This is a genomic window from Enterococcus casseliflavus NBRC 100478, from assembly GCF_001544095.1.
GTDB lineage: Bacteria > Bacillota > Bacilli > Lactobacillales > Enterococcaceae > Enterococcus_D > Enterococcus_D casseliflavus.
Window position 1 is genome coordinate 1 of sequence record NZ_BCPT01000023.1, and the last position, 42,977, is coordinate 42,977.

General features: G+C 44.2%; 37 protein-coding genes and 1 other annotated feature. Of the genes, 7 read left to right on the plus strand and 30 right to left on the minus strand.

Annotated elements, in window-relative coordinates; all coding sequences use genetic code 11:
* From ECA1_RS15045 to ECA1_RS15065, 5 genes are all read right to left on the minus strand, one after another.
* Positions 1 to 1,170: glycoside hydrolase family 31 protein (locus tag ECA1_RS15045; RefSeq protein ID WP_155642948.1), on the minus strand; the 1,170-nt coding region annotated here is incomplete at its 3' end.
* On the minus strand, positions 1,142 to 1,789 hold the full coding sequence (locus ECA1_RS15050) for a hypothetical protein (protein WP_060792929.1): 648 nt from the start codon (positions 1,787 to 1,789) through the stop codon (positions 1,142 to 1,144). The genes ECA1_RS15045 and ECA1_RS15050, both read right to left, overlap by 29 nt.
* 14 nt (positions 1,790 to 1,803) lie before the next feature.
* Positions 1,804 to 3,930: a hydantoinase/oxoprolinase family protein gene (locus ECA1_RS15055; RefSeq protein ID WP_060792930.1), complete on the minus strand. Its 2,127-nt coding sequence runs from the start codon at positions 3,928 to 3,930 to the stop codon at positions 1,804 to 1,806.
* A 39-nt stretch (positions 3,931 to 3,969) separates the two neighbouring features.
* On the minus strand, positions 3,970 to 5,310 hold the full coding sequence (locus ECA1_RS15060; protein WP_060792931.1) for a hypothetical protein: 1,341 nt from the start codon (positions 5,308 to 5,310) through the stop codon (positions 3,970 to 3,972).
* A 33-nt stretch (positions 5,311 to 5,343) separates the two neighbouring features.
* Positions 5,344 to 7,836 carry a glycoside hydrolase family 31 protein gene (locus ECA1_RS15065; protein WP_060792932.1) on the minus strand — a complete coding sequence of 831 codons (2,493 nt, stop codon included), beginning with the start codon at positions 7,834 to 7,836 and terminating at the stop codon, positions 5,344 to 5,346.
* Positions 7,837 to 8,109: 273 nt separating this feature from the next.
* On the opposite strand from ECA1_RS15065, the gene ECA1_RS15070 reads away from it, so the two are divergent.
* Positions 8,110 to 8,934: a DUF92 domain-containing protein gene (locus ECA1_RS15070; protein ID WP_060792933.1), complete on the plus strand. Its 825-nt coding sequence runs from the start codon at positions 8,110 to 8,112 to the stop codon at positions 8,932 to 8,934.
* A 61-nt stretch (positions 8,935 to 8,995) separates the two neighbouring features.
* Here the strand turns inward: ECA1_RS15070 and ECA1_RS15075 are convergent, their stop codons facing one another.
* From ECA1_RS15075 to ECA1_RS15085, 3 genes are all read right to left on the minus strand, one after another.
* Complete coding sequence (locus ECA1_RS15075) at positions 8,996 to 9,706, minus strand: MgtC/SapB family protein (protein ID WP_034858162.1); 711 nt, start codon at positions 9,704 to 9,706, stop codon at positions 8,996 to 8,998.
* 232 nt (positions 9,707 to 9,938) lie between these two features.
* Positions 9,939 to 10,640 (minus strand): glucosamine-6-phosphate deaminase, encoded by a 702-nt coding sequence (gene nagB, locus ECA1_RS15080; RefSeq protein ID WP_060792934.1) that lies wholly within the window; start codon positions 10,638 to 10,640, stop codon positions 9,939 to 9,941.
* 153 nt (positions 10,641 to 10,793) lie between these two features.
* Complete coding sequence (locus ECA1_RS15085; RefSeq protein WP_005225170.1) at positions 10,794 to 11,396, minus strand: LysM peptidoglycan-binding domain-containing protein; 603 nt, start codon at positions 11,394 to 11,396, stop codon at positions 10,794 to 10,796.
* A gap of 234 nt (positions 11,397 to 11,630) precedes the next feature.
* Between ECA1_RS15085 and ECA1_RS15090 the strand changes: the two genes are divergently transcribed.
* Complete coding sequence (locus ECA1_RS15090) at positions 11,631 to 12,020, plus strand: YxeA family protein (RefSeq protein ID WP_060792935.1); 390 nt, start codon at positions 11,631 to 11,633, stop codon at positions 12,018 to 12,020.
* A gap of 316 nt (positions 12,021 to 12,336) precedes the next feature.
* On the opposite strand, the gene glnA is transcribed toward ECA1_RS15090, so the two are convergent.
* The 6 genes from glnA to ECA1_RS15120 form a co-directional block, all read right to left on the minus strand.
* Positions 12,337 to 13,677: a type I glutamate--ammonia ligase gene (gene glnA, locus ECA1_RS15095; protein ID WP_005225167.1), complete on the minus strand. Its 1,341-nt coding sequence runs from the start codon at positions 13,675 to 13,677 to the stop codon at positions 12,337 to 12,339.
* Positions 13,678 to 13,736: 59 nt separating this feature from the next.
* Complete coding sequence (locus tag ECA1_RS15100) at positions 13,737 to 14,117, minus strand: MerR family transcriptional regulator (protein ID WP_005225166.1); 381 nt, start codon at positions 14,115 to 14,117, stop codon at positions 13,737 to 13,739.
* A 291-nt stretch (positions 14,118 to 14,408) separates the two neighbouring features.
* On the minus strand, positions 14,409 to 15,653 hold the full coding sequence (gene hflX / locus ECA1_RS15105) for a GTPase HflX (RefSeq protein WP_060792936.1): 1,245 nt from the start codon (positions 15,651 to 15,653) through the stop codon (positions 14,409 to 14,411).
* Positions 15,650 to 16,567: a tRNA (adenosine(37)-N6)-dimethylallyltransferase MiaA gene (gene miaA, locus ECA1_RS15110; protein ID WP_060792937.1), complete on the minus strand. Its 918-nt coding sequence runs from the start codon at positions 16,565 to 16,567 to the stop codon at positions 15,650 to 15,652. Before miaA ends, hflX begins: the two co-directional genes overlap by 4 nt.
* The gene (locus ECA1_RS15115; RefSeq protein WP_081091760.1) at positions 16,564 to 17,313 is read right to left on the minus strand and encodes a glycerophosphodiester phosphodiesterase; all 750 of its coding nucleotides are present in this window, start codon (positions 17,311 to 17,313) and stop codon (positions 16,564 to 16,566) included. Before ECA1_RS15115 ends, miaA begins: the two co-directional genes overlap by 4 nt.
* Positions 17,314 to 17,536: 223 nt before the next feature.
* Complete coding sequence (locus ECA1_RS15120) at positions 17,537 to 18,055, minus strand: hypothetical protein (RefSeq protein ID WP_005231097.1); 519 nt, start codon at positions 18,053 to 18,055, stop codon at positions 17,537 to 17,539.
* A gap of 175 nt (positions 18,056 to 18,230) precedes the next feature.
* Here ECA1_RS15120 and clpP point away from each other — a divergent pair, with 175 nt between their 5' ends.
* Complete coding sequence (clpP, locus tag ECA1_RS15125) at positions 18,231 to 18,821, plus strand: ATP-dependent Clp endopeptidase proteolytic subunit ClpP (RefSeq protein WP_005225161.1); 591 nt, start codon at positions 18,231 to 18,233, stop codon at positions 18,819 to 18,821.
* A gap of 62 nt (positions 18,822 to 18,883) precedes the next feature.
* Here the strand turns inward: clpP and ECA1_RS15130 are convergent, their stop codons facing one another.
* The 3 genes from ECA1_RS15130 to ECA1_RS15140 all read right to left on the minus strand — a co-directional run bounded on the left by ECA1_RS15130 (position 18,884) and on the right by ECA1_RS15140 (position 23,027).
* Entirely contained in the window at positions 18,884 to 19,477 is a 594-nt protein-coding gene (locus ECA1_RS15130; RefSeq protein WP_236596083.1) for a gamma carbonic anhydrase family protein, read from the minus strand.
* Positions 19,478 to 19,539: 62 nt separating this feature from the next.
* The gene (locus ECA1_RS15135; protein ID WP_005225159.1) at positions 19,540 to 21,297 is read right to left on the minus strand and encodes an ABC transporter ATP-binding protein; all 1,758 of its coding nucleotides are present in this window, start codon (positions 21,295 to 21,297) and stop codon (positions 19,540 to 19,542) included.
* A complete protein-coding gene (locus ECA1_RS15140) occupies positions 21,294 to 23,027 on the minus strand; it encodes an ABC transporter ATP-binding protein (protein ID WP_010747462.1) in 1,734 nt (577 codons plus the stop codon). Before ECA1_RS15140 ends, ECA1_RS15135 begins: the two co-directional genes overlap by 4 nt.
* Positions 23,028 to 23,428: 401 nt before the next feature.
* On the opposite strand from ECA1_RS15140, the gene ECA1_RS15145 reads away from it, so the two are divergent.
* Both ECA1_RS15145 and rnjA read left to right on the plus strand, forming a co-directional pair.
* Positions 23,429 to 23,641 (plus strand): DNA-directed RNA polymerase subunit epsilon, encoded by a 213-nt coding sequence (locus ECA1_RS15145; protein WP_005225157.1) that lies wholly within the window; start codon positions 23,429 to 23,431, stop codon positions 23,639 to 23,641.
* Position 23,642: 1 nt separating this feature from the next.
* Positions 23,643 to 25,322, plus strand: a complete 1,680-nt coding sequence (rnjA, locus tag ECA1_RS15150; RefSeq protein ID WP_005237517.1) for a ribonuclease J1 — start codon at positions 23,643 to 23,645, stop codon at positions 25,320 to 25,322.
* Positions 25,323 to 25,466: 144 nt separating this feature from the next.
* Here rnjA and ECA1_RS15155 read toward each other — a convergent pair whose 3' ends face one another.
* From ECA1_RS15155 to ezrA, 10 genes are all read right to left on the minus strand, one after another.
* The gene (locus ECA1_RS15155; protein ID WP_005225155.1) at positions 25,467 to 25,667 is read right to left on the minus strand and encodes a cold-shock protein; all 201 of its coding nucleotides are present in this window, start codon (positions 25,665 to 25,667) and stop codon (positions 25,467 to 25,469) included.
* 199 nt (positions 25,668 to 25,866) lie between these two features.
* Positions 25,867 to 26,559: a RadC family protein gene (gene radC, locus ECA1_RS15160; RefSeq protein WP_005225154.1), complete on the minus strand. Its 693-nt coding sequence runs from the start codon at positions 26,557 to 26,559 to the stop codon at positions 25,867 to 25,869.
* Positions 26,560 to 26,641: 82 nt separating this feature from the next.
* On the minus strand, positions 26,642 to 27,316 hold the full coding sequence (locus ECA1_RS15165; protein WP_060792938.1) for an HAD family hydrolase: 675 nt from the start codon (positions 27,314 to 27,316) through the stop codon (positions 26,642 to 26,644).
* Positions 27,309 to 28,622, minus strand: a complete 1,314-nt coding sequence (locus ECA1_RS15170; protein ID WP_015509046.1) for a bifunctional folylpolyglutamate synthase/dihydrofolate synthase — start codon at positions 28,620 to 28,622, stop codon at positions 27,309 to 27,311. Before ECA1_RS15170 ends, ECA1_RS15165 begins: the two co-directional genes overlap by 8 nt.
* Positions 28,623 to 28,769: 147 nt before the next feature.
* The gene (locus tag ECA1_RS15175; protein WP_060792939.1) at positions 28,770 to 31,415 is read right to left on the minus strand and encodes a valine--tRNA ligase; all 2,646 of its coding nucleotides are present in this window, start codon (positions 31,413 to 31,415) and stop codon (positions 28,770 to 28,772) included.
* Positions 31,416 to 31,851: 436 nt separating this feature from the next.
* Positions 31,852 to 32,086: a binding site (T-box leader), on the minus strand.
* A 57-nt stretch (positions 32,087 to 32,143) separates the two neighbouring features.
* Positions 32,144 to 32,635, minus strand: coding sequence for a thiol peroxidase (gene tpx / locus ECA1_RS15180; protein ID WP_010747457.1), 492 nt, complete (start codon positions 32,633 to 32,635; stop codon positions 32,144 to 32,146).
* 65 nt (positions 32,636 to 32,700) lie between these two features.
* Positions 32,701 to 33,354, minus strand: a complete 654-nt coding sequence (locus ECA1_RS15185) for a redox-sensing transcriptional repressor Rex (RefSeq protein WP_060792940.1) — start codon at positions 33,352 to 33,354, stop codon at positions 32,701 to 32,703.
* Positions 33,355 to 33,508: 154 nt separating this feature from the next.
* Positions 33,509 to 34,717 (minus strand): tRNA uracil 4-sulfurtransferase ThiI, encoded by a 1,209-nt coding sequence (gene thiI / locus ECA1_RS15190; RefSeq protein WP_005225147.1) that lies wholly within the window; start codon positions 34,715 to 34,717, stop codon positions 33,509 to 33,511.
* A gap of 47 nt (positions 34,718 to 34,764) precedes the next feature.
* The gene (locus tag ECA1_RS15195) at positions 34,765 to 35,907 is read right to left on the minus strand and encodes a cysteine desulfurase family protein (RefSeq protein ID WP_060792946.1); all 1,143 of its coding nucleotides are present in this window, start codon (positions 35,905 to 35,907) and stop codon (positions 34,765 to 34,767) included.
* Positions 35,908 to 36,093: 186 nt separating this feature from the next.
* Positions 36,094 to 37,815, minus strand: coding sequence for a septation ring formation regulator EzrA (ezrA, locus tag ECA1_RS15200; protein WP_005225145.1), 1,722 nt, complete (start codon positions 37,813 to 37,815; stop codon positions 36,094 to 36,096).
* Between the two features lie 358 nt (positions 37,816 to 38,173).
* On the opposite strand from ezrA, the gene ECA1_RS15205 reads away from it, so the two are divergent.
* On the plus strand, positions 38,174 to 39,523 hold the full coding sequence (locus ECA1_RS15205) for an aspartate kinase (protein WP_060792941.1): 1,350 nt from the start codon (positions 38,174 to 38,176) through the stop codon (positions 39,521 to 39,523).
* A gap of 71 nt (positions 39,524 to 39,594) precedes the next feature.
* Here the strand turns inward: ECA1_RS15205 and ECA1_RS15210 are convergent, their stop codons facing one another.
* The 3 genes from ECA1_RS15210 to ECA1_RS15220 all read right to left on the minus strand — a co-directional run bounded on the left by ECA1_RS15210 (position 39,595) and on the right by ECA1_RS15220 (position 41,918).
* Positions 39,595 to 40,119 (minus strand): pyrophosphohydrolase domain-containing protein, encoded by a 525-nt coding sequence (locus ECA1_RS15210; protein ID WP_034695349.1) that lies wholly within the window; start codon positions 40,117 to 40,119, stop codon positions 39,595 to 39,597.
* Between the two features lie 99 nt (positions 40,120 to 40,218).
* Positions 40,219 to 41,079, minus strand: coding sequence for a Cof-type HAD-IIB family hydrolase (locus ECA1_RS15215; RefSeq protein ID WP_060792942.1), 861 nt, complete (start codon positions 41,077 to 41,079; stop codon positions 40,219 to 40,221).
* Positions 41,080 to 41,087: 8 nt separating this feature from the next.
* A complete protein-coding gene (locus ECA1_RS15220) occupies positions 41,088 to 41,918 on the minus strand; it encodes a DUF72 domain-containing protein (RefSeq protein WP_060792943.1) in 831 nt (276 codons plus the stop codon).
* Positions 41,919 to 42,006: 88 nt separating this feature from the next.
* On the opposite strand from ECA1_RS15220, the gene ECA1_RS15225 reads away from it, so the two are divergent.
* The gene (locus tag ECA1_RS15225) at positions 42,007 to 42,975 is read left to right on the plus strand and encodes an asparaginase (RefSeq protein ID WP_005225140.1); all 969 of its coding nucleotides are present in this window, start codon (positions 42,007 to 42,009) and stop codon (positions 42,973 to 42,975) included.
* Positions 42,976 to 42,977: the final 2 nt, after the last annotated feature.

Sequence of the window (42,977 nt, forward strand, 5' to 3'; positions counted from 1 at the left end):
AATAACAAAACGACCTTCACCACCCCACCAGCGACCATAGTAATCTTGTTCACCGTCGCGGTCTTTCACAAACACATCATTTGCTTCAAATTCCTCTCTAAAGGGATGCTTTTCTAAAATACCCGGTTTCAAATTCACGATAACATTGATTCCTAGCTGGTTCATTTTGTTAAAGAACGCATCTGAATCTGGAAAACGCGTTTTATTCCAATGAAACACATACCTCAGATTATCTTCTTCACCAGAGGAATAGCCCGATGCTAGCTTAAAATTATCGATCATCATACCATGGGCCCGATGCTTTTCAATCACACCATAGATTTCTTGGTCACAATTTTTGTCAAGTTCTGCATAATACATCGTAGATGCAGTAAAACCTAAGCTGTGTTTAGGCGGCAAAGCTTGCTTGCCTGTTAGATCGGTATAGCGATTGACAACTTCTTTTACTGAAGGACCGTTGATAAAAAAGAGATCGATCTCGTTACCATCTGTTTGATAATAGCTATAGGGGTCCCAATAACCACTGATCTCATTACCCATATCAAATACAGACTCATAAGAATTGTTATAAAAGAGACCAATCGCTGTTTGGTTGCTTTCACTCAGACGAATATAGAAAGGGATATGCTTGTATAACGGATCACCAAACTCTGGATCGTGACCAATTGCGTCTTTGGCGGACATGCGCATCCGTCTGCCTTTTTTATCATGGTGCCCTGTCTTTTCGCCAAAACCATAAAAATGATCGGTTTTTGGTTCGATTTTATTATAATGGTACGCTCTGCCTAGCTGGTCGATCTCAAAAGCCCGTTCTGGCAAATCAGAGTAAATCAATTCGTCTTTCTGGTTGTAGATTCTGAAATGGAAGGGTGCTTTGTAGATGATCACCTTTAATTTTTTGGCAGGAAAAATCAAGGTATCTTCCGTTTCTTCACACGGGACAGTAACCGCTGCGACTCGCTTACGCTCCTCCTTCAATAAGGAATCCAAGCGATCCTCCCAAGCGGTCATTACTAAGGCATACGATTTTTCGATAAATGTCCGATCAAAAGAGGCGCGGATTCGGACAATATCTTCCGTGAGAAATAGTAGTTGAATCGTTGCTTCTTCGGTATGGATCAAGTAATCATCGGGTCGTTTTTCAAGATAAAGAAATGTTTTCACTCTCATAATAGTCCCCTTTTCCCTGAATCAATGCACAGTCCAAGAGACAGGGATTGAATTTTGAATCATTTATTTCTTTCGTAAAAACCATCGCAGCGATTTCACTCAAGACACGCAAGTTAACGATTTGCGGTATCCCTAAAAACTTTCTGAGCTGAACTTTTTTCGTTCTCGTGTAGATCGATGCTTGTTGCTGCTCTTCGATCCAGTGAAAAAATTCATGTCCGAAAACCAGGTTCGCAATTTCTGTGTCGGTGCTCTTGATTGCCCTGTTTTCTAAAAAGGCTGCTATCTGTGTGATTGCTGCCTCATTGATGAATAATTGATTAGGTGGCTGAAACTGCCCTAAGATCATTCCACTAGCATTTAAGGGCACTTGATTTCGCAACAATAGCTTGGTTTGTTTGCAGATGGTCCCCCTATCAAAGGGGTGACCATACATTTCTAAAAATTCTTTGGCAGCAGTTTCGCCACATTGTCGTGCTTGCTCAATCAGCTCCACATGATCTGATCCTTGGTATTTGCAGGCAAAGGGATCGGTCATGAATAGATAATTCGCCCAAAATTCGTCATCGTATTGCGTTAGTTCCTGCAATGGTCGTCTTAAAATAGTCGTGTGATTCATCATTGATCACCTGATCATGTTTGTTTGATGTTTCCTGCGACCAGTAAAACTTCTGTGTCCCCTTGTAAATCATCTAGCTCAATGCCCATCAATAATGCTAACTGTTCAAGCGTTGAAGCAGAGAAGTCCATCACTCGTGAACCAAAACAGACATAAAACTCTGGTCGAACAATGATCTCACTTTGATAAACAGACATTTCTTCCCACAATTTCTCCACTGCCTCTCGGTAAGTGGCAATCGTTGCTTTTGCTGCCAAAGCATTCGCTCGTTGCACTTTGATAAAGCCTTTTTTATCTAAGATACGAACTTGAGTGGGACCGTCATGTGTCGCTTCACTAAACACGAAGAAGGCATTTGTTTTCGCCAACAAGGTCGTTTGCTGCTCCGTCAAGCGCATGTCTTTGGCAGCCAAAGCCAATGCTTCTTCTTCCGAACATTCTTTTAATAGATCCATGGCTTTGACTTCGGTGGAACCAGTCGCGATCGCGGTCACTTTTGACGTCTGTTGATCGATTTCAATATGAACTTCGATCGTTTCTGCACTTGCTCCACTATCGATGGCCTTATCTAGTGCTTCTTGTTTGATGGCACGAATGTCTTCTGGACTTGGCGATGGGATGATCCGCTCAACGACATCACGCACCATGGCTAAAGCAACACCGATGGAAGAAATCACTTCCGCATTTTCTGGGATATCATATTTCACTTGATCTTTATTGGAATAATACGTAATCAAGGAGGAGGCACCGCCACCTACTCCTACCAAGGAGATTTGGTCTTTTTCTAGCTTGTATTTATCTACCAGTTCGTTGATGACCGGTGCAATCTTTTGGTAAGATTTTTCCATGATTTGGTTCGCGATATCTTCCACTGTCGTCTTGCAATAATCCGCCAATACTTGCATTGCTTTACGTGCAGAAGGAATATTTCCATAAGAAAAATGATTCGGTTCTACCAGACCCAAGACATTGGCTGCGCAAGAGTTTGTAATGGTGACAGCTGAACCGTCTTCCATAAGAATTCGGACGTAATCGGCAGGATCACCAGGCTTAGGCGAAAAGAAATCGACCTTTGGCTGATTGATTTTCTCAGTATCGGTGTATACGGCATAATCAAGTCCTGCGATATGTGCAGAACGTGGGCCAACGTCAATGATCCCATTTTTATCCGCGCGAACCATTGAACCACCTGCAACGCCGAGGATTCGTACATCTAATGAACTGATGTACGTAGCATGACCACCCACGATAGAATAATCGATCGTGGGCCGTCCATTTTTGATGACACCGATATTGGTGGTCGTTCCACCAACTTCAAAATAGATCCCATTTGAAGCCAGCAGATACATCAATGAACCCATGACCGAAGCAGCCGGTCCTGACAACATCGTCAATACGGGACGACGCTTCATTTCAGTGATTTCCATCACCCCACCGTCACCACGCATGATCATCAACGGAACAGTTACGCCTGCTTGTCGAACGGCATTTTCGGTTGATGTTGCGGTATTTAGCATTTTTGGTAAAATACTGGCATTGATTACTGCCGTATGAGTTCGCCGCGTTAAGCCATATAGCTTCGTGATATCTGATGCCATCGTAGAAGGAATATTTTTTTGCTTGGCTACATTGGAAACCAGCTCCTCGGGACCGATATCATCTACCCCAAACGCCATGGAAGAAACGATGACCTCCGCAGATTCTTGCTTTAGCGCAGCAATTTTGTCACCGATTTTGTCTTCGGATACTTCTTTTAGTTTCAGAAATTCATTAGCGATCTGAATTTCTTTGCCTTCTCCTAAAACAATATTTTTTATGTTTAATTGTTTCTTCGCGAGAAATCCTTCTAAGCCGCCTTTGGCTATCCCTAAAATCCCTACTTTCGCCACGTCACCTTCAATTAATGCATTGGTCGCCTGCGTGGTACTATGGGCAACAAAAATCACTTCTTCCGGAGCAATATTGTTTTCTTTTAAGCAATTTTGAAAGGTCTGAATGACACCTTTTGCCACTCCTGAAACATCATCGTGGGTTGTTTTGACGGAAGATTTCCCAATAATCTCATGCGTCGTATTATCGATCGCTACCGCTTTTGTATGGGTTCCACCCACGTCAATTCCCATCCGTACTCTTCTTGTCATGTTCTATACCACTCTTTTCTAGCCTTTTGTGCTGATTTTTTACATTAAAGATCCGTACATGAGATAGACAACGATTGCCATAATGACACATAGGGTCGCTGATGTTGGGATCCCAAGACGCATATAATCTTTGGACTGTACTTTGGCATAATCCAATGCCCAGACTGCTCCTGAAAGGGTAATGTCTAGTCCTTGGGGAATGATCGTTGTCACGATAAACAATGGATAGAGAAATTGAATCGGCCAACTTGTTACCGCAGCTACGACATGTAAAAGTGCAAGACCGCTTCCGACTAAATTCATCGGCCCTCTAAAATGACCTAAGACACCAAAGACACCAAACACGATCGCCAATCCTAATGTGGTTGCAGGAATCACTGGGCTTAATAATGCACCTAGATAGGGAGCAACATACGCAGCTGCCGCATTGTAAGTGGCGATGGCTAACAAGAACGCCATCATCGGTGCAACACTGATCGCCCCATCAGATCCATATTTGGCAATTTTCCGACTTGCTTCCACAAAGCCGCCTTTTAGATGCCCTGTCGTGATCAGTGCAAACAAACTGGATAAAATAAAGGAAAGGATCACGGGTAGATTAAATGCGATCAACAAAATCACGGGCATAGCAACGGAAATCAGTGAAAGAGCAGGAGCACTTTTGGCTGTGGACTGACCTGCATCCCAAGAATAGACTTTTTTGGCTTTCCCGATCTTCACATTAACGATCGTCAAGATCACGATCAAAGAAATCGTCGCTGCCACGATCGCAAATGGGAAATAATCATTGTAACTATAATTCGCAAATTCTGGACTCGTCGTTTCGAAAATCGTTTGATACTGTTGGAAATTCACTACATTCAAGAAGGAGGCACTCACTCCCGCTGAACCAATAAAAGCAAAAACGGAAACAAGTGGTGAGATACCTAATGCCAGCATGATCGGTAAAACAACTACCCCGATAGCAATGTATGGTCCGACACCAGTTAACGAAGTGAACAATACAGCTGTAACCAAGCACAGCAAGTTGACGGTCACTCGCGGATGATCGCCCCCTAATTCCACGGTCTTACGAATCAAAGTAGAAGCAATCCCTGTTTCAATCAAGACGGTACCAAAGAATGCCCCGAACAACACATTGACTAAAACATTTCGTCCGTATGCTTCGGGTCCCGCTTGGAAGACATCCGTCAGCACTTCAACTGCGGTCAATCCCTCCATAGCACTATTGGGCTCAATCATATTTCCTGCAAAACTAATGGCGATCCAAATCGCACTCATTAAGAAAAAGCCAACGGTCATGTTATAGCCCTTGATACAATAAAAAGCCATAAATAAAATCGACAAAATGACCAATCCGCCTAATACCTGTGTAATCATTTCTTTTCCTCCTCGTTTTTACATTTCTTTTTCTTACATCCCTAACAAATCAAAGTTTTCAAAGGAGATCACCGCTTGATAATCTGCTTTTGGATTTGGGTATTTGATAAAGACTTGACCCATGGTTTGACTATAGTACCAGCCTTCCTTCGCAGCCTCGAATTGCTTACGATGCTGAAAATGAGGAACAAGCTGCCCATCAATCGTTACCCAAAAAGGCGCTTTTTCGTGGTTGATGATTTTTAAAAGAATCTTTTCGATCTGCGTTGGATAGTCACCCGTTCGTTTCACTGTCACTTTGACCTGTTCTCCAGGTTCCACATAAATCTCTTCTTTCAAGTAGGCGCCTGTCTTGTAAGCCAATGATTTCCCGTCATCTTCATAATGGGTGAAGTGACAAGCTTGATCTGGTGCCACTAAAATCTCTAGCTCAGTGACCGCCTCAGAATGAAGATTTCTTACTTCATTCGCTGCAAAAAGGGTGATCGACCCACCAATCACGAACAACGGTACACTATCGATCGTCACAGGAATGGCTAATGTTTGGCCCCCTTGGTACTTCTGTCGTGAATAAAAGTCATAATAAACTGCCCCTTCTGGCAAATAGACCTCACGGACTTTTTGGCCTTTTTCAACGACATTCGCTACGAGTAATGATTCTCCGACAACAAAATCAATGCCGTTGTCATAACAGTTGGCATCCTCTTGAAATTTCATAAAGGTCGGTTGAATAATTGGCAAACCAGTCTCAGCCGCCCGCACCATCAATGAATAATAATAAGGAATCATTTTGTATCGAAATTGGATCGCCTCCGCAATCCGTTGCTTACTTGCAGAAAACATCCAGGGTTCAGTCACCGTATTATCAGTATTGGTTGAATGAATCGAGAAGCGGGGTTGGAAAATTCCATTTTGGACCCAGCGGACAAACAACTCTTCTTCAGGAGCATCCCCATAAAAGCCACCGATATCACAGCCATAATTGGTCACCCCAGAAAGCGCCATTCCTAAAACTGTCGCGATGTTGTATTTTAGCGACTCCCAACTCGTTCGGTTATCCCCAGACCAAGATTGGGCAAAACGCTGAATTCCCGCATGCCCTGCCCGACAAACCACAAAGGGTCGGGTGTTCGGGTGCTCTTCTATGATGGCTTCGGTTGTGATTTGGCACATAAGATTTGCCATGATTGGACGCAGCTGACCAATGGTACCGGTTTTCCCATCATAAAAACAACGAGCATCTTGATCGACAATACTTTCATATTCACAATTATCATTCCAAACACTGGTTACACCGTAAGATAAGACATGTTCCTTTAAATACTTTTTCCAAATCCTCCGTGTATGGGGATTGGTAAAATCAGCGAAAACTCCTTTTCCTCCCCACCAAGTACCTAAAGCATTTTTACCTTTGTCCATTCTGTCTTTCACAAAAATTTGTTCTTCTTGAAGTGACTGAAAGAATGGGTGCGTTAAGAGAATCCCAGGTTTGACATTAGGCGAGGTCGTGACGCCCCGTTTCTCCATCTCAGCGAAGAATCCTTTAGGGTCTTTAAATCGCTCCTTGTTCCACGTAAAAAAGTAGCGCTGCCCCTCATGATTGCAATAGCCTGAAGACAACTGGAAGCCATCGATCGGTACCGATTCTTCTTTAGCGGTATCAATGAAATCAATGATCGCTTGATCGCAATCTTTAGACAGTTCAGAATAATACATGGATGAACCTAGGTAGCCCAATGCATATTTAGGTAGCATCGCCGACCGTCCAGTCAACGAGGTATAGCGCTGAACCACTTCTTTGATCGTTGGTCCTGCAATAAAAAATAAGTCAATGTCTCCTCCGTCTACTCGAAAACGACTGTGTTTCTTCCAATAATTACTATGTGAGCGCCCCATATCAAAATCACATTCATATGTGGTGTGATAAAAGTAACCACTGGCAACTTTTGTTCGCTTATTGCTTTTTACATAGAAGGGAATGTGCTTATAAAGAGAATCGGCATTTTTAGGATCATAGCCCATCGTATCGCGAGGACTCATAACCATAAAAGTATGACTTTTCTCTATAGCACCTGTTTTTTCCCCAAATCCGTAAAAGCAATCTCCCTCTACTATTTCACTGGTGTGGATTTTGCGCTTATTCGCATCTTCCATCAATGCAAGATCGACGATATCTTTGTGCAAAACCAAATCCTCTTGGTCGTAAATCACCAATTGATAGGGATCCTTGTAGAGAAACACTTTCAATTTCTTGCCGATCAACCCAATCTTGTCTTCTTCTTCAATGACCTGAAATTCTTGTAAATCGACTCGCTGACGCTCTGCTCCAATCAACTGATCGAAGCGATCTTGCCAGCCTGTCAACACTAAACTGTAAGACGCCTCATCAAATTCCTCATCAAAGCTGGCACGAATCCGAATAATTTCGTCAGTCAAGAACATGATCTTCACTAAACAACCATTTGTTCGAATCAAAAAACAGTGATTTTTTTCTTGACTATCGATGACACTTGTTGCAATCTTCATATATACCTCCTTAAACGATTGTCACAAAAACGGACTTAGAAATCGCTTTCACTTACACTAAAAAAAATAATTGCTTTCTATCTAGGAAGAGCAATTTTCTATGACCGTTTGCTTATTGATAATAGTAACTTCTCATATATTAATATACAACGGACAGATTTCGAGAATTGTCCTCCTCACTTCTGCAACCTGATTCTGGTCCCTTGGATTGTCCTTTCGATAGCGAAGTGATTTGTAAAACGTCTAGTCTATTCAGCAAAAAGGAGTGTTCAAATGGTTTTCTTTTATCAATTCATGCTGGGATTGTTTGCCAGTACATTCGTTGCAGCGGCAGCATTCGTCTTTCAGTGGCTGACTGTTTCTGGCGCACTGGCTGCGATTCTTTGCGGCACACTGGTCATTGGCTTTGGTCCGTGGTACAGCATCTTTTTGATTGGCTTTTTCTTTGCCAGCTCTGGCATCATTGGTCTTTTAAAGAAAATGCGCAGTCAGCCAGAGTTAGCTGTGCTTGCCAAAGGTGCTCGCCGTGATGCAAAACAAGTCTTTGCGAACATCGTACCAAGCATCTTTGCTCTACTGCTTGCCTTTTGGACGAAAGAACCGCTATTCCTTTGGGGATTTGTGGCGGGAATCGCTAGCTGTACGGCTGACACTTGGGGCTCAGAAATCGGCGTGCTGAGTCCAAGTCCACCGCGTCACTTACTAACGGGAAAAAAATTACCACCGGGACTTTCCGGCGGTGTCAGTTGGTTGGGAACTGCCGCTTCCCTAGCAGGGAGTCTCGCCATCACTGGTTTATTCGCAGTAGCCTTATGGTTGAACGGCAAGCCGTTCTCCTTTGATCTCTGGTTGACTTTGACTGTTTTAGGCTTTTGCGGTAGTCTCTTGGACAGCTTACTGGGCGCAACGATTCAAGTACGCTATCAATGCCCTGTCTGTCACCAATACACCGAAAAAAAAGTCCACCACGACGTTGCCACCAAGCAAGTCGGCGGTCTTTCCTTTGTAACGAATGAAGGGGTCAATTTGCTGACTTCAATAGTGATCGTTATTTTGACTGTATGTTTCTTTTACTTAAAAATGTCTACCGCATCATAAAAAAAGCAGCAAAGCACGTCACTAATGTGAGGTGTCTTGCTGCTTTTTGACTCAATACCGATTAAGCAATATCCACTAAGCGGATCTTCGTGACATTTTTGTAGACAGACAATTCTTCGATCACTTCAGAAAAGCCTAGTCCTCGGGGAAGATCAATCGTATAAATGTTGGTATAAATGCGATAGTCTTCCATGAATTTGACATCAAAATTGACATCTTCGATCACGATATTTTTCTCTTGGAAGTACTCCGTCAAAAACTCTTTGGTCTCGGTGCGATGGATGTACTGGATCTCTAATTTTTTTGCTGTCGGTACGCGGACGATCCGCTTAACGATCGTCAATGCAAAGAAGATCCCGATAAAACTGCTTAATGCGATGGTGTAAAAGCCCATCCCGATGGCAATTCCTAAACCTGCGATCGCCCATAAGGAAGCAGCCGTCGTCAACCCCGTCACCGAGCGCTTCGTCACGATGATCGTTCCAGCGCCAAGAAAACCGACCCCGCTGACGACTTGTGCGATCAATCGTGCTTCGTCTGAACGAATCACGCCTGCTAAATCTGGATGATCCAGCGCATCTCGCATGGCACCTGTGGCGATCTCCACTTGGATCAAAGCAATGACACAAGCCCCCATGCAAACCAAGATGTGGGTCCTAAGACCAGCTGGTCGGCTTTTGTATTGCCGCTCGTACCCAATCGCTCCTCCCATGATCATTGCCAGCAGCAATCTCAGCGCTACTTCAGGAATGGATAAATGCATATCAACCATTGGCATCCCTCTTTTCTTCGTATTCTCTCTTTTAACTATAGCATCTCTGATGAAAAAAAGAAAAAAACAGCGCCGAATCAGCCAAATAAAAAAAGCCCCCTCAGAAAATAAGCAAGTTAGCTACAAACTATTGCTCGCAGCTGCGCTGGCGCTACTGCACAAGCGCAGGGGGAAGCTGCGAGGATGGCTCATTTTTCCTTCTGACTTATTTCTGAAAAGGGCTGATTTTGTTTTACAGCTTGCTGGCAGCAGCCTCATCGATGATCACGATCACGTCATCATGCTTTTGTAAAACAGAAGCTGGTAATTCGTTGGTTACGGGTCCTTCAATCATTTTTTGGATCGCATCCGCTTTGACTTCGCCAAATGCCATCAAAATGATTTTTTTGCTTTGCATAATCGAACCGATCCCCATTGAAATTGCCGTCGTTGGGACGTCTTCGACTTTATCAAAGTAGCGTTTGTTGGCATTGATGGTCGATTCAGTCAAATCAACGACTGAGGTCGTTCCTTCAAAAGATGCACCAGGTTCGTTGAAGCCGATATGTCCGTTTTGACCGATACCCAAGATTTGGATATCAACTGGGTGATCCGCAATCACGCTATCGTAGCGTTGGCATTCTGCTTCTAAGTCTTCCGCTTTGCCGTTTGGTACGAAGGTTTCTTTGAATGGTTTTTTATTGAATAAATGAGCATTCATGAAGTAGCGATAGCTTTGTTCGTCTTCGCCGCCTAGTCCTACGTATTCATCTAAGTTGACTGAAGTCATTTCTGAAAAATCAACTTCACTGGCAGTCATTTCTGCATAAAGGGTCTCTGGCGTGCTTCCTGTTGCTAAGCCTAGCACCTTGGCGCCATTTGCCATACCTTCTTGAATCAATTCAAAAGCTTTCTTTCCGCCTTGAGCAGCATCTTTAACGCGAATAATTTCCATGATCAGTGCTCCGTTTCTATTTGGTATAGTCCAATAATACCACAGGTTGTGTTTGATTACAATAATTAGTCTAGACCAGATGACGATTTTTTCTCGCCAATCAAAAAAAGACGAGCTCTAAAATGCGCTCGTCTCTACTCGTATTCTACTTGCTTACCAATTCGTATAAACATCAATACCGCTATGACCGACACCTGTGTCATAGACTTTATAGGCACCTAAAGATGATTGACCAGTCGATCCTTTCGGTTGATTATCACTGGCAACAACGATGTACCCATCGGCATCACGGATGGTTCCGTCTGATGCTACATGGCGACCAGGGATATTCAATCCGCCTCCTGGCAAGACTTTTTGTGAGTAGTACGATTCTCTCACACCATTGAAATAGTTGATCCCATCCACTGGATTCAAGACACCAGAACCAGCACCAGGAACGCTTGAACGAGTTTGACTCACGTTAGCAGTCGCTGTAGACTCACTTTTTTCTGTGCTTTCTTTCGTACTTGTTTCTTTGTTTTCTACTGATTGGCCATCGTTAGAAACCAACAATGTTTCGCCATCAAAAATCATATTTGGATTTTCGATCGAATCATTTAAAGCTAAAAGGTCTTCGACCGTTGTTTGATAAGTAGCAGCGATCCCAGATAGAGTGTCTCCTGGTTTGACAACATGGGTTTGTTCTGCTGCTGAAACAACTGTTCCGCCAACGAATAAACCAAATCCTGCAACAACTGTAAATGCAAATTTTTTCAAATGAAAAAACCTCTCTTTTGATTATTTGTCCCGCTATCGGGCACAAGTAAGAGAATAACATTACAATATTGCAGGAAGGTTTCAGAAATATTTTTCATTATCACAATTGTTAAACAGAAAGTTACAGGATTTTTATTCAAAAATGCTAAACTTACAATATTGTTATCCCTTTCGATGAGTGCTTTTAGTGGCCACATGCTATAGTGATGCTAGTAATGGAAAGGAATGACACCCATGAAAAAACTACTAGTAACGCTTGGCGTTTTGATTATTGTCGTAGCCGGCTATTTCGGCTACACGTACTATGCAACAACGTATCGCGGCATCACGGCTTATGCTATCACGCCCAACAAAGTCCCTGAAAAGACACAGACCTACAGCGATTCTGGTGAAAAAATCGATGGCTCTTTTACCTACAAATACACCTTTGAATTCGTAAAGAAAAATGGTGAAAAAGAACTCATGACCTATGACCTGACGGGCGAAAATGTAAAACCATTGGCTCCAAATACTTTAGTCAAAGCAGAAATCAGTAAGACCCGCATCATTTCTGGTCCCAACGAAGTCCCTCAATCAGAAGTCCCCGCAAAAATACTGTCTGAGCTGGAAACCTTTGACGAATAAGGACTTCTTACAAAAAACTTTCTACTTTTTAAGGTTCATTTTACTTTGACGGTCTATGCTAGCTTTATACCAAAACTATTTTTCTTCCTCTTACCAGTCCTCGCCCGACTGGTATTTTTTGATTTTTCCCAATGGTCAGGAGTTACACTTCTTATAGACAGAACCGCTCTAGCTTCGCAATGTGTTTTTTCTCAAACTTTGATCAAGTAGCTATTGACGATCGGAAATAAATAAAACCAGAGTCAATAGGATAAACGCTGGTTTCATCATAAAAAAACCGCTAGATTGTTTATCTCTAGCGGCTTTTTTTGCGATTTTAATAGAGTTCCAAGTATTGTTCTCTTTCCCACTCGGAGACTGTTTGGCGGAAGGCTGCCCATTCTAATCGTTTTGCTTCGACAAAGTTGGCATAGATGTGTTTGCCTAAGGCATCGATCATCACTTGGTCTTTGCGCAATGCTTTGATGGCATTGTGGATCGTTGATGGCAGATCTTCGATTTGTGCTTCTGCCCGTTCTGTTTCGTTCATGATGTAGATGTTGCGGTCGACAGCTGGTGGTGGTGTCAACTCACGTCTAACGCCATCAAGTCCTGCTTGTAATAAAACAGCCATTGCTAAGTATGGGTTAGCGGATGGGTCAACTGAACGCAATTCCAAACGCGTTGACAAGCCTCTTGATTCTGGTACCCGAATCAATGGTGAACGGTTGCGTCCTGACCATGCCACGTATACAGGCGCTTCGTAACCTGGCACTAAGCGTTTGTAAGAGTTGACGGTTGGATTGCAGACAGCCGTGTAAGCACGGGCGTGCTCGATCAAACCGCCTAAGAAGTGATACGCTGTTTGGCTTAATTGCATTGGTCCTTCTTCATCAAAGAAGACATTTTCATCACCTTTGAACAAGGACATGTTGCAGTGCATGCCTGAACCGTTGATGCCGAACAATGGTTTTGGCATGAAGGTCGCATGCAAGCCGTGTTTACGAGCAATGGTTTTCACGACAAGCTTGAAGGTTTGGATGTTGTCACATGCTTCCACTGCATCCGCATATTTAAAGTCGATTTCGTGTTGCCCTGGTGCCACCTCATGGTGAGACGCTTCAACTTCAAAGCCAAGGCTTTCTAATTCTAATACGATATCGCGACGGCAGTTTTCCCCTAGATCGGTTGGGGCAAAATCGAAGTAGCCGCCTTTGTCGTTTAATTCAGTTGTGATTTCGCCTGCTTCATCTAATTTGAATAGGAAAAATTCTGGTTCTGGTCCAAGATTGAAAGAAGTAAAACCAAGGGATTGCATGTCTGCTAATGCCCGTTTTAAGTTGCCGCGAGGGTCGCCTGCAAATGGGGTGCCATCTGGATTGTAGATATCACAGATCAAACGAGCCACTTTGCCATGTTCACTTTCCCAAGGGAAGATCATCCAGGTGGACAAATCAGGATACAGATACATGTCACTTTCTTCAATACGGACAAATCCTTCAATAGAAGAACCGTCAAACATCATTTTGTTTTCCAGTACTTTATCTAATTGACTTACAGGTACTTCAACGTTCTTGTTCGTTCCTAAAATATCAGTAAACATCAAGCGTAAAAAGCGCACGTTCTCATCCTTTACGATTTGTTTGATGTCTTCGGCAGTTCTTTCAAATTTTGGCATAGTATCCCTTCCTTTTTCCCAATTCTTATTTTATATCACAGCAATGATCTACAAGTGCTCTACATTCGTGGACCTTTTTGCTGGTATGGCTGTTGTTGATTCAATCCACCTTGAGCCAAGAGTTCATCATAAAAAATTCGACGTACATCTTCATCGGTCAGCGGCGGTTTGTTCTTCGCTTCTTTTTCTTTGGCAACTTTCATTTCATAAACTCGTTTGATTCCCGCCATGTTCAGTCCATCGGAAAGATAGTCTTTGATCTCTAGCAAGGTATCAATATCATTCAGCGAATACATTCGTCGATTGCCATCGCTGCGTTCCGGGTGGATCAATTCTTGTTCTTCGTAATAACGAATTTGACGGGCGGTGAGATCGGTCAATTTCATGACTGTTCCGATAGGAAAGACTGACATTGAGCGCCGCAATTCTTTTTCCCGCATAACTTGGCTCCCCTCCGTTTCAATGATGCTGCGTAACTTTATGGAAACTATACCAATTCTTTTTTTGCGTGTCAACCCCTCATGTTAGAAAAAGTGACATGAATGCAAATTTTTTTGATTTTTCCACTGAGTCCTTGATTTGATCGCATGTTCAAGCAGTCCTTTTTCTGGAAGAAATGGTGCCTTAGCCAAAAATGTTCGGGTTTTGCACTTGAAGGAAGTCAAACCACTTATACTCCCATAATTTTGTCACCACAAAAAAAACGGTGCATCAGCTGCACCGTTTTCTGTTTATTCCTGTTCTTGCGCCATTCTGCGTAGTGGATAGGTATCCTCCAACGCAAATCCTTTGATATGATAGGACTGTGTTGCTTCATCGAAAGCATTACTCAACACTAGCGACTCCCGTTTTAAACGATTCAGCGCATTGCCTTCATCGGCTTGCAGCACTAGATGATAAGGCTGCATGATCTGCATCAATTCCATTTTGATCGCCTGAGTCAAGCGTTCTTTGCCTTTGGTACTTTTTGCTGAGATCAAGACATTGGGAAAGAGCGTTGGGACAAACTGATCGGCGTCGATGCGATCCGCCTTATTGTAGACCGTCAACATCGGTAATTGGGTCAAAGAAAGTTCCTCCATTAATTTTAAGACCGTCTCCTCTTGCTGGACCCGTTCTTCGGAACTGGCATCGACGACATGCAGCAAGAAGTCCATGTTTTGACTTTCCTCCAGTGTGGAATGAAACGCATCGATCAATTGAGTCGGCAATTCTTGGATAAAACCAACCGTATCGGTAATGGTGACTTCGAATCCTTCTGGCATCCGCCAGCGTTTCGTCAAAGGATCGAGTGTCGCAAACAACTGGTCTTGCTCATACGTATCCGCACTGGTCAAAATGTTTAAAATAGTTGATTTTCCAGCATTGGTATAACCAATCAAGCCCATTTGAAAGACTTGGCTGTCTTTGCGCTTTTGGCGTGTTCGGTCTCGATGGGCTGCCACTTCCTTCAATTCCCGTTTGATGATGGTGATGCGGTTGCGGATGTGTCGACGATCGGTCTCCAGCTTGGTTTCCCCTGGCCCTCTCGTTCCGATTCCGCCCCCTAGCCGAGACATGTTCTTTCCTTGCCCTATCAAGCGTGGAAGCAAATAATCCAGCTGCGCCAATTCTACTTGCAGCTTTCCTTCTTTGGAACGGGCACGCATCGCAAAAATATCGAGGATCAGCTGGACGCGATCAATCACTGGCACTTCTAGCGCATCACCGATCATCTGGCTTTGCCTTGGTGTCAGTTCATGATTGAAGATCACTAGATCTGCTTCATGTGCTTCTGCCAACTGCTGCAATTCCGCAACTTTCCCCTTGCCGATCACGGTTTGTCGATCGACTTGCTGCCGTTTTTGCACCAGTGAAAAAACAACTTCACCATTGGCGGTTTTTGTTAAGCTTTTCAATTCTTTCATTGACGAATCAAAATGAAGATAGTTTTTCTCCGTTTCTACTCCGACAAGAATCACACGTTCTTGGCTCATCTTTTCTCCTCCAACCATTGGTCGATTTCTGTTTCAAGGGTACGTTGTTCTTCAGGTTGCCTCACTAAATCAATCCATCGGGGCTGTGCTCGGTTATTGAACCACGTCAGCTGCCGCTTGGCGTAGCGGCGTGAGTTTTGCTTGATTTGCTCAATGGTCTCCTCCAATGTGGCCTGCCCTTGAAAATAGGGCAAAAATTCCTTGTAGCCGATCCCTTTGGCGGCTTGCGTTTCTGGATACTGCAAAACAGCTTTTGCTTCTTCGATCAAGCCTTGATCCATCATCAAGTCCACCCGCTGATTGATTCGCTGGTATAACACTTCTCGCTCAGTGGTTAACCCGATCATGAAGAAATCGTACAAAGCTTGTGGTGTCTCTTTTGGTGCAGCGATACTTTCGCCAGTCGTTTCAAAAACCTCCAACGCACGAATCACTTTCCGCTCATTGTTGTAGTGGATCTTCGCTGCTGCCAAGGGATCGACCGCCTGCAGCTTTTGCCATAAAGCTTCTTTGCCGATGACTACTGCTTCTTGTTCGTAACGCTGACGAATCGTTGGGTCGCCTTCTTCTGCCCCTAAACGAAAGTCATACAAAAGCGCTTGGATGTATAACCCTGTTCCCCCTACAACGATCGGCAGCTTTCCTTGCTGCTGGATCGTCTCGATGGCTTCACGCCCCATTTGCTGGAAATCAGCGGCAGAGTATGCTTCCGTCATCCCACGAATATCGATCAAATGATGAGGAATCCCTGCCATTTCTTCCTTCGTCACTTTGGCGGTACCGATATCTAACTGACGGTAAATTTGCATGGAATCCCCGCTGATGATCTCCCCATGGTATTTTTTGGCTAACTGGATACTCAAGGCGGTTTTGCCGACTGCGGTCGGTCCCACGATCACTAAGACTTTTTTCATCCTTTTGTTTCCTCGCGGACCTGCTGCACAATTGCCCGAGCTTTTTCTGGAAAATCGGTGATGATCCCCGTCAACCCCAGAGCCAAGCAGGTGCGAATCGCCGCTTCTTCGTTGACAGTCCACGGACGGATCGCGATCGGAAAATCAGTTAAGACCGTTGCTGTCTCTTGAACCCAGCGATAGGCAGGATGAATTCCTTCGATATACGGTCGGCTGAGCGCCAACGGTGGTTTGTCTTCCCCGCGTCCCATAATAAAATCAAGGGTCGCATCCGGTTCGATCGCATGCATCCGATCCAAGGTCTCGATATTGAAGGAACAATACCAATGAGTAAAGGGCCATTCTTGGCTATTCAATAAGTCGGATACTTTGGCTTCGATTCCTTCATACTCATAATGATCGGTTTTTAATTCGATCGTCAAAATGCCACGATAATTCTTCGCTGCAAGTAAATCCAACACTTCTTTTAGCGTGGGGACTTTGGCGGCTTGGAATTCCTCAGAAAACCAGCTGCCAGCATTGAGGTCTTTTAGTTCAGCAACCGTCAGGTCACAGATCCGACCTTTGCCGTTGGTCGTTCGATCAACCGTTTCATCATGCATGACGATCAAGCCGCCATCTTTTGATAGATGTACATCTAACTCAATGATATCAGCTTTGACCCGCACCGCTTCCGCAAATGCTGGTAGCGTGTTTTCAGGTCGGTTGCCGCTACTCCCGCGGTGGGCAACGATTTGTACCATCATTCTTTCACTCCATTCTCACTCTTTATTTTACCATGGAATCTCCTAGAACCAAAAAGCCTCTGTTTGTTTCGATCCTCTTAATGAATAATAACGCTTTGTTTCGGTCAAAGAAAAACACCCTTACTATGATCGCAGTAAGAGTGTGTGTGATCAGTTAAAAAAGCGCAACCGTCGATACTCTGGTTTGGTTGCCTTAACCAAGGAAAACGGCTGACCAGTAGAATCAAATCGTTTTTGAAAAATAGGTCAACGGTTCGCTCGTCATGTTTTTCATTTGGGTTTTACGCTCATTGACCATTTCGACTAATTGATCAAGGAAATTTTCCATAATGATCCGACCGCCTTTATAGGTATACCCACCGATTTTAACAGTTTCCTCTGGGGATAAAATCACCCGACGTGTTCCGATTTTTTTGAAAAATTCTTCCAAGAAAAAATTCGGTAGATAAAAACTGTTTTGCGCCGCAAAAGATTGTAGATAGGCAAAATCATCGATGGTGATATAACAGTCGTCAAAGGCATCAAAGCTGACATACTCATCCATCAGCATGACCCGTTTTTGTAGAATCTCACTGATTTTTTGATTCAATAAAACCAACGTTTCGATTTCTTTGACTTTATGCTCCAACAAACGGCGTTGTTTTTCTTTTTGTTCCTCATACCGAATGCGTAAATTAAAAATGATGGTTACTAACAATGCGCCCACTAAGACGCCGATCAAACCTGCTATTGCTACTGCCATTCTTCGATCCTTCCTCATTCCTTTTTTCATATTGTATCATATTTGAAAGTTTCGCAAAAAAGATAACGAACTTTTTATTTGACCTTTCTTGACCTAATCGGTATACTATCTCTTAGATATTGCGAAAACTTTATGCTAAACTATATCTATAACGATTTTTAGGAGGACTATCACTATGAATTTAATTCCTACAGTCATTGAACAATCATCTCGCGGTGAAAGAGCGTATGACATCTATTCTCGTCTATTAAAAGACCGGATCATTATGTTGAGTGGTCAAGTAACCGATGACTTAGCAAACTCGATCATTGCTCAGCTTTTATTCTTGGACGCGCAAGATTCTGAAAAAGACATCTACTTGTACATCAACTCGCCTGGCGGAAGCGTTACTGCTGGTCTAGCGATCTTTGATACCATGAACTTTATCAAAGCCGATGTTCAAACCATCGTTATGGGGATGGCTGCTTCTATGGGTTCATTCTTATTGACCGCTGGTGAAAAAGGCAAACGCTTTGCGTTACCAAATGCAGAGATCATGATCCACCAACCATTAGGTGGCGCCCAAGGTCAAGCAACTGAGATCGAAATTGCTGCCCGCCACATTTTGGCAACCCGCGAACGTCTGAACAAAATCTTGTCAGAACGTACTGGTCAACCAATCGAAGTGATTGAACGCGACACTGATCGCGACAACTTCATGACCGCACAAGAAGCCAAAGATTACGGCTTGATCGACGAGATCATGGAATCAAACAAATTGAAATAAGCTTGCATAAAAAAAGGTGTACGAAGCAATTCGTACACCTTTTTGCGTCTTTTGGTTCGGCGTCAGACTTCACCATATTCGCCCTGTTGGTAAGCATACCCATTTTCCACGTAATGCGTGATGTTTGCCTGATTTTTGGCGATTTCTTCCTCTGTCAACGGGCGGATCACTCGTGCAGGACGACCAAACGCCAACACATTGGGCGGAATGACGGTTCCTTCCGTTACTAACGAACCAGCACCTAACAAACTATTTTCACCGATCACTGCATGATTCAAAACAATCGAGCTCATGCCGATCAGCGCCCCTTTTTTGATGGTACAGCCATGAAGCATACACTGATGCCCAACAGTCACATCGTCTTCCACGATCGTCGGGGCATCGTTATCAACGTGAATGATCGTTCCATCTTGAATATTGGTACGCGCGCCGATTTCGATGCGATTGGCATCGCCTCGAATCACTGCTTGAAACCAGACCGTACTCTCTTTTCCTAGAGTCACGTTTCCTACGATCGTCGCATTTTTTGCCACAAAACAAGGTGTTCCTTGCAACGAGGCTGGCGAAACTGTTTTGTGGGTTTCATTCCCTGATTGTTCTTTGTCCATCAACTTCTCCTTCCAATCCATAAACGGATCTGCGCTTTCTTTTTTCACTATAGCACCACCCTTGCGACAATGCAAAAAGAGCGCCAGTCAGTCTGGACGCTCTTTTGGGTTTACTCGGCTTCTTCTGAAAATTGACTTTGGTACAGTTGGCTATAAAAGCCGCCAGCTGCCAACAAGGTCTCGTGATTGCCTTTTTCAATGATCGACCCTTGATCCATCACTAAGATCAGATCTGCTTCACGAATCGTTGACAAACGATGGGCGATCACAAAGCTGGTACGACCTTCCATCACTTTATCCATTGCTTTTTGAATCAGCGCTTCTAAGCGGGTATCCACCGAACTGGTGGCTTCATCGAGAATCAAAATCTTCGGATCAGAGATGACTGCCCGAGCGATGGTCAACAATTGTTTTTGCCCCAAGGAGACATTGTCCCCTTCAGAATTGATGATCATTTCGTAGCCGTCTGGCATCGTGCGAATGAAGTGATCGACGTTGGCGGTTTTCGCTGCATCAACGACTTCATAATCGGTGGCATCTAATTTCCCAAAGCGAATGTTGTCGCCGATCGTGCCTTCGTACAACCATGCATCTTGTAAGACCATCCCAAACAGTGACCGAACATCATGACGTTCCATTTTCTTCGTGTCGATGCCGTCGATCTTGATGGCCCCTTCATTGACATCATAAAAACGCATCAACAAATTGATCAAGGTGGTTTTCCCAGCACCTGTTGGTCCCACGATCGCCACGGTTTGTCCAGCTTTGACTTCAAAGTTCAAGTCTTTGATCAACGGTTTTTTCGGATCATAGGCAAAGCCGACATGTTCAAAGGTCACGTCGCCTCTGATTTGTTCTGGCAATTGGATATCCGTTTGATTGACGGGTTCTTCTTCCTCATCTAGGATTTCAAAGACCCGTTTTGCTGCTGCTGAGGCACTTTGCAAGACGGAAGACAGCTGGGTAATATTCCCCATTGGCTGACTGACTTGCCAAATGTATTGTATGAACGCTTGCAGCTGACCAACAACGATTACGCCGCTGATCACATAAAAGCTCCCCATGACTGCCATTGCGATATAGGTAAAGTAAGCGGTCATTTGCACCAGCGGCATCATCAATCCTGACACAAAGGCAGAACGAAAGCCGTAATAGCGCAACTGGTGGTTAACGTTTTTAAACCCTTCAAGTGTTTGCTTTTCCCGTCCATACACTTTCAACACACTGAATCCAGTCATGTTTTCTTGTACGTAGCCGTTCAGATCCCCTAACGCATTTTGCATGCCTTGGAAGTCTTTTTGCGACTTTTTGACGATCGTGCGAGAAATCAATAAGGAGGCTGGGATCATGATCAATGAAACCAATGCCATGTAGGTATTGATGTAAAACATCATGGAAACCGCCATAACGATTCCTAAGAAGGCATTGACGATCCCGATCAAGGCTTGCTGCATTGCACCGCTGACGGCATCCACGTCATTGGTCACCCGTGACAGGATATTCCCTTGTTGGTTGCGGTCGAAGTAAGAAACGGGCAAACGATTGATTTTTTCTTCAATGTCTTGCCGCAAATCTCGCATCGCAGATTGGACAACGTTGGTGATCAGCAGCCCTGACATCAATTGTGAGAAACAGTAACCGACACCGACGACTGCGATCCAGATCAAGCAAAGGATCACGTAATCAAAATTAACGCCTTCGCCAGCGGCGATGTTGCGGCTGATCTCTGTCGTCGGTAATCCAGAAACATACGGCATTGCCGCATTGAAGCCGACGGTTGCAACAGTAAACAGCAAGACTAGGATAAATTGTACTTTGTACGGTTTGATGTAAGCACCTAACCGTTTTAAAGAAGAGATTGCTTTCATTGTGCCAACTCCTCCTCTGATAATTGTGACGCCGCAATGTCGTAGTATACTGGACAAGTTTGCAGCAGTTCTTTGTGGGTGCCGATGCCAACCACATCGCCTTCGTTCAAGACGACGATCTTATCGGCATTCATGATCGTTCCTACTCGTTGAGCAACGATCAAAACGGTCGATTCTGTGGTTTCTTTTTTCAAGCGTGCCCGCAATTTTGCATCCGTTTGGTAATCCAATGCAGAAAAACTATCATCAAAAATATAGATCTCTGGTTGGCGGATCACCGCACGGGCAATCGCTAGGCGTTGCTTTTGTCCGCCAGAGAAGTTGGTTCCGCCTTCTGCCAAGTGAGCATCAAAGCCATCTGGTGTGCGAGAAATGAAATCTGCCGCTTGCGCAATCTCGGCTGCTCGTTCCAGCTCTGCTTGCGTGGCATCTTCTTTCCCATAGCGTAGGTTTTCTGCGATCGTCCCTGTAAATAGCAACGCTTTTTGAGGGATAAACCCGATCTTGTTGCGCAACGTCGTTAAGCTGTAATCCCGAACGTCAACACCATCCACCAAAACTTGGCCTTCACTGACGTCGTAAAAACGTGGGATCAATTGGATCAAGGTTGATTTTCCACTTCCAGTACTACCGATAAACGCCACGGTTTCCCCTGGTGAAGCGGTAAAGCTAACATTACGGATCACTGGACTTTGAGCATGTCCTGGATAAGCAAAGGTAACATTTTTGAATTCCAAGAAGCCTTTCGTCTTAGTTTCTGTCACTGGCTGTTCTGGCTCTTTGATTTCAGAAGTCGCATCTAACGCTTCTTGGATTCGACGAGCAGAAACCGCCGCTCGTGGATACATCGTAAAGACAGTCGCAAACAGCATGAAAGAAAACAGCGCATGGAAGATGTATTCGATAAATGCAATCAAGTCACCGACCTGCAGTTGCCCTTGATCGATTTGAATACTTCCCGTCCAAATAATCAGAATCATCACGATATTGAATAAGAAGAAAAAGCCTGGTTGTGCCGTTGCCATCAAGCGAAACAAGCTGCGAGAACTAGAAGCATAGGCTTGGTTGACTTTGCCAAAGCGTTTTTCTTCAAATTTTTCATTGACGAAGGCACGGATCACTCGTAAACCAGAGAGATTTTCCCGCAAGATGCCATTGATTTTATCTAGATTGGCTTGTTGTTTAGTGGATAAGGGTTCCGAGATTTTGGCAATGGCGATGACGGCCATCAGCAATATCGGCAATGCCCCCAAAACATACAACCCTAGTTGTGTACTTGTCCGCATGACCATGTACAAGCTGACCACAAACATCATGGGTGTCATTAAACCTGTCCGTAAGATGCTTTGCATAAACAGCATGATTTGATACGCATCATTGGTCACACGGGTGATCAATGATGAAACCCCGATTTTTTCATATTCGGTATGTGAATAGCCTTGGACTTTTTCAAAAAGATCGTCACGAATATCTGCCACAATGTTAGTGGTGATACGTGACGTGAAATAGCCTAACAAAATGTTCATCGTGATCCCCACAATGGTGATCGCGATCATCGCCGCACCCATTTTCCATATGTAGTCGCGATCACCAGCGGCGATCCCTTTGTCGATCATTCTTGCCAATAACGTCGGCAAACCTAATTCAATCAAAATAAAACCAAAAACACAGATGAAATTAAAAACCAGCAGTTTCTTGTTTCTCATCGTGTAGTGCCACATTAATTTCAAAAAATCCCCTCCTTTTTTACTTCATTACTTCTACTATAGCATAGGAATATTCTTATTGTAATGCACTTTCAACGAAAAAAAGCAAACTTCAGCGATAGTCCTTTCATTTTCTTTCAGTAAGCCTTTTCAAAATGACGTGTTTCTATACTTATTCGTTTTTCTGTGATAAAATAGGGATACTTGTAGTGGAACGACTTACAAACCCGGTGAATTTTTTATGACGACATTTGGAAAGCAAAGACGAGGCTTTCTCTTTTTTCTCACAACGATTGTCTGAAAAAAGCATGCAGCGGCTCTCGAAGCCTTCTTTTCAGGTCACTTTATTCGGACCTCGATTTTGTGATGCAGCGAATTCATCAACCAAATAGACTACTGCGAAAAGCAGATAAAGGAGAAAAGATATGATTTACAAAATTTATTACCAAGAAACAAAAGACCGCAACCCAAAGAGAGAACAAACCCACTCTTTGTACATTGAAGCAGACGATGCCGTGATCGCACGCCGTCTGGTTGAACAAAATACCCCATACAACATCGAGTTCGTTCAAGAACTAGATGAAAAACATTTAGCTTACGAAAAAGAAAACGCTGATTTCAAATTAGCGGAGTTTTAAGATGAAAGTTTCGCTGAAAAATAATGAGACTGGCGTATTCGGCGTCGGTGGACTTGGCGAAATCGGAAAAAACTGTTATGGGGTTCAATTCCAAGATGAGATCATCTTAATTGACGCGGGAATCAAATTCCCCGAAGATGAACTGCTTGGGATCGACTATGTCATTTCCGATTATAGCTACATCGTTCAAAATTTACCGAAAGTCAAAGGCTTGATCGTCACTCATGGTCACGAAGACCATATTGGCGGAATCCCTTACTTGTTGCGGGAAGCCAATATCCCGATCTATGCGGGACCCTTGGCACTTGCTTTGATCACCAACAAATTAGATGAGCATGGCTTATTGCGGGACGCGGAATTACACGAAATCAATGAAGATACGGTGATTCGTTTCCGTAAAACATCCATCAGCTTCTTCCGAACGACCCACAGTATCCCTGATGCTTTAGGTGTCGTTGTCAAAACGCCTTCTGGCAATATCGTCGCAACTGGCGATTTCAAGTTTGACTTTACGCCTGTGGGCGAACCAGCAAACTTGCACAAAATGGCAAAAATTGGTGAAGAAGGCGTCCTTTGCCTCCTTTCCGATAGTACCAATGCAGAAATTCCGACCTTTACCAAATCAGAAAAAACGATCGGCAGCTCGATCCAAAAGATTTTTGAAAAAATCGATGGTCGGATCATTTTTGCCAGCTTTGCCTCCAACATTTTCCGTCTCCAACAAGCTGCAGATGCGGCGGTTGCGACTGGACGTAAAATCGCCGTTTTTGGACGCAGTATGGAAAATGCGATCGTCAACGGACAGCGCCTTGGCTATATCAAGGTGCCAGATGGAACCTTTGTGGAATCTCATGAGATCAACCGTTTGCCTGCAAACGAAACCATGATCCTTTGTACGGGTTCTCAAGGAGAGCCAATGGCTGCTTTGAGTCGGATTGCCAACGGGACTCACCGTCAAATCCAAATTCACCCAGATGATACCGTGATTTTCTCAAGCTCACCGATCCCAGGAAATACCACGAGTGTCAATCAGCTGATCAACTTATTGTTGGAAGCTGGCGCAAACGTGATCCATGGCAAATTGAACAACATCCATACTTCTGGTCACGGTGGCCAAGAAGAACAAAAACTGATGTTGCGTCTAATGAAGCCAAAATTCTTTATGCCTGTCCATGGGGAATTTCGGATGCTGAACATCCACACCCAGTTGGCACAAGATGTCGGTGTACCAAAAGAAAATTGTTTCATTATGGAAAATGGTGACATGTTGGCCTTAACAGCGGATACCGCTCGCTTGGCTGGTCATTTCAATGCCAATGATGTTTATGTTGACGGCAGCGGTATCGGTGATATCGGAAATGTCGTCTTACGAGATCGTCGCATTCTTTCAGAGGAAGGCCTCGTCTTAGCAGTCGCGACAGTCGATGTAGCGAAGAAAGAAGTCCTTGCTGGACCAGATATCCTTTCTCGTGGGTTTGTTTATATGCGGGAATCTGGCGAGATGATCAATGAAGCACAGCAGATCCTCTTCCGTGCATTGCGGGAAGTCTTGAACCAACCAGACCCAACAGAACACAAATTAAGAGAAGCGATGTCTTCGGCGTTACAGCCATTCCTATTTGAAAAAACCGAGCGTCATCCAATGATCCTTTCGATGATCATGACGCCGGACAATTTATAGTCTCACATGCGAGGGTAGTTCTCAGGTTACTGAGAACTGCCTTTTCCTTTCCGTTATAAAAAGCAAAAAAAAAAGACCATCGATTCGATGGTCTTTTTGGGTTTTTGATTTCAAAGTGCTCTTACTGGCAGTTTGTTTGAAAGCTTACGCTTTGTTTACGTTAACTGCTTGAGGTCCACGATCAGAATCTTCCACGTCGAAAGTTACTGCTTGACCTTCTTCTAAAGTTTTGAATCCTTCACCTTGGATCGCTGAAAAGTGTACAAATACGTCTGTACCGTCTTCGCGAGAGATAAAACCAAACCCTTTTTCAGCATTGAACCATTTTACTGTACCTTGTTCCATTAAAAAAAACCTCCTCGTGCATAAGCACTTAATTGTGTGTAACATTGCCTTTGTGCGATAGAGGCCTAACGTGCGTTTCAACATCTATTCAGCAAACAAAATTACAATAATATTTTACACTTGCCCGTATTTTTTTGCAAGACAGACGATTAGACAATTCACCTTTATTTTTAATAATGTTCGCAAACTCGGCTTATTTTCACACGTCTTCCTGTTGCCACAGCCCCTCTTCTCGCAAACTGACATAGGCATTGTCGCCAATGATCAAATGATCCAATATGTCGATCCCCATCAAGTCTCCGCACTTGATCAAGCGGCGTGTAAACAGCAGATCTGCCTCTGAGGCTTGAGGACTGCCGCTGGGATGGTTGTGGACGACGATCACTCGGGCGGCACTGTAGCGTACCGCCCAATGAAAAATCTCCCGTGGGTGAGCGATCGACTGATTCAACGATCCGATGAAGATCGTTTTTTTCTGAATGATCTCATTTTTCGTATTCAAATATAGCCCTAGTAAATGCTCTTGACGACAATCCTTCAACTCTTGGATCAACTGATGGGCGATCGCCATACTAGAGTTGACCTTACCGTACTTTGGTTGAGCGGAGCGCTGGATTCGCACACCTAATTCAACCATCGCTTTGATCTCGATGGCTTTGATTTGTCCGACGCCGCGAATTTCTTGTAATTCATCGATCGTCGCTTGCTTTAGTTCATACAATTCTTGAAAACGATTCAAGACACTGGCCGCTAATTCGAGGACATTCAGAGGACGTGAGCCAGTTCGCAGCAAAATGGCCAATAATTCTTGATTCGAAAGGGCATCGACTCCATATTCTACTAAACGCTCTCGGGGAAACGAGCTTTGGGGAATCACTGTTTCATTGATCATAAAAAAACTCCTTTGCGTCGGTCTAATAAAAGATACGCAAAGGAGAGAGTATTTCATGAATCAGGTGCGCAAAAAATCACAGTTAGATTGAAAAGGCGGTTTCTAGAAAATCTGGAACATCCTCTAGTGATGGTAAGACTTTCAAGACTTTTTCTTCAATGATGGTCGTCGGCGCGATCAAATCGGGAATCATAATGACTGAGATCCCTGCCCCATGAGCAGCATGAATACCGTTAGCCGAATCTTCAAGGATCACCAATTCTTCTTTTGGTACCGCCAGTAATGCATGGGCTTTTTCAAAAATCTCAGGATCTGGTTTTGCACGTGTGACATCATCAAAGCAGACGATCTCAGGAAATTCCGCCGTTAAGCCTGCTGCTTCCAGCAAGGTATCGATCACTTTGCGCTGGTTGCTAGACGCCAACACTCGGGGAATCTTTTTCTCATCAAGATAATGCAATAACTCGTGGATGCCCGGCTTCAATTCAGCCTCGCCTCGTTGGAACATTTCCAGCGTTTGCTGAAAAGCCGCTTGGATAAAGTCTTCGATCATTTGATGGCCAAAGGCTTCGTCGAATCGCTCATGGTAAGCTGCCCAGACTTCTTCATCCGAGACCCCCACATAAGCTAAATACAACTCTTTTGTATAGGGAATCCCCATTTGATCCGCCACGATTTGAGTTGCTTGGTAATAGAGCAGCTCCGTGTCAAAAATCAAGCCGTCCATATCGAAAATCACACCACATAACTTAGCCATTTCTTCCTCCTATTGCCAACAACAATTCTCTAACTTCTGAAACAAAATACAACGATCCTGTCACCAGCAGCAAATCTTCATTGGTCATTTTTTCTAATAATTCTGCCAAGCCAAACTGCCATAAAGAGACGGTTGAGATTCGTTTTTCATCGAGTTCCTGATAGCCGTCTGCTAAATGCAATGCTTTGGGGAAATCAAAGGTCGTTAAATAAATCTCGGCTTGCGGAATTGCCAGCAATTGCTGAAGCATCTCATTGACGTTTTTGGTTTCTAAGGCTGAGAACAGCACATGGATGCGATAGTCGCTGAACTCTTCTTTCATCGTATCCACCAAGCGAGCCATGGCATGCACGTTATGGGCGCCATCGATGATCACCAGTGGTTCACTGCTGATTCGTTCCATTCGGGCGGGCCAATAGGCCTTTCTTAGCCCATTGCGAATCTCTTTGGCTGAAAACGGCAGCTGCCGCAGGTCGCAATACAGGCTATACAATTGGATCGCAACACCGGCATTTTCTGGTTGATGGCGGCCTAACATCGGCGTTTTCAAGCCTTTGATCTTGCCATGCTCATTTTCAAAATCAAACAATTCGCCCCACTCTTCATCAGGATGACGATAGGTCACACGGTACTCTTGCCCTGCATGATACGCAGGTGCCTGTGCTTCTGCAGCTTTCAAATCGATCACCGAAAGCGCACTTTCAACGATATTGCCAGTCACAAGGGGAATTTGTGGTTTAATGATCCCCGCCTTATGGGCAGCGATTTTTTCAATGGTATCGCCTAAGACATCCATATGATCCATGCCGATCGTCGTGATCGCTGTCAACATCGGTGAAATAACGTTGGTACTATCTAAAAGTCCCCCTAGGCCAACTTCCATTATCGCAACATCGACGTTTTTTTCTTCAAAATAGCCTAACGCCATGGCAGTAATGATTTCAAACTGAGTGATGCCCGTCAAGGTTTCATCACGATCGATTTCAGCAACCAGCGGCTGGATTTTTTCCACCCAAGCGACCAAATCCTCATCTGATATAAATTGTCCATTGATTTCGATCCGTTCATTGAACGCTTCAATGTGCGGGGAAGTAAAAGTCCCCACTTGCTGCCCAGCTTCTTCTAAAAGACTGCGCAAATAGCTGACGGTTGATCCTTTGCCATTCGTGCCGGCGATATGGATCATGGTTATGTTTTTTTCAGGATTGCCCATTCGTTTTAATAATGCTTCGACACGCATCAATCCGGGTCTTTGCCCAAATGCCAAACGCGAATGGATCCACGCTGTTGCTTCTTCGCTTGTCATCTCCTTCACCTCGCTCTTATTTTATCAAAAATCCCACAGCTTTCCCAATTTCTTTCCTTTAAACGAGAAATTTGTTTGACGGTTTCTATCGATTACGCAAAAACAAGCATCTACAAGAGATGCTTGTTTGCAGACAGTCGACGCTTCCTATTGAATCGTGCGCAATTGCTCGATCCGTTCTTGGACTGCTTTTTGTTTTTCAAGATAATCGGCTTCTTTGCTGCGTTCTTGTGCTACGACTTCCTCTGGTGCATTGGCAACGAAGCGTTCATTCGCCAGTTTGCCTTGTACCCGTTGAACTTCTTGGGTGAACTTCGCTAGTTCTTTCTCCAAACGCGCGATTTCTTCTTCAATGTTGATCAACCCAGCTAACGGCAAGTAGATCGTCGCACCTGATAGGATAGCTGACATCGCCAATTCAGGGGCTTGTAAGCTGTTAGAGATTTCTAGTTCTTCTGGATTACAGAAGCGTTCGATATAGTTTTTGTTGGCGATCAAGAATTCTTCGATCTCAGGCTCATTTGCTTGGATCAGCAAAGTGATTGGTTTCGAAAGTGGTGTGTTTACTTCTGCACGGATGTTTCGAACCGAACGAATCAATTCTTTCAACACTTCCATCCCTTGCGCCGCTTTTTCATCGGTCCATTCTGGTGCCACTTGTGGATACTCAGCAACGACTAATGATTCCCCTGTATGCGGCAGTTTGCTCCAGATTTCTTCTGTAACAAATGGCATGATTGGGTGCAACAAGCGTAAAATTTGATCAAGAACATGGACTAAGATGCTCTTATTGACTTGTTTCGCTGCTTCATTGTCACCGTATAAGGTTTCTTTCGACATTTCAATGTACCAGTCACAGAAGTCATCCCAGATAAAGTTGTATAATTGACGACCCGCTTCCCCAAATTCGAAGCGTTCAAAAAGGTCAGTGACTTTTTCAATCGTCTCATTCAAGCGCGTCAAGATCCAACGATCCGCCACTGATTTTTCACCAGAAAAATCAATGTCTTCGGCAGTCATTTCGCTGACATTCATCAAGACGAAACGGGAAGCATTCCAAATTTTATTGATGAAGTTCCAAGCGGCATCCATTTTTTCATAGCTGAAACGCACATCTTGTCCCGGTGCAGAGCCATTTGATAAGAACCAACGCAATGCATCGGCACCGTATTGTTCAATGACTTCCATCGGATCGATCCCATTTCCAAGCGACTTACTCATTTTGCGACCTTGTTCATCACGGATCAATCCGTGGATCAAGACATTTTCAAATGGTCGTTTGCCAGTAAATTCCAAGCTTTGGAAAATCATACGGCTTACCCAGAAGAAAATGATGTCGTATCCGGTCACTAATGTATTCGTTGGGAAGTAGCGTTGGAAATCTTCATTGGTTTCATCTGGCCACCCCATTGTTGAAAACGGCCATAAAGCAGAACTAAACCAGGTATCCAATACGTCTGGATCTTGCTGCCAATTTTCGGCATCCGCTGGCGCTTCAAGTCCTACATACATTTCTCCCGTTTCTTTGTGGTACCAAGCTGGGATTTGATGGCCCCACCACAACTGACGAGAGATCACCCAGTCATGGACATTTTCCATCCAACGTAAGAATGTTTGGTTGAAACGTGGCGGATAAAAGTCCACCGCATCGTCGGTTTCTTGGTTGTCGATGGCTTGTTTTGCTAATGGTTCCATTTTTACGAACCATTGTGTCGATAAACGAGGTTCGACTACTACGCCTGTCCGTTCTGAGTGCCCTACACTATGGACCATTTTTTCGATTTTGATCAGACGACCTAACGCCTCTAAGTCTTTCACGATTTGCTTACGAGCAGCAAAACGATCCATGCCTGCATAAGTACCTGCTAAGTCGTTCATTGTTCCGTCATCATTCATGACATTGACCCGTGGTAGGTCATGGCGGTTACCGACCTCAAAGTCATTCGGGTCATGGGCAGGAGTGATTTTTACGACCCCAGTTCCAAATTCTTGGTCCACGTACTCATCTGCGATGATTGGGATCTCTTTATTGACCAAAGGCAAGATCACTTTTTTACCGATCAATGCTTGATAACGTTCATCTTCTGGATGAACCGCGACTGCTGTATCCCCCAGCATCGTTTCTGGACGAGTCGTTGCGATCTCCACCACACCGCTGCCATCTGCTAATTCGTAAGACATATGGTAAAAAGCACCTTCGATGTCTTTGTGGATCACTTCAATATCAGATAATGCCGTGCGGGCTTGCGGGTCCCAGTTGATGATGTACTCGCCACGATAGATCAAGCCTTTTTCATATAGCGTCACGAAAACTTTACGGACCGCTTCGGATAATCCATCATCTAATGTGAACCGTTCACGGCTATAGTCTAGAGATAAACCTAGTTTCGCCCATTGTTCCCGAATGTGACCGGCATATTCTTCTTTCCAATCCCATACTTGTTCAACGAATTTTTCCCGACCAAGGTCATAGCGAGAAATCCCTTGTTCCCGCAGCTTTTCTTCTACTTTGGCTTGGGTAGCGATCCCGGCATGGTCCATACCTGGTAGCCATAAGGTGTCATACCCTTGCATCCGTTTTTGACGAATGATGATGTCTTGTAACGTGGTATCCCAGGCATGACCTAAGTGCAATTTTCCTGTTACGTTTGGTGGTGGAATCACGATAGAATAAGGTTTTGCTTCTTTGTTGCCGCTTGGTTTAAAACGGTCATGTTCTAACCAATCTTGGTAGCGCCCCGCTTCTACTTCTTGGGGATTGTACTTGGTGGATAGATTTTCAGTTTCTGTCATAGTTGGTCCTCCTAAAGTTACGTTTTTTAGACGTAATGGTTGGTGTGGTTTTTTTTTGCCTGTTGCTGGGTAAAGCATGACAATGTTTGAATCGTTCAGGATTAGTGCCGTGGTAGAGATGATTATCAGCTGTTTGTTGACGCCTCGCTTGTTGTTCGTAAAAAAACGTTGCTTACAGAGGTCAAGGCTCGCTTCCGTGATCCGCTATTGTGTCTTAGGGCTTTTGGCAACCGATCTGACTCGCTTCGTGAACCAATTTTGATGACTTCTTGTACTGTTCATCATCTATTCTGTCTTGCTCCGCAAGCCAATCATAGTGATTCCTAGTATGGTTACTACGCTCCCTATGGTCGCCTAGTACTGTTCATCATCTGCTCTGTCCCACTTTGTGGGCCACTCGCAGTGATTCACAGCAAAAAGCGCCCTAATGCCGAGGCATTAGGGCGCTGATACGCGGTACCACCTAAATTGCAGATTGCTCTGCCACTTTGACGTGAGGTAACGTTCACGACGCGCTTGATCTTACTGTGCGGCTTTGTCTGCAAGAAACAAACCGTGGTTCGGATCAAAGACCTTCAAGCTACCTTTTCAGTGTCTGGGGAAGTCTTGCACCGACCGACTTCTCTCTGACCGCCAGGGTCACTGATACTCCTCTTGAACATTGTCTTGCTATCATAGATTCTTGTTTCATCTTGCTACATTCTACAATGAACTTTTTTGAAAGTCAATCAGAGGTTTGCTTTCGCAGCATCAATGGCTGCTTGATAATCCGGTTCGTGTGAGATCTCAGGCACGATCTCAACGTGTTGGATCACGCCTTCACGGTCTAAAACGAAAATTGCTCGGGCAAAATGACCGAAGTCTGGGATCATGATTTGATAGGCCTCACCGAAGGTATTCGCCGGATCATGAAGCATGATCATGTCAACACCTTCTTGGCCGCACCATTGCGCTTGTTCTTCTTTTGTATTGTTAGAGATCGTGACAAAATGGATGTCATCCAATTGACTTGCCTCTTGGTTGAAACGCTTGGTCTGCAATGCACAGACGCGTGTCACGATATCGGGAACAACGCTGATGATCGTTGGTTTTCCTAAAAAATCAGTCAGTGTGTATTCCTTGTCCTCTAAACTTTTCAAGCGAAAATCAGCTGCTTTATCCCCTACTTTTGGTTGGTTGCCAGGCATCTCATAAACCGTTTCTTTGCGTGTAACTTGCATAACATCTCTCCTATAGCATTTTCTCCCAGTATAAGAAAGATTGTCAAAAAACGAAAAGGATTTGCTCAGACTTTCGATTTTTGCGAGTAGGTCGTATCAAAAAAGATCAATGTTTGCAATTCTGTCGTCAAATCAATGTATTGGATATTGACGTCTTTTGGCACGATGACGGGATCAGGGGCAAAATTTAAAATCGCTGTGATCCCAGCATCCACGATCGCATCAATCGCCATTTGTGAATAACTACTAGGAACGGTCGAAATCGCTACGGTGATCCCTTTTTCTGCTACGACTTCCGCCAATTGATCCATTCCATAGACATAACGCCCACTAATGGTCTGACCAATCATTTCTGGATCATTGTCAAAAACCGCGACCACGGAAAGATTTTCATTTCTGCGAAAATTGTTGTTGGCTAACGCTTTTCCTAAATTTCCATAACCAATCAAGGCGATTTTTTTCTCTTCATTGGTTTCTAAGATATAGCTCAATACCTCAATCAGATAGGGAACATCATAGCCATAGCCACTTCTGCCCAATTCTCCTAGATGAGAAAAATCTCGGCGGATCGTGGCTGAAGGAACTTGCGTGATTTCTGCAAACTCTTTCGATTTGATTCGCTGAATACCAGAGGCATCCAGTAATTTTAAGTGTCGTAAATAAGCTGGCAAACGTTTTGCCGTCGCTTTCGGAAGTTTTTTATCTCTTAATGCTTCCATCCTGTCCACCCTCCTTGTTAAATGATTCACATATTGAGTGTAACATGTTCCATTTTCAATAGCAAGAAAATATTCACAAACTCTCTCACTCGATGAAAAACGACCACAAATGTTCAAAAACAGTTGTGGTCGTAGCATTAAAATCGGGGTTTTATTATAAAAATTCAGCGAATTCCGTTGCTGCTTTTTCTTGATTTGCCGTGATTGCTTCCAGTTTCAACCCAGCCATCGCACGTTCCATCATCCCTTCGATATCGAGACGTTCTTCATATTGGTGGACCTTATCCAGTCTTGGGCGCGTCTTTGGTTGAGGAGGTGCAAAGATTGTGCAGCAATCCTCAAATGGCTGAACTGATAATTCAAAGGTATCAATGGCTTCGGCAACTTCAATGATTTCCAATTTGTCCATCGTTGCCACTGGGCGCACGATCGGCGTATTGGTTACTTCATTGATGGCGACCATGCTATGCAAAGTTTGTGAAGCCACTTGTCCTAATGATTCACCATTTAAGATGATCAAGCCATGACGAGCTTCCCGAATCGCATCCGTCAAACGCAGCATCATCCGACGGGTGATGGTCATCCAATAGCCTTGTGGCACACGATTTTTGATTTCTTCTTGGATTTCTGTAAACGGAACTTCGATAAACTGGATGCTTCCCACATAAGGCGCAAGCTTCTTCGTTAAATCTTTGGCTTTTTGCAACGCTTGTTCACTCGTATAAGGAGGACTTGCGAAATGGACCGCTTCGATCTCAACACCGCGTTTCATGGCAAAGTAGCCTGCAACTGGCGAATCGATACCGCCAGAAAGCATCAACATTCCCTTTCCACTGGTGCCCACTGGCAGCCCCGCGGCTCCTTGGATCGTTTCATAAGATAAATAAGCGCCATCGATCCGTATTTCTACACGCAAATTGATGTCTGGTTTTTTCATTTGGACTTTGATATCAGGAAAACGGTCGATCACCGCATTACCTAAGGTCAAATTCAACTGGTTGCTATCTTGCACAAACGAATGATCACTGCGCTTGGCTGTGATTTTGAAGGTCTCAACGCCCGTATAGATCTCTGCCATGACGTCTTGAACGGCTTTCTTTAATACTTCGATATCTTTTTCTACCCGAATGCTGGGGGAAAAGTTTTGAATCCCAAAGACTTTTTGCAGCTTAGGAATGATCTCTTGGCTGTTTTCACCGTTCAATAGCAAGTGCATGCGATCTCGCTCGGCATGAACTTTGACATGGGGATAATCTGCTAAGGTACGTTTGACGTTTGAAGCTAATTGCATAATAAAACTACGACGATTTTTGCCCTTTGTTGACAGTTCGCCATAACGAACCATGATTTCTGAATAATTCACGAGAAAACTCCTTTGATTTGGATTGATTTTATAGTGGTAAGTCGTGCTTAATTGATTTTCGAAAATTTTTGGTACAACTGGTGGAAGACGATCAGAAACTGCTCGACTTCTGCCATTGTATTGCTCTCATCTAAACTGATACGAACAGCCGATGTTGCTAACTGTTCTGGAACGTGCATCGCATGAAGCGTACTGCTGGCCATCTTTTTACGGGAAGAACAAGCGCTCGTCGTCGAAAGATAGATCTGCTTTTCTTCAAAGGCATGGACTAAGACTTCTCCTCGGATCCCTTTTAATGAAAAACAAAGTATGTGCGGCGCAAACCCTTCTGTGCCAGAAAAAAGCGTGACTTTCTCGTACCCAGCCAGTGCTTCTTGCAAATAGCCTTTTAATAATTGAACATGGTTCGACTTTTCAGCCTTTTGTTCTGTCGCTAAACGTAGGGCTTTTGCCATAGCAACGATTGCTGGCACATTTTCGGTACCGCTGCGCTGGTTTTGCTCTTGCCCACCGCCGGTCATCAATGGCGCCAGCTTACGACCTTGTTTCCAATAGATAAAGCCTGCGCCACGAGGTCCATGAAATTTATGCGCAGAGAACACGGCAAAATCGACCCGCTCATTGAACCATTGTTCTTGCGGCACCTTTGTGATGGCTTGGACGGCATCTACATGAAAATGGATCGTTGGGTGGTCCGCTAGCAAAGCTGCGATCTCATGGATCGGTTGGATCGACCCTACCTCATTATTGACCGCCATCACCGAAACCAAAATCGTTTCTTTGCGAATCATGTTTGCTAATTCAGACACGTTGACAAAGCCTTGGGCATCGACAGGCACCACACTGACCTCAAACCCTAACTCGGCTAATTGAGCCGCTGTTTCACTGACGGCAGGGTGTTCAATACTGGAAATAATCAGGTGATTCCCATAGGCTTTTTTCGCTAAAGCAGACCCTTTGATGACCCAGTTGTCTCCTTCAGTTCCCCCACTGGTAAATGCGATCTCTTTGGAAGAAACGTTTAACAGATCGGCGATCTGCTGACGAGATTGCTGCAGCAGACGATTGGCTTGATTTCCTAAATCATGCAGGCTTGAGGGATTGCCGATAATTCGCTGACTGACTTGGACATATGTATTTAAAGCTTGTGGATAAATAGCGGTTGTTGCACTGTTGTCAAAATAGATCAATGATAGGACCCTTTCTCTAAAAAAATTCTTTCCCATTATAACTGCTCTTGGGCTGAGTTTCAAGGTGACTCGCTGGCTTTGGCTTTTTTTAAAGGAAACTTTTCCTTCCTTCGTAAGCGGTACTCATGCAGCGAGCCATTCTTTCCATGAAAAAAGCCAGTCAGTTTTTCACTGCTGGCTTTCGTATTATACTAAGTCGCGGTTATTGAAGTAGAAGTTTTCGATCCGTTTGAAGGCACCTGGTTCTACTCGTTCCAACGCTGTGCCGATTTCATCTAGCGCATCTTGATAGCGATATTCTTTACTAAACAAGTAAAGTGATTTGTCGATCGCTGCCTTGATATCTGGATGAGAATGACGATAGCGGTTGGCATATTGCATCATTTGCTCAGTCAATGCCGCAGCATCCACTAAGTCTTTTGTTTGTTCATCTAAAAGATCAAGATCTTCTTCACAGACAGAAACCAATTTATTGATTTCTTGCATGTTGATGCGAATCTTGTTCAATTCTTTGCCTAGTTCTTCGACACGATCCGTTGCCACGAAGAAGAATTCTAAATACTCGCCTGGCAAACCAGGTAAGCGTTGTTTCTCAACAAACCGTTTCAAGTTGCGTAGACGGAATTCGAAGCTTTCCACTTTTTCTTGCGCAACTTTTTCGCCCCGACGTAATTCCGCAAGAGAATCATCGATTTCAACTTGCTGGCTTTCCACATCATCCAAAATCTTGTAGGCATCTTTGTAGAAGCTTTGCACTTCTGAATAAGGAATCTCATGTTTTTCCAATTTCGGTAAGTACTCGTTGTTGCGGCGAGCCAATTCGTCCACTTCGGTTTGGAAGCCGCGGACGCGACCCAATTCATTATGATTCAAAGTATAGCTTTGTGCCGTATGATCCAACTCGATCAACAACTGACGGTTGTTCTTCGTTGCATGGTCAATGTAGTCTTCGATGATCTGACGATTTTTCATGACATATTTCTTGGCATTGATCTCACGTTCCATCACCGTATACAAGGCATCAATATCACTTGCAGTATCACGGCTTGCCACTTCAACGGAAGCGACTTCTGTTTTCGCTAGATCGTTCATGGAGTTTTCAACCCGTTTTTTCACACGGTTGATTTCTTCTTGGAAGTTTGCTTCTGGGAACACATATTTTTGTTCTAATAATTTTTTATAACCTTCTTGGATTTCTTTCAACTGATCAGGGAAGGTACGATTTAATTCTTCGTACGCCGCTGGGATCCGTTTCATTAGGTCTTCCACTTCATAGGTGTGTTTTTCCGCTTGGTCTAACACTTCCCGTGCTTCCACAGGATCGCCTGAAGTATTTAAGGTAACAAATTGGGTGAACTCAATTTCAATGTTTTTGATTTGTTTTTGCAGCTCATTGTAGGCAGGACCGAATTCTTCGCCTTGATCCCGCAGCTTCTTCTTCAAGTCTTCGTAAACGTCCAGCGCTTTTTGAACTTCCAGTGAATTTCGTTCTTCACTTTCTCGTAATTCTTTCAAGCCTGCGCGAATCTCTTCCACTTGGCGTTCCATCTCGTCCATGGTCGCTTCGGCTTGGACGATCGCCCCTTTTGCTTTGAAAAAGCGGATGCGTTCGTTCAGCTCTTCCACTTCAAAGATTTGACTTTCAAGTTCAGCAAAAGATTTTGTGGAGATATCTGTCCATTGTTGGTTCCACTCACGGAAGGTGTTTTGACTTTGACCAACCAAGTGCATTCTTTTTACTTCATCGACTTCTTCGATCACCGGCAAGTCAAACAGATTTTCTTTGCGTTTTTCCAAGTCATTCAGCTTTTCTTGGTTTTTCTTCCGCATGAAAAAGCCAATTGCATACAAGACCGCTGCTATGATGATGATGGCAATGACAATTCCAAAGATGATATTAGTTCCCATTTTGTGGTTCCTCCAATTTTCAAATATACATGTTTCGTCTAAAACCTGCTGATCAGCAGATTGATTGATAAGTTCGTTGAGTATAAAAAGGACAGATAGTCCCTTTATAAAAAAGCATCTACGCTAGATTATAGCATAAAGAAAAAAATCAAGCATTAGATTGAGGCAAAAAAGATCGACTTTTTTCGCATCGAATAAAATAAATCACGGCTTTTCCAGCGATAATGAAAACAAATCGTGAAATTTACATCAACAAGTGACTTTTTTTCTGATTTTTCCGATTTTTTTCAAGAAACCGCTTGATTTCTCCCTATTGAAACTGTACTCTAGTAAAAAGCTTGAACAGGAGTAATGTCAAATGAAAGTAGCGAAATTCGGAGGCAGTTCCCTTGCCTCAGCCGAACAAGTCGAAAAAGTTGTTGCGATAATTGAAAGTGATCCTAAAAGACGGTTTGTTGTTGTTTCAGCGCCTGGTAAGCGTTCCAGCGACGATCAGAAAGTCACCGATCTGTTACTAGCAGTCTGTACCCGTCTGTGTGCTCAAGAAGAAATCACTGATTTAATAGAAGAAATCTATGCCCGCTATACAGCGATCGCTACCCCCTTTGGGATCGAACAAGTCCATTTAGACCGCATCTGGCAATCTTTGGCGGCTTTTCAAACGCTGCCTACCCAAGACAATCCGCATCTTTATGATACGGTCTTGGCAAGCGGCGAAGACAACAACGCCAAATTGATCGCTGGGATTTTACAAAGCCGTGGGTTAGCTGCTCGCTACATGAATCCGCAAGAACTTGGGTTGCTGGTGACGGATGAACCTCAAAACGCCCGTATCTTGAACAAGTCGTACGCCAAGATCGCACAATGGCGCGACAGTCCTGAAATCTTAGTGATTCCTGGCTTCTTTGGCTACACAGAAGCCGGCGAGATCTGTACCTTCTCTCGAGGAGGATCAGATATTTCTGGTGCCATCGTGGCGGCTGGTCTGCAAGTAGAATTGTACGAAAACTTTACCGATGTCGATGGGATTTTTTCTGCTCATCCAGGCTATGTTCATCATCCAGAGTCCATCAAAGAAGTGACCTACCGAGAAATGCGAGAGCTGTCTTATGCGGGCTTTACTGTGTTGCACGATGAGGCCTTGATGCCTTCATACCATGCGAAAATTCCCGTGGTGATCAAAAACACCAATAATCCAAGTCATCCTGGTACCTTGATCACCAACCAGAGAGACAATTTGGATCAGCCCGTGATCGGCGTTGCCAGTGACGAAGGCTTTTGTATGATCTATATCCGCAAATACTTGATGAACCGCGAAGTTGGGTTCACGTTACGGGTCTTAGAGATTTTCCGTGAATTTGATTTAAATTATGAACACATGCCTTCAGGAATCGATGATATCTCGATCATTATGCGCTCCAACCAGTTGAATCCAGTATTGGAAGAAGAACTGTTGCGCAAGATCGCCTACGAGATCGATCCCGATGAACTGCGAATGACCCACGATCTATCCATGGTCGTCGTCGTTGGTGAAGGAATGCGTCAACGAGTCGGGATCACTGCCGACAGTACCGCTGCCCTTGCGCGGAAAAATATCAACTTAGAGATGATCAACCAAGGGTCCTCTGAGGTCAGCATCATGTTCGGTATCCACAAAGAACAAGAAAAAGCCGCTGTCAGAACCCTTTACTACACTTTCTTTGATTAAACCAAACGTGCCAGTTGCCCGTTCCGATTGCTTATCAGCAAAAGGAGTGGTGCAACTGGCACGTTTGGTTTTTATTCTGACGATTCTTGGGCTTGTTTTTGTGCCAATTGGCGGTTGATTTCTGCCTTGATTCGCGGTTCAGGAGCAAACCGTTCTTCCCAATCGCTCGGCTTCATGACTTTGTGGGTCTCAGGATCATAATGAGGCTGCCCATCTGGGAAAAGTTTTCCCATGTTGGCGTCATGAACGATAGCCAGAATCGGCGCTGGATCGACCCCTAACAGTGAAAAAGAGCCATAGGTAAAATACAGTAGATCACAAAGCGCATCGACTTGTTCTACTAGAGAATCACTGACAGGCTGTTGTTTGGCAGCCAGCTTGGCTTGGGCTTGATCGATCGCTTGATGCAAATGCTCCAGACCTGCTTGAAAGGTCTCTTCGTCATTGTTGCTGGCAGCATAAAGGAACTCAACTAATTCTTCAATTTTAAAACCAGCACGAAACTGGGCTTTTTCCGCTGAAAAAGCTTGTGGATATGGCGGTCGCGTTGGATCAAAGGTTTTATGAAACTCTTCCGTCATTTCAAATGGACTCATTTTGCTCGCTTCTTTCTGCTTTTTCTCATGGTTCTGTTTTATGGTTCTGCGCTGTCTTCTACGTTGCGTCATAGATTGGCTACTTGCTTATTTTTTTATTCATTCTCTGCCTTGGGCATCCTCGGCAATGATGCCAAAATGGATCAAGGCTTTCTTGATGCCGTCATGATCGTTAGTATCCGTCACAAAGTCAGCACTGGCTTTAGTGATGGGCTGGGCATTGCCCATCGCAACCCCGATCCCCACGCCTTCTAACATTTCCACATCATTAAAATGATCCCCAAATGCCATCGCTTCTTCCATCGCGATCCCTTCATAGGCCAAAAATTCTTTGATGCCTTTGATTTTCGAACCGTTTTTCGGCACGATGTCAACAGAATAGGCATTGGATCGCTTAAAATCACATTGCGGCAGCTTGGACCGTAATTTTTCGCGCTCTGATTCAGGGCTCAGCATAATGCACTGATAAATGGGCTCTCGTAAAATATCCAACGATTCATAGCGTTTGGCGTTGCGATTGGGACTAAAGCGCTGCAAGACTTTCTTTAAAAAACCGACGGGAAATTTTTTGGGCACATAGCGTAAGTAGCGCTGCATGACGGGTGATTGGCTTAAGCGGATCGTTAAGCTGCCAGCCACTTGGGTTTCTCCGCCAAACATGACTTGGCGGTAATTTTCATCTGCGTATTCTACGATCGCTTCCAGCGTTTGTTTTGGAAAAGGTTTAGCATAAATCAAGTTTTCCTTCGTGTAGACATATTGGCCGTTATAGGTGATAAACATGTCTAACGACAAGTAATCGATCACCTTCTCTAAATCAACCGGACCACGTCCGGTGGCAATGCCGCAGAGGACGCCATTGGCTTGGGCTTGTTTGATGGCTTCACGGGTACTGGCAAGCGCCTTGCCGTTGCTGGCAATCAGCGTGCCATCAATATCAAAAAAGATTGCTTTTATCATATGACTCCTCAAAATAATTTCAACTGATTAGGATTTAATGCTTCGTAATCGATCTGCAGCGCATCGATCAATGCGCGAGCATTGTCAGCGGCATCACGACCGGCATTATTATTGAAGACCACTGCGACTTCTTTGGCATTGGCTTCGATGGCTTGGACTGCGTGTTTTAACTCCGTTAGTTCGGCTTGGTCATAACGATACAAGGTCCGCAGATTTTTGGCATCTGGTCCTGTCGCTGTCCAGCCGCTGTCGTTGCGTCCATGAAAACGGCACAAGACAAACGCGGGATTGGTCACGGTTGGATCAAGGGGAATGGTGGTCGATAGCTTTTTCGGCTGATCAACAACTACTAAGGAAAACTGCTTTCGCTTCATATAATCGATCATGCCCGGATACAGTTTCGGCTGATACCAGCTGCTGTCTCTCAGCTCGATCGCCACTGGGTAGCCCGCAAACCATTCTCGCACTTGGTCTAAATAGGCGACATTTTCTTTCGTACATTTAAAGCTGTTGGGAAACTGTGCCAATAGGCAAAAGAGTTTGCCTGCTTCTACCATTGGTGCGATCGCTTCTTTATAAAGCTGCAGCGCTTCGGTCATGGTCAACTGATCTGGCAAATCTCCTTGGGTGGTCACACTTTGATGGACTTTCAGCACAAAGCGGAAATTTTCGGGAATCTGGGTCAACCAGTTGCGCACGTCTTTTTCTTTTGGCAAAAAATGATAGGTGGTATCCAGCTCAACTAACGGAAAATAATGGGCATACTCAAATAATTTCGAGTTTTTTCTTTGCACGAGACTGCCATGTTCACTAAATGTGGTACAACCAATTCGAATCATTTTTTCCCATCGCTCCTTGTTTTCTTATTTTAATAGTATACAATAGTTTTGAGTTAAGAGTAAATAAATCATTGCAGGTGATGAAAAAATGAAACGAATTCTCGTGTTGCACACTGGCGGCACCATCGCCATGAAAGAAGATACCCTGACAGGCGGCGTCAGCCCTGATGTCAGCAATCCGCTGATGGATGCACCGATCCACATTGACGACGATGTTGAATTGATCGTCGAAGACATTTTTAATATTCCCAGTCCTCATATGACCCCAAAAGAAATGCTGCAGTTGAAAGAACGTATCCAGCTGGCGCATTTAAGCGGTGTCGATGGGGTCGTGATCACTCACGGAACCGATACGCTGGAAGAAACAGCCTTCTTTTTAGATACCACAATCGGCGGTCAGTTACCGATCGTGGTGACTGGCGCCATGCGCTCAAGTAATGAAATCGGCAGTGACGGGCTTTATAACTTTGAAAGTGCGATTCGGGTGGCGAAATCACCGGATGCCTTAGGAAAAGGCGTCTTAGTCGTCATGAACGATGAGATCCATTCCGCACGTTATGTTACGAAGACCCACACCACCAATATTGCGACGTTCCGCACCCCGACATTAGGTCCGATCGGCTTAGTCACAAAGCACCGTATCTTGTTCATGCAAGAGCTGTTAAATAACCGCCATTTGGATGTTGATCGTGTCGATGGTCTGTTTCCGATCGTCAAAGCCTATGCGGGAATGACTGGGGAATTGTTCGATGCTTTAGCCGACTCGCTGATCGATGGACTAGTGATCGAAGCTTTAGGCGCTGGCAATCTGCCGCCGCAAACCATAGAGCCTTTGAAAAAACTGATCGCTAGAAACATTCCAGTCGTCTTAGTTTCTCGCTGCTTCAACGGCGTTGCCGAGCCGGTCTATGACTACTTAGGCGGCGGGATCGAATTGCAAGCTCTTGGGGTGATTTTCTGCAATAGCATCAATAGCCAAAAAGCCCGCATCAAATTGCTGATAGCGAAAAACCGTGGGTTGACCATGGATGAACTGCCTGATTTCATGGAGAATTAACC

What these genes read in the sequence shown, in the direction of transcription:
- ECA1_RS15055 (WP_060792930.1), bottom strand. Translation starts at nt 3,930, where the DNA reads ATGACAAGAAGAGTACGGATGGGAATTGACGTGGGTGGAACCCATACA.
- rnjA (WP_005237517.1), top strand. Translation starts at nt 23,643, where the DNA reads ATGAAAGTTTCGCTGAAAAATAATGAGACTGGCGTATTCGGCGTCGGT.
- ECA1_RS15225 (WP_005225140.1), top strand. Translation starts at nt 42,007, where the DNA reads ATGAAACGAATTCTCGTGTTGCACACTGGCGGCACCATCGCCATGAAA.
- miaA (WP_060792937.1), bottom strand. Translation starts at nt 16,567, where the DNA reads ATGAAAAAAGTCTTAGTGATCGTGGGACCGACCGCAGTCGGCAAAACC.
- ECA1_RS15185 (WP_060792940.1), bottom strand. Translation starts at nt 33,354, where the DNA reads ATGGAAGCATTAAGAGATAAAAAACTTCCGAAAGCGACGGCAAAACGT.
- ECA1_RS15075 (WP_034858162.1), bottom strand. Translation starts at nt 9,706, where the DNA reads ATGGTTGATATGCATTTATCCATTCCTGAAGTAGCGCTGAGATTGCTG.
- tpx (WP_010747457.1), bottom strand. Translation starts at nt 32,635, where the DNA reads ATGCAAGTTACACGCAAAGAAACGGTTTATGAGATGCCTGGCAACCAA.
- ECA1_RS15210 (WP_034695349.1), bottom strand. Translation starts at nt 40,119, where the DNA reads ATGAGTCCATTTGAAATGACGGAAGAGTTTCATAAAACCTTTGATCCA.
- nagB (WP_060792934.1), bottom strand. Translation starts at nt 10,640, where the DNA reads ATGGAAATTATTCGCGTTAAAGATGCTGCTCAAGGCGGAAAGAAAGCT.
- ECA1_RS15135 (WP_005225159.1), bottom strand. Translation starts at nt 21,297, where the DNA reads ATGAAAGCAATCTCTTCTTTAAAACGGTTAGGTGCTTACATCAAACCG.
- ECA1_RS15170 (WP_015509046.1), bottom strand. Translation starts at nt 28,622, where the DNA reads ATGACAAGCGAAGAAGCAACAGCGTGGATCCATTCGCGTTTGGCATTT.
- glnA (WP_005225167.1), bottom strand. Translation starts at nt 13,677, where the DNA reads ATGCCAAAATTTGAAAGAACTGCCGAAGACATCAAACAAATCGTAAAG.
- ECA1_RS15205 (WP_060792941.1), top strand. Translation starts at nt 38,174, where the DNA reads ATGAAAGTAGCGAAATTCGGAGGCAGTTCCCTTGCCTCAGCCGAACAA.
- ECA1_RS15155 (WP_005225155.1), bottom strand. Translation starts at nt 25,667, where the DNA reads ATGGAACAAGGTACAGTAAAATGGTTCAATGCTGAAAAAGGGTTTGGT.
- ECA1_RS15090 (WP_060792935.1), top strand. Translation starts at nt 11,631, where the DNA reads ATGAAAAAACTACTAGTAACGCTTGGCGTTTTGATTATTGTCGTAGCC.
- ECA1_RS15065 (WP_060792932.1), bottom strand. Translation starts at nt 7,836, where the DNA reads ATGAAGATTGCAACAAGTGTCATCGATAGTCAAGAAAAAAATCACTGT.
- ECA1_RS15115 (WP_081091760.1), bottom strand. Translation starts at nt 17,313, where the DNA reads ATGATGGTACAAATCGTTGCCCACCGCGGGAGTAGCGGCAACCGACCT.
- ECA1_RS15175 (WP_060792939.1), bottom strand. Translation starts at nt 31,415, where the DNA reads ATGACAGAAACTGAAAATCTATCCACCAAGTACAATCCCCAAGAAGTA.
- ezrA (WP_005225145.1), bottom strand. Translation starts at nt 37,815, where the DNA reads ATGGGAACTAATATCATCTTTGGAATTGTCATTGCCATCATCATCATA.
- clpP (WP_005225161.1), top strand. Translation starts at nt 18,231, where the DNA reads ATGAATTTAATTCCTACAGTCATTGAACAATCATCTCGCGGTGAAAGA.
- ECA1_RS15120 (WP_005231097.1), bottom strand. Translation starts at nt 18,055, where the DNA reads ATGGCAGTAGCAATAGCAGGTTTGATCGGCGTCTTAGTGGGCGCATTG.
- radC (WP_005225154.1), bottom strand. Translation starts at nt 26,559, where the DNA reads ATGATCAATGAAACAGTGATTCCCCAAAGCTCGTTTCCCCGAGAGCGT.
- ECA1_RS15165 (WP_060792938.1), bottom strand. Translation starts at nt 27,316, where the DNA reads ATGGCTAAGTTATGTGGTGTGATTTTCGATATGGACGGCTTGATTTTT.
- ECA1_RS15145 (WP_005225157.1), top strand. Translation starts at nt 23,429, where the DNA reads ATGATTTACAAAATTTATTACCAAGAAACAAAAGACCGCAACCCAAAG.
- ECA1_RS15100 (WP_005225166.1), bottom strand. Translation starts at nt 14,117, where the DNA reads ATGCGGGAAAAAGAATTGCGGCGCTCAATGTCAGTCTTTCCTATCGGA.
- ECA1_RS15060 (WP_060792931.1), bottom strand. Translation starts at nt 5,310, where the DNA reads ATGATTACACAGGTATTAGGCGGATTGGTCATTTTGTCGATTTTATTT.
- ECA1_RS15050 (WP_060792929.1), bottom strand. Translation starts at nt 1,789, where the DNA reads ATGAATCACACGACTATTTTAAGACGACCATTGCAGGAACTAACGCAA.
- ECA1_RS15215 (WP_060792942.1), bottom strand. Translation starts at nt 41,079, where the DNA reads ATGATAAAAGCAATCTTTTTTGATATTGATGGCACGCTGATTGCCAGC.
- ECA1_RS15220 (WP_060792943.1), bottom strand. Translation starts at nt 41,918, where the DNA reads ATGATTCGAATTGGTTGTACCACATTTAGTGAACATGGCAGTCTCGTG.
- ECA1_RS15070 (WP_060792933.1), top strand. Translation starts at nt 8,110, where the DNA reads ATGGTTTTCTTTTATCAATTCATGCTGGGATTGTTTGCCAGTACATTC.
- hflX (WP_060792936.1), bottom strand. Translation starts at nt 15,653, where the DNA reads ATGAGCCAAGAACGTGTGATTCTTGTCGGAGTAGAAACGGAGAAAAAC.